Raw genomic sequence first — 57671 nt, forward strand, 5'->3', positions numbered from 1 at the left:
TGCCGCCAGCCTCGATGGCCATGTTGGCGATGGTCAGGCGCCCCTCGATGGAGAGATGCTCGATGGTGGATCCGGCGAACTCCATGGCGCAGTAGAGGGCGCCATCCACGCCGATCCGGCCGATCACGTGGAGGATGATGTCCTTGGCCGAGGCCCCCTCGGGCAGCTCGCCCTCGATCTCGAAGCGGATGGTCTCGGGCACCTTGAACCAGGCGCGGCCGGTGGCCATGCCCACACCGGCATCCGTGGAGCCCACACCCGTGGAGAAGGCGCCGATGCCGCCGTAGGTGCAGGTGTGGGAGTCGGCACCAATCACGAGGTCGCCGGGGACCACGATGCCCTGCTCGGGCAGGAGGGCATGCTCGATGCCCATGCAGCCCTGCTCGAAGTAGTGCGTGATGCCCATCTCATGGGCGAAGTCACGTGTGACCTTGGTCTGCTCGGCGCTCTTGATGTCCTTGTTGGGGGAATAGTGGTCAGGCACGAGGAAGATCTTGTCCCTGTCCCAGATGCCCGCACCGATCTCTCGCACCGTCTTGATGGCGATGGGGGCCGTGATGTCGTTGGCGAGCACGCCATCGAGGTCGCACTCGATGAGCTGTCCGGGGACGACCTCCTCGAGGCCGGCGTGGTCGGCGAGGATCTTCTCTGCCATGGTCATGGGGCGTGACATATGTCTCCTATCTTCTCCCTTTCCTGTGTGGTGCGCATGCGGTGGGCCGCGGTGACGTGGCCCTATTGGCGTGTGACGAGCGAGTCGACGAACTGACGTGCGCCGCGGGCGGAGCGTCCGCCCCGCCTCGTGGCAAAGCGCTCGGCGAGCAGGTCGAGCTCCCCCTCGTCCATGGTGACGTGGTCCGCTTCGGCAAGCTGATGCACGATGTCGAGGTATGTAGCCTTGTCGGGCCTGTGGAACGAGACGTGGATGCCAAAGCGATCCGAGAGCGAGACGATCTCCTGCAGCGTGTCGTTGAGGTGGACGTCATCGCCCTCGCGATCCGAGAAGGTCTCCCGCACCAGGTGGCGGCGGTTGCTCGTGGCATAGATGGCAACGTTGGCCGACTTCGCCGAGACGGACCCCTCGAGGATGGCCTTGAGTGCGGCGAAGTTGTCGTCGTCGCGCGCGAACGAGAGGTCGTCGATGAAGATGACGAAGCAGAGCGGGTTCTTCGTGAGCTCGTCGAGCAGCCCCGGAATCCGGTGGAGCTGCTCCTTGTGCACCTCGAGGATGCGCAGGCCCTCGGACGCCAGCTCGTTGGCGACGGCCTTGACCGTGGAGCTCTTGCCCGTGCCGGCGTCGCCGGTGAGCAGGATGTTGGCTGCCGGCCTGCCCGCGAGGAGCGCCCGCGTGTTGTCGAGGATGATGCCCTTCTCGCGCTCGTAGTCCGCAAGGTCGGCGAGGCGGATGGGGTCGGGATGGTGCACGGGTACGACCTGGCCGGCATCGTCCATGCGAAAGACGTGGTGGCGAGCATAGACGCCAAAGCCATGGCGATGGATGTCCGCCAGGCGCTCGCGGTAGATGCCCACCAGGTCCGTACGCTCCACCTCATAGCGCGCCAGCGTGCCGCGCAGTTCCGTCGGCACGTGTGTCAGAAGGTCGTCCGGCGTGAGCGCCGCAAGGCGCGCGAGCGTCTGCAACTCGGCGTCGGCGGCATCCGCCAGCACGCGCGGGACCTCTGCCCGCGCGCCCCTGCGGCTGAGATAGACGTTCTCGTCATCCAGGACCACCTCCTGCACGTGGGCACCGAGCGAGCAGGTGCCCGTGGCGAAGAGCTCGGAGACGAAGCCCGCGTAGGCCTCGGCGAGGGGCGCGTCATCGTGGCCGAGGCCCGCAGCGATGCCGAGCGTGTCGACCAGGGCCGCAATCACGGGGTCATCCAGCACGGCGCGGAAGACCACGAGGGTCCTCATGCGCATGCAGAGCTCCTTGCGTTCGTCCTCTGTCATCCCTCGTCCCCTCTGATATATGGGCGCTCGATGCAAAGTGTACGGTTTCGTCGTCTCATGTTGCGTGTGCCCAGGTGGGAATTTCCGTACGTGACGCAGGCGTGCACGTCGAAGGCGCTAGTCGAGCACGGCCCCCGTGGCGCCTGAGGAGACGAGCTGAGCGTAGCGGCGCAGATAGCCGGAGAGCTCCTTCTTCCTGGGCGTAAAGGCGGCCATGCGCCGATCGTACTCCTCCTGGCCGATCCTGAGCTCGATCGTGCAGGCGGGGATGTCGATGGCGATGGTGTCACCCTCCTCGACGATGCCGATGGGACCGCCGGACGCCGCCTCAGGCGAGACGTGGCCGATGCAGGCGCCGCGCGTGGCACCCGAGAAGCGCCCATCAGTGACGAGTGCGACGCTCTCGCCCAGGCCCCTGCCCATGATGGCCGAGGTTGGGTTGAGCATCTCGCGCATGCCGGGACCGCCCTTGGGGCCCTCGTAGCGGATGACCACCACGTCGCCGGGGTTGATCCTGCCGGCGTTGATGGCGGCCTGGGCATCCTCCTCGCTCTCGAACACGCGGGCGGGGCCCTCGTGCGTGAGCATGGAGGGCGCCACGGCGGAACGCTTGACCACAGAGCCGTCGGGCGCGAGGTTGCCGCGCAGGACGGCGATGCCGCCCGTGGGGGAGTAGGGGTTGTCGATGGTGCGGATGACCTCGGGGTCGTTGGTGTGCGCGTGGGCGATGTTCTCGCCCACGGTGTGACCCGTGACCGTCAGGCAGTCGCGGTTGATGAGGCCCGCGCGGTCGAGCTCGGCCATGACGGCGGGGACGCCGCCCGCCTCGTCGAGGTCCTCCATGTAGGTGGGGCCTGCGGGGGCCAGGTGGCAGAGGTTGGGCGTCCTCTCGCTCATCTCGTTGGCGGCGGCGAGGTCGATCTCAAGGCCGCACTCGTGGGCGATGGCGGGCAGGTGCAGCATGGTATTGGTGGAGCAGCCCAGGGCCATGTCCACGGTGAGGGCATTCTGGAAGGCCTCGCGGGTCATGATGTCGCGCGCGGTGACGCCCTGCTCGAGCATTCGCATGACGGCCATGCCCGCGTGCTTGGCCAGCTGCAGGCGGCGCGAGTACACGGCGGGGATGGTGCCGTTGCCCGGCAGGCCCATGCCGATGACCTCGGTGAGGCAGTTCATGGAGTTGGCGGTGTACATGCCCGAGCAGGAACCGCAGCTGGGGCAGGCCTTGCGCTCGAACTCGTGGAGCTTGGCCTCGTCGATCCTGCCGGCGGTGTAGGACCCCATGGCCTCGAACATGGAGGAGAGGCTCGTCTTGTGGCCATCGATATGGCCGGCGAGCATGGGGCCGCCCGAGACGAACGTCGTGGGCAGGTTGAGACGGGCGGCGGCCATGAGCAGGCCAGGCACGTTCTTGTCGCAGTTGGGGATCATGACGAGGGCGTCAAAGCCATGCGCCAGCGCCATGCACTCGCAGGAGTCGGCGATGAGGTCGCGCGTGACGAGGGAGTACTTCATGCCCGTGTGGCCCATGGCGATGCCGTCGCACACGGCGATGGCGGGAAAGACCACCGGCATGCCACCGGCCTCGGCGACGCCCATGCGCACGGCCTCGCAGACCTTGTCGATGTTCATGTGGCCGGGGACGATCTCGTTGAAGGAGCTCACGATGCCCACGAGCGGGCGTGCGACCTCCTCCTCGGTCCAACCGAGCGCGTTGTAGAGGGAGCGGTGGGCCGCCGCCTCCGGTCCAAGCTTTATCGCGTCACTCTTCATGTGCATGCTCTCCTTTGCGTGGGCGGCACTCCCGTGCCACCGCGTCCTCTTGCCCCGCAGGGGCGCTCCCCCTAGTCGACGAGCCTGAAGCCCGACTCCTGGAGCTTGGTGCGAATCTGATCGATCTGCTCTTGGTCCCTGGTCTCCATGCCCACGCGTAGCGTACACGAGGAGATGGGAAGGTCGGGATCGGAGAGGTCGTAGTCAACCGAGACCACATTTGCGCCAAGGCCTGCGATGATGCCGCTGACCTCGGTGAGCTGGCCCGGCTTGTCCGTGAGCTTGATGCCCATCGTCACCTTGCGGCCACTCATGGCCAGGCCGCGGTTGATGACGCGCGAGAGGATGTTGACGTCGATGTTGCCACCGCTCACGATGCAGACGGTGCGCCTGCCCTCCACGGGCAGCTTGCCAAACATGCAGGCTGCGACCGGCGTGGCCCCGGCTCCCTCGCTCACGAGCTTCTGCTTCTCCATGAGGGCGAGGATGGCGGCGGCGATCTCGTCATCGCTCACGGTCACGATGTCGTCCACGTACGTCTGCACCATCTGGAAGGTGGTCTCGCCGGGGACCTTCACCTGGATGCCATCGGCAAAGGTGGTGGCCTCGTCGGACGCGGACCAGGCCCCGGCGTGGAAGGCGGCGGCCATGGCCGCCGCGCCCTCGGCCTGCACGCCGTAGACCTTGCATGCGGGGTTCAGGCTCTTGACCGCACAGGCGACACCCGAGATGAGCCCGCCACCGCCCACGGGGACGACCACGGCCTCGGCATGCTCGAGCTGGTCCATGACCTCCAGGCCGATGGTGCCCTGTCCCGCGATGACGTCCTCGTCGTCATAGGGATGCACGAAGGTGGCGCCCGTCTCCTCCTGCAGGCGCACGGCCTCGTCGTGTGCGTCATCGTAGACGCCGGGGACGAGGCGCACCTCCGCTCCCAGGCGCCGGGTGTTCTCCACCTTCATGATGGGGGCACCGTCGGGCATGCAGACCACGGACCTCACGCCCAGGCGGGTGGCGGCCAGCGCCACGCCCTGGGCATGGTTGCCGGCACTGCAGGCGATGACGCCCAGGGCGAGCTCCTCCTTGGGGAGCTGGTTGATCTTGAAGTAGGCGCCTCGCAGCTTGAACGAGCCCGTCACCTGGAGGTTCTCGGTCTTGAGGAAGAGGTCGGGCACCTCGGGGATGATGTTGGAGGCTGGGATGAGGTCGGTCCTGCGAGCGACCCCCTTGAGGACGTAGGCGGCATGGTAGATCTTGTCGAGTGACAGCATGGGGCGTGTCCTCCTTGGCTGGTCGCTTGCGGCGCGCGAGGCGCTCGGATGCATCGCCCTTCCTGGCCGGATGCGACGGCACCACTAGATGGCCAGGAAGTTGGTAATGTGCTGGCCCGCCGGAACCATGGGACGCACCATCTCGTCCGGGTCGATGATGGCATCGATCACGTAGCCGTGCCCACAGGCGAGGGCCTCCGTGAGGGCGACCTCCAGCTCCTCCATCGTGCTCACGCGCCTGCCCGTGAGGCCATAGGCGTCGGCGAGCCTGACCCAGTCGGGCGGACGGTCGAGCGTGGTCTGGGAGTAGCGCTCGTCGTAGATGAGCGTCTGCCACTGATGGACCATGCCCAGCACCGCGTTGTCGTACACGATGGTGATGATGGGCAGCCGGTAGTGTTCGACGGTGGCCAACTCGTTGCAGTTCATGCGGAAGGAGCCGTCGCCCGTCACATGGATCACGCAGGTGCCGGGGTTGCCCACCTGTGCGCCGATGGCGGCGCCCAGGCCGAAGCCCATGGCGCCGAAGCCCCCGGAGGTGAGCAGCTGCCCGGGGTAGTCATAGTGGAAGTGCTGGATGGCCCACATCTGGTGCTGGCCCACGTCGGTGGCGACGATGGTGTCCTCGGGACACAGCCGCGCGACCATCTCGTTGACCTGCTTGGGGGTGAGGTGGTCGCCGCCCTCCTCGTACTGCGTCTCGGTGGGGAAGGAAAGCACGAACTGCCTCCAGTGCCTGTGGTGCAGCTGTCCCAGGCGCTCGTTGGCCATGGCGAGCACGGTCTTGGCGTCGCCCAGCACGGAATGGTCGCAGCGCACGTTCTTGCCGATCTCGGTGCTGTCGATGTCCACCTGCACGATCTTGGCCTGGTGCGCGAACGTGGGGGGCTGCAGCGCCACGCGGTCGGAGAAGCGACAGCCCACGGCGACGAGCAGGTCGCAGTTGTCCACGGCCATGTTGGACGCCTGCGAGCCGTGCATGCCGATCATGCCCGTGGAGAGCGGGTCCCTCCCACGGAAGCCGCCCGCACCCATGACCGTGATGGCGACAGGCGCATCCACGAGGTTGGCGAACGCGTTGAGCTCCCGGCTCGCACGGCTGCGCACGACGCCGCCGCCGCACACGATGAGCGGACGCTCGGCCTCCTCGATCATGGCGACGAGCGTGTCCACGTCCTGTGGGTTGGGCTCCTGCGTGTTGAGGCTGCCCATGAGGCGCTTGGAGAGCCGGTTGGGGAGCTCGAAGACGCGATGCTCCTCGGTAGGGACGGCCTCGTACGCGCAGGTGGCGGCGGTGACGTCCTTGGTGATGTCCAGCAGCACGGGACCGGGACGTCCGCTTCTGGCCACGAGGAAGGCCTGGCGGACCACGTCGGCGAGGTCATGCACGTCGTCCACCACGCGGTTCCACTTGGTGATGGGCCTCGTAATGCTGGTGATGTCCACCTCCTGGAAGGAGTCCCTGCCCAGCAGCTTCCGGGAGACGTTGCAGGTGATGGCAACGATGGGGGAGGAGTCCATGTAGGCGGTGGCGATGCCGGTCACGAGGTTCGTGCAGCCCGGGCCCGACGTGGAGAGGCATACGCCCACCCTACCCGTGGAGCGGGCGTACCCATCGGCCGCGTGGGCGGCACCCTGCTCGTGGCTCGTGAGGTAGTGGTGGATCTCGGGCGTCTCAAAGAGGGCGTCATAGACGTCCAGGATCGTGCCGCCCGGGTAGCCAAAGACGCTGTCGACTCCCTGCTCCTTGAGGCATTCGATGAGTATCTGCGCACCTGTCAGCTCCATGCGCGCCCCTTCCCGCGTGTCTCTCCTGCGCCGGCGAGGCGCCTTGTGCCCGAGGAACCGCCTTGTCTGACACGTCCGCGCGCACAGGCGCCTGGTCATCCCCCGGATGCCCAGGCGCCACCATGCTAGTTGTTGAGGAGCTTGTCCTCGTCGTTCCAGGCGTACAGGGCACGGATCTCCTTGCCCGTCTGCTCCATGAGGCTCTCGGCCTGCTGGCGGCGTAGGGCCTTGAAGTGCACCTGATGGCTCTCGTCGGACATGTCGAGCAGGAACTCCTTGGCGAACTCGCCGTTCTGGATGCGCTTGAGGTTGTACCTCATGCCCTCCTTGGCGGCCTCTGTCACCACCTGGGGGCCGGCGGTGTAGTCGCCGTACTCGGCGGTGTTGGAGATGGAGGAGCGCATGCCGGCAAAGCCGCTCTCGTAGATGAGGTCGACGATGAGCTTCATCTCGTGGATGCACTCGAAGTAGGCGTTGCGGGGGTCGTAGCCGGCCTCGACGAGCGTGTTGAAGCCAGCCTCCATGAGGTCGGTCACGCCGCCGCAGAGTACGTCCTGCTCGCCGAAGAGGTCGGTCTCGGTCTCGGTCCTGAAGTCGGTCTCGAGCAGGGCCGCCCGTGCCCCGCCGATGGCGGCGCCATAGGCCAGTGCCAGGTCGAAGGCATCGCCGGTGGCGTCCTGATGGGCACAGACGAGCATGGGGACGCCCTTGTCCTCGACGTAGGTGGAGCGCACGGTGTGGCCGGGGGCCTTGGGGGCGACCATGATGACGTTGCAGTCGGGGCGCACCTCGATGCAGCCGTAGTGGATGTTGAAGCCGTGGGCGAAGGCGATGGTCTTGCCCTCCGAGAGGTTGGGCTCGATGTCCTCCCGGTACATCCTGGCCTGGTACTCGTCGTTGATGAGGATCATGATGATGTCGGCCCACTCTGCCGCCTCGGCGTTGGAGACCACCGTGAGGCCCTGCTCCTCGGCGCGCCCCTTGGATGCGGAGCCCTCACGCAGGCCAACCTTGACGTCCACGCCGGAGTCCTTGAGGTTCAGCGCATGGGCATGGCCCTGGGAGCCATAGCCGATGACGGCGACCTTCTTGTCGTCCAGCTTGGACATGTCGACGTCCTGCTCGTGGTACATCTTGAATGCCATGAAACGCTTCCTTTCGCCGTTCCTACAGTACCAATCCATAACGACGCCGCTGGTGTACGGCGGAGTTACCCCTAGAGCGTGGCCACGTCGCGCATGACGGATGGGCCGCGCTCGAGCGAGACGACCCCGGTGCGACAGACCTCGAGGATCTTGAAGTCGCGCATGAGGTCGATGAAGTTGTCGATGCGTCTCGTGCCTCCTGCGATGCGGAAGACGATGGAGTCGCGCGTGTAGTCCACGGTCTTGGCGTGGAAGGCCTCCGCCGCATCGAGCACCTGGGAGCGCGTACTCTCCTCGTTGGCCATCTTGATGAGCAGCAGCTCGCAGCTGATGGAGTCCTCGGGATCGAACTCCTTGTACGAGATGACGTCGGGGAGCTTGGCAAGCTGGGCCACGAGCTGGTTCTTGGCGCGCCGCTCGCCCTCGAACTGCACGGTGATGCGCGAGAGGTCCTCCGTCTCGGTCTCCGAGACGGTGAGTCCCGTGATGTTGAACTGCCGGCGGCGGAACATGCTCGTCACGCGGTTGAGGACACCGTACTCGTTGCGCACCATGATGGCGATGCTATAGCTGCTCATGCCTACCTCCCCATCCTGGCGCGCACGTCGTCCATGTTGACGATGAGGTCGTCCATCGAGGCACCGATCTGCAGCACGGGCGTCACGAACTCGTCGATGCCGATGGGGCATTCGATGAGCGTGGGGCCGTCCGCCGAGAGCGAGTCGGCGAGGGCCCGCTCGAAGTCCTCGATCGTGTCCACGCGCGTGCCTTCCGTGCCCGTCGCCTGGGCGAGCGCCACGTAGTCGACCCTGCGGTCGAGCGTGGTGTTGGCATGGCGCCCCTTCCTGAACAGGGACTGCATCTGGCGCACCATGCCCAGGGTCCCGTTGTTGAGCAGCACGATGGTCACGGGCACGCCATAGTCGGCTGCCGTGACGAGCTCGGCCATGTTCATGGCAAAGGAGCCGTCGCCCGTGACGAGCAGGGATCGTCCCCGTGTGGCGAGGGAGGCGCCGATGGCCGCCCCCAGGCCGAACCCCATGGTGCCCAGCCCCCCCGACGTGATGAAGCTGCGTGGCCTCGTGAAGCTGAGGTACTGGGCGGCCCACATCTGGTGCTGGCCCACATCGGTCACGACGGGAACGTCCTCGGGGCGCACGCGATTGATGGCGTCCATCACGTTCTTGGGCGTGATGCCCTCGCGGTAGTCCGCATAGCCCCGCTCCTGGGCGGAGAGCTCGTGGACGTGACGGAGCCACTCCTCGTGGGTGTTGGGGGAGACCAGCCCCACGAGCCTCTGGAGCGCACTCTTGACGTCCCCATGCACGTCGGCCATGTCGTCCAGGGTCTTGGAGAACTCCGAGGAGTCCACGTCGACATGCACCACCTTGCCGCTGGGTGCAAACGTCCTGCGGTCGCCCGTGGAGCGGTCGTTGAAGCGGGCGCCCAGGGCGATGAGGCAGTCGCACTCGTTCATGGCTCGCGTGCTGGCAAAGTGGCCGTGCATGCCCTCCATGCCCAGGAAGTTCCGCGTGGCGGTGGGGATGCCCGAGATGCCCATGAGCGAACAGCCCATCGGTGCCCCTATGATGCGGGCAAGCTGGACGACCTCCTCCCCCGCATCCGCCGAGACGACGCCGCCGCCAAAGTAGACGAAGGGGCGCTGGGCCTTGTCGATGAGCCGTGCCGCCCGCTCGAGCGACCCCTCGCTGGGCTCGAGCGGATCGTCCGCCTCCACGGGGCCAAGCTCATGGTAGCCGATGAGCGCGCGCTGCACGTCGGCGGGGATGTCCACGAGGACGGGGCCCCTGCGACCCGAGCAGGCGAGCTTGAAGGCCTCGCGCAGCATGCGCTGGAGGTCGTTCGCGTTGCGCACGAAGTAGTTGTGCTTCGTGATGGGCAGCGTCACGCCCGTGATGTCCAGCTCCTGGAAGGCGTCCGTGCCGATCATGGCGTTGCTCACGTTGCCCGTGATGGCAACCATGGGCACGGAGTCGAGGTAGGCGGTGGCGATGCCCGTGACGAGGTTGGTGGCGCCGGGCCCCGAGGTGGCGATCATGACGCCACATCTGCCCGTGGCGCGGGCGTAGCCGTCCGCCGCATGCGTGCCATGCTGCTCGTGCGTGGGCTCGACCACGCGGATGCGGTCCGCGTGGTCGTACAGCACGTCAAAGATGTCGAGCACCGTGCCCCCGGGATAGCCGAAGACCGTGTCGACCCCCTGTTCCACCAGACAGCGGGCGAGGACCTGTGCTCCCGTCAGCCTCTCCATGGTCGGGCCCCTAGGCTTCCTGCTGCTTGGAGCGGGTGGTCGAGATCATGCGGTTGATGGCGTTGACGTAGGCCTTTGCCGAGGAGACGATGATGTCGTTGTCGGCGCCCCGGCCGGTGTAGACCCTGCCACCTGCCGCCTCCACGCGCACGGTGACCTCGCCGATGGCGTCGATGCCGCGCGTGACGGCCTTGACGGCAAACTCCTGCAGGTCGCCATGGACGCTCACGACCTGGTCGATGGCCTTGTAGGCGGCGTCGACGGGACCGGCGCCCGTGGCGCAGACCACGTGCCTGTCACCCTCCTCGTCGGTGATGGTGGCCGTCGCGGTGGGCACCAGGGGGTCGCCACAGGACACCTGCAGCGCGTTCAGCGTGTAGATGGCCTCGATGTCGCGCTGGCGCTCCTGCACCATGGACTCGAGGTCCTCGTCGTAGACCTCCTTCTTCTGGTCCGCGATCTCGAGGAAGCGGTCGTAGACCTCGTCAAACTCGGCGTCGTCGAAGCGGTAGCCCAGCTCGCCCAGACGGTGCCTGAGGGCGGCGTGGCCGGAGCGTGCCGAGAGGATGATCTCGGAGCCGGCGGCGCCCACATCGGCGGGGTCAATGATCTCGTAGGTGTCGCGCGCCTTGAGGACGCCGTCCTGGTGGATGCCGGAGGAGTGGGCGAAGGCGTTGGCACCCACGATGGCCTTGTTGGCCTGCACCTGCATGCCGGTGATGCGGCTCACCAGGTGGGAGGCGCGCGTGAGCTCGCCGGTCACGACGTCGGTGTGGCCATCCAGCTCCTGCCCATGCATCCTGAGGGCCATGACGACCTCTTCGAGCGCAGTGTTGCCGGCCCGCTCGCCCAGGCCGTTGATGGTGCACTCGATCTGGCGGGCACCGCTCTTCACGCCGGCAAGGGCGAGTGCGGTGGCCATGCCCAGGTCGTTGTGGGTGTGAACCGAGATGGTGACGTTCTCGATGCCACGGACGTTGTCGGCGAGGCCCTTGATGCGGGCGCCAAAGTCGTCGGGCAGCTGGTAGCCGGTGGTGTCGGGGATGTTGACGACGGTGGCGCCGGCGTCAACGGCGGCCTGGATGACGCGTTCGAGGAACCCCTGGTCGGAACGGCCGGCGTCCTCGGCATAGAACTCGACGTCCTCCACGTAGCGCTTGGCGTACGTGACGCAGTGGATGGCCCCCTCGATGACCTGATCCTCCGTCAGGTGCAGCTTGTCACGCATGTGCTGAGGGGAGACGCCCAGGCCCGTGTGGATGCGGGGACGCTTGGCGCACGCGAGGGCCTCGGCCGCACGATCGATGTCCTTGTCCACGGCGCGCGTGAGGCCGACGACGACGGCATCGTCCCCGGCCAGCTTGCCGATCTCCTGCACGGAGCGAAAGTCACCGGGACTCGAGATGGGGAAGCCCGCCTCGATGACGTCCACGTGCATGCGGAGCAGCTCCTGTGCGATGACGAGCTTCTCCTCGGTGTTCATGGACGCGCCGGGCGACTGCTCGCCGTCCCTCAGGGTGGTGTCGAAGATGTCGATCTTGCGTGTCATGGTAGGTCCTCCCGATAGATGAGTCTGACGCTGGTCGCCTGCCGAACCGGGGGCATGGTGCCAAGGGCGCTGCGGACCGCGGTATGCCGTTTGTCTTGTCGTGACGTGAGGAGGTGCTCGGTGCCGGGGAGCCGTTTTTGTCTGCGTGCGGGGTGCGACGCGACAGGGCGACGAATGCGAGCGGCTAGGCTAGTAGTCGGTCGGGGACGCCAGGTAGAATTCGCGCACGGCAATCGCTCGCGGCGCGTCCGACGCGCTCGGCAATCCGTGCGTATGCAAGCTCTACCTGTGACATGGCTCAGTCCCTCGACCGTTCGTATCGACCGCTCCGATACCTTATGGGTATGGTGCCATGCGGGTCACGCAGGGGCGCCAAGCGTTTCCGTTTGGAAACAAAGGAGACACGGTTTCCCTGTGCCCGTCCCTGCGTCTTCCCGATCCGCGCCCGCTGGCTCTTGGCCGCGACCCTCCGTGCCGTCAGCGCACCGTCCGCACCTTGCGTTGGTACGCTGCGGCAATGATGTCGCAGCAGCCCTCCACGCCAAACACCGATCGGTCCACGATCAGATCCTTGTCCATGTACAGGTCCCACTTGCCGGCGGAGTAGCGCGTGTAGAAGCGCTCACGCTGGTGCTGCATGCGTCTCACCAGGGCCAGCGCCTCGTGGCTCTTGAGCCCGCGCTTGTCGCCCACGATCTTCACGCGGCACTCGAGCGGGGCCGTCACCAGCACGGTGATGAGGTTGGGGCTGCCGCGCAGGATGTAGTCGGAGAGGCGTCCCTCCACGATGCAGTCCTGGGAGCTGGCCAGGTCGATGATCACCTGCCTGATGGCCTTGAAGACGCGGTCGCCCCTCGTGCTCTGGTCCATGGCGTCGGGCAGGAAGGCGAGCGGTCCGTGTGCGGCGCGCTCGTCGTAGCTGGCGATCTGATCCACGTCGATGCCCGAGCGTATGGCGGAGCGCACGAGCAGCTCGTTGTCGTACAGGGGGATCCCCAGACGCTCCGAGAGGAGCTTGCCCACCTCATGACCCTCGGCGCCATAGTCGCGTGCGATGGAGATGACCACGGGCTCGTGGGATGAGGCCGCGGCTGCGTTCAGGACGTCATCCCCGCCCCGGAGGAACAGCTCGTGCCGTGCGTCGTCAAAGGATGCGCTCATACATGTCTCCCTGGAGGTTGGTGTCTGTCGTCATCATAGTCCTACGCTGCGGAAATACGACGCTGGTAGGCACGTACGGCAAGCGAGATGGCAAAGTTGAGCACGAAGTACGTGAGCAGCACGAAGCCGTAGAGCACGAGGATCTCCCCCAGCGTGGAGGCCTGGCCCATCACCACGGCGGAGTTGCGCATGAACTCATGGACGTCGATGCCGCGCAGGTACGAGGTGTCCTTGATGACGGTCGTGCACTGGCTGAAGAGCGCGGGCACGATCATCTTGAACGTCTGCGGCAGCACGACGAAGCGCATGGTGGCAAAGAAGCCGAAGCCCTGCGACTGTGCCGCCTCGAACTGTCCTGTGGGCATGGCGTTGAGACCGCCGCGCACGATCTCGGCCATGACGGCGGAGGTGAACACCGTGAACGCGAGGATGGAGATCACGACGTTGTCACCCTGCACCGTGAAGCGGAAGATGAGTATCCACAGCAGGTTGGGCGTGCAGCGGAAGAGCTCGATGTAGGCGCTCACGAGCCAGCTGACCCAGCGCAGGCGGCCCGTGCAGTACGACTTCGCGAGGGCGAGGACCGTGCCCACGATGATGGACAAAAGGATGGAGGCGAGCGAGATGATGATGGTGTTGAGCAGGCCCTGCAACATGAAGGCCACGTTGCTTGCGGAGAAGATCGCTGCCATGCGCTACGCCTCCTCTGCGGTCGGGGGGGCAGTGGCGCCGGCCGCCTCGACGGTGTCGGTCGGCTTGGCCTTGCGGGGGGCCTTGCTGCGCCTTTCCAGCCACGTGATGAGCATGGCCAGAGGGAAGCAGATGAGGAAGTACATGACGCAGCAGACGATGTAGCCCTGCAGGTAGCCCGTGTCGGACACGATGATGTCCGCCTGGTACATGAGGTCGCCGCCGGCGATGAGCGCGAGCACCGAGGTGTTCTTGATGAGGTTGAGCGCCTGGTTCGCGAGCGGCGGAAGGATGATGCGGAACGTCTGGGGCAGGATGATGTAGCGGTACGCCTGCACGCGCGAGAAGCCCTGCGACTGTGCGCCCTCCATCTGCCCGCGTGGTATGGCCTCGATGCCCGTGCGGATGACCTCGGCCACATAGGCGCCGTGGTACAGGCCCACACAGAGGACCACGAGCACGAACGGCGCGATGCGCACCACGTGCTCTGCCCCCGTCATGGCCTGCAGGATCATGGGACCGGCGGTATAGACGAAGAACACCTGCACCACGATGGGCGTGTTCTGGAAGAACTCCACGTACACGCGGGCGATGGCGCGCAGCACGCGTGAGCGTGTGGTGGAGCATATGCCGATCAGCGTGCCTATGACGAGCGAGACGGCGAGTCCCGCCAGGGAGACCTCGATCGTGAAGAGGAAGCCCTGCCACAGGAGGTCGGAGCTTGCGAGTGTCGTGGCCCAGCGCTCCGCGTTGAAGAGCTCGTTCATCGTTGGTCAGCCCCCTTCCTAGAGCAGATGGTAGTATGCGGCCAGCTCATTGATGCGGCCGGACGACACCAGCTGGGTGACGACGTCCTCGCACACGGCGGAGAGCTCCGTCGAGCGCAGGTTGGTGCACACGCCATAGTCCTGCTGGCCAAAGACCAGGTCGGGCTCGAGGAGCTCGTTGCTGTCGTTCATGTAGCCGCCCAGGATGGAGCGGTCGATCGCAAAGACGTCGATGTTGCCGGACGCGAGGGCGGCCGCCAGGGTGGGGTAGTCCATGTACTCGGCGAAGGACAGGTGCACCCGGTCGACGAGGCCCTGGTCCTCGAGCATCTTCTGCAGCTCCTTGCGCGTGTTGGCGCCCTCGCCCACACCGATGACCCGCCCGTCGAGGTCCGTCACGCTCCTCAGGCCCGCGGACTTGAGCACGAGCATGCCCACCGAGTCGGTGTAGTACGGATCGGTGAAGTTCCACGACTTCTTGCGCGCCTCCGTGATGGTGTAGGTGGCGCAGACGAGGTCCACCTCGCCGGAGTCCACGAGGGGTCCGCGCGTCTTGGCCGTGACGCCCGTGAACTCCACGAGGTTGTCGGCGCGGGCATCGTCCGCCGTCGTGGAGAAGACGCTGGCCGCGATCTCATGGCAGATGTCTATCTCCATGCCCTGATACCTGCCCGTGGCGGTGTCCTGGTAACCATAGCCGGGGACGTCCGTCTTGACGCCGCACTTGAGCGTGCCGCGGCCCTGGATGGCGGAGAGCCCGTCCATGGCCGTCGCGCCGCCCGAGCGTGCGCAGCCTGCCAGCGAGAGGCCCGCAAGCGCGGCCGTCGCCGTACCACAGACGGCAAGGAAGCCCCTGCGCGTAAGGGCGGGGCGGGCGTCTGCCCTGGCGTTTCCATTCCGCATGCGCACCACCTACTTAAGGATCTTGTCGAGGAAGGCCTGACAGCGGGGGTTGTCCGGATGCGTGAAGAAGTGTTCCGGCGTGCCCGTCTCCAGGATCTGGCCATCGTCCATGAACACCACGCGATCGGCCACCTGGCGGGCAAAGCCCATCTCGTGCGTCACGCAGATCATGGTGATGTTCTCCTGGGCCAGCTCCACCATGACGTTCAGAACCTCGCTCACCATCTCCGGGTCCAGGGCGCTCGTGGGCTCGTCGAGCAGCATGATGGGCTGCTTGGTGCAGAGCGCCCGTGCGATGGCGATGCGCTGCTGCTGGCCACCGGAGAGGTTCTGGGGATACTCGCCTGCCTTGTGGGCAAGCCCCACGCGCTCCAGGCTGGCCATGGCCGTCTCCTCGGCCTCCTTCCTGGTCTTGCCCTGCAGCTTGATGGGGGCGAGCGTGAGGTTGCCCATGACGGTCATGTTGGGGTAGAGGTTGAACTGCTGGAACACCATGGAGGTGTACGTGCGCGTGATGGCCAGGTGGTTCTTCTTGGTCATGAGCTCCCCACCCACGCGCACCTCGCCACTCGAGGGCTCCTCGAGCCAGTTGATGGAGCGGATGAGCGTGGACTTGCCCGAGCCGGACGGCCCGATGAGCACGACCTTCTCGCCCTCCGCGACGGAGAGGTCTATGTCCCTGAGCACGTGCAGGTCGCCAAAGTACTTGTTGAGATGGCTGATCTCGATCATGTTGGCCATGATGCGCGCCTCTTTTCTGCGAACACGTCGGTCAGAAAGTGCCAATTATAAGAGATAGGGGAGGAGCATGCCGAGCCCACCACCCTGCACCCCTTTGTATCACGCCTTTTCCGTCTCGCCATCATTTTGAAAAGCTTGCCGGTCGCTGATGCGGTGCGCCGTGGCGCCACGCTAGAATAGGCGGGGACAATCCGAGACCGGGGGGATCCCATGCAGTTTTCCAGGCGGCTCGACCTGTTTGGTGACGAGGTGTTTGCGGCGCTCAATGCCAGGAGGCGCGCGCTCGAGGCACAGGGGCGCACGGTGTTTGATCTCTCCGTGGGCACGCCGGACTTCCGACCTCCCCAACACGTCATCGATGCGCTCGTCGCGTCCGCCCAGGACCCCGTCAACTGGAAGTACTCCCTGCATGACACCGACGAGCTGCTCGAGGCCGTATGCACCTACTACCAGGATCGCTTTGGTGTTGTGGGCATCACGCCCGACATGGTCATGAGCTGCCGCGGCACGCAGGAGGGCATGCGGTACGCCTGCGAGGCGCTGGCCGACCCCGGCGACGTGGCGCTCATCCCCGACCCCTGCTATCCCGTGTTCCAGGCGGGCACGCTCCTTGCCGGCGCCACGCCTCACTACTATCGTCTCACGGCAGAGAATGGCTTCCTGCCCGATGTGGACGAGATCCCCGCCGATGTGGCCCGCGCCGCCCGCTACCTGGTGGTCTCCCTGCCGGCCAACCCCGTGGGCTCGGTGGGGACGCCCGAGGTCTACGGGCGCATCATCGCCTTTGCCAAGGAGCACGACATCGTCGTCATCCACGACAACGCGTACTCCGACATCGTCTTCGACGGTCCCGCGGGCGGGTCGTTCCTCGGCTATCCCGGGGCGCTCGACGTGGGCGTGGAGTTCTTCTCGCTCTCCAAGTCATTTGACGTCACGGGAGCCCGCCTGTCGTTCGTGGTGGGGCGCACGGACATCGTCGCCGCCGTGCGCAAGCTGCGGAGCCAGGTTGACTTCGGCATGTTCTACCCCGAGCAGGCGGCGGCCGTCGCTGCCCTCACGGGCCCGCGCGAGCAGGTGGAGCGCCAGCGCCTGGCATACCAGGCACGGCGTGACGCCCTCTGTGACGGTCTCGAGGCCATCGGCTGGGAGCGGCCCAACGCGCACGGCTCCATGTTCGTGTGGGCACGGATTCCGGGAGGGCGTACGAGCTCGCAGGACTTCGTCCTCGAGCTCATGGAGCGGTCGGGCGTCATCGTCACGCCGGGGGCGAGCTTCGGCCCCTCGGGCGAGGGCTACGTGCGCATGGCGCTCGTGCTTCCGCCCGACCAGCTGCGCGAGGCCGTTCATGCCATCGAGAGGGCGGGGGTGTAGGCCATGGGCGTCGTGCGCATTGCCACCATCGGGTCGAGTGCCATTGCCGAGCGCTTCGTGGATGCCGTGGGGCAGGTGGAGGGCGTCGAGTACGTTGCCGCCTATTCCCGCGCGCTCGGGCGTGCGCGCGCATTCGGCGAGCCGCATGGTGCGTCGCTCTTCTTTGATGGCCTGGACGAGCTTGCCGCCAGCGACGTGGTGGACGCCGTCTACATCGCCTCGCCCAATGGCGTGCATGCCGACCAGGCGTCGCTGTTGGCCCATGCCGGCAAGCACGTGCTGGTGGAGAAGTCGTTCGCGCCGACGGAGCGCGAGGCTCGCAGGGTCTTCGACGCGGCGCATGGAGGTGACGTGGTTGCGCTCGAGGCCGCGCGCAACCTCCATACGCAGGGGTTCGCCACCATCGAGCGAACCCTGTCCCGTCTGGGTGCCGTCACGCAGGCGTCGCTGCGCTTTGGCAAGGTGACGTCGCGCATCGCGCGGCTCGAGGCAGGGGAGTACGTGGGGCAACTCGACCCCATGATGGGGGAGGGCGCCCTCACGGACATCGGCGTCTACTGCGTGGAGCCGGCCGTCGCGCTGTTTGGCACGCCAGACTCCGTCTCCGCCTCGCTCGTGACGCGTCATGTTCCCTGGCGGACCACAGAGCCCCTCACCACCATGGACGTTGCCGGCAGCATCGCCCTGCGCTATGCGGACAAGGTGGTCGACCTCTCGTTCTCCAAGGTGGGAGACGACCTTGCGCCCTCGCAGGTCATTGGCCAGAGGGGCACGCTGCTCATTCCCGCGATCAACTGCCCGCGCGACCTCACGTTGGTGCTCCACGAGGACGTGGGCATGGCCTATGGGACCGTGGGCGGCGTCGAGGAGCCCCTCGCCTCGTCCGACCCCGAGAACGACATGGTCTGCGAGGTCACCACCTTCCGCGATGCCATCCTGGGCGTGGGCGACGCGCCCGCTCGCGTGCGGCACTTCGAGCGCGTGACGGTGGAGTCGCTCGCCATCATGGACGAGGCCCGTCGGCAGGCAGGCGTGCGCTTCCCCTGGGACGAGTAGGGAGGGGCGCCTCGCCGCACGGGCGTCCATCCTCGTCTATAAGTCACCTTAATATAACTTATCTGCCACTCATGCTACGCTTGGCATGCGTAATAAGTAGCCTACGTCTAACTAGCTCGGACGTACTGCGCCGGCGATACAAGAGATTGACAGGCCATGGTAGCTCTCGTGCTCGACTCCATCCCCCGAATCGCCATCGCCCTTGCGGTGGTCCTCCCCCTTGCGCTCTGCTGCGACGGGGTGCTCAAGCGTCATGCGCGCACGTTCTACGCCGTCGCCGGCGTGTTGACCGTTGCCGAGTACTGGGTCTCCGTGCTGCAGCTCCTCATGGGCAAGGACGTCCCGGCGTGGGCCGTGAGCTATCAGCAGGCGGTGCAGGGGCTCATCGCCACCACCAACCCCGTCGGCTATCTCCTGCGCACGGCACTGTTCTCCGCGGAGGCGGGCGTGGCGCTGTTCACCATGGTCATGTTCATCGGGGCCCTGCCCAAGACCGAGCGGGTGCGATGCCTCTATGCCGTACGTTCCGAGATGGCCATCCTGGGAGGCATCCCCGCCTTCGGACACGGCCTCTCGCGCGTCAGCACGGTGCTGCGGTACTGGGGCGGTGGCTCCAGTCATGGCACCGAGGGGCTGCCCGAGTGGTTCACGGTCATGAATCTCGTCATCTATGGCGTCCTCTTCGTGATCGTGTTCGTCGCGCTCATCGTGGGCTGGGTCACCTCGTTCAGGGTGGTACGCCGCAGGATGCGGGGAAGGACCTGGAAGCGCGTGCAGCGGATCTGCGCCTACCCGTTCTATGGCCTCACGCTGGTCTGCGGTGCGCTCGTGGGCTTCATGTACACGGCTCAGGGGCTCGCCCAGTTTGGGGCCGGCGGCTCGAAGATCGTGGTTGGCGACCTGTCCACCTTCCCGACGCGCGTCATACAGGGCTCCGGCCAGTTCTGGATCTACGTCGCACTTGCGATTGCCTACCTCGTGCTGCGCGTGGGCAGGGCGCGCGCCGACGCCGCGCGGCAGGCGACCAGGGCCGTGCGGTAGGGGGTACGACACGGATGCGCGACGTTTGGGGCGTGGCTTGGGACGCTCGGCGTGGCGGGCCCGCTCCCTGCCTGCGTTCGGATGGCACTGGATGGGGCACGGCTCACGGGCGAGACAGGGGCCTTCCGGCAGCGTGGGGATTGCTGGTCCTGATGCGCTGAACAGTGGCCGTAGGCGGGTGCCATGGCCATGAGGCAGGGGACGGGGGGGTGGCCCATGGCGCAGCGCGTCTTCATCATCGAGGATGACCCCTCGCTGCGCGAGGAGTGCGCGCGCCTGCTGGGGCTCTCGGGCTATGCGACGTCCGCCTGCACGGACTTCTCCCACGCGGCGGACGAGGCGCTCGCCGCCGTTCCCGACTGCGTGCTCCTTGACCTCAAGCTGCCCGGCGCCGATGGCCTGGCCGTCTGCCGCGAGCTGCGCGGACGCTCGGACGTCCCCATCGTGATCCTCACGTCGTCCGACAGCGAGTTCGATGAGGTCATGGGCATCAACCTCGGTGCGGATGACTATGTGACGAAGCCCTACGCCCCGCCCGTGCTGCTGGCGCGCGTGGCGGCGGCCATCCGCCGCGCGCACCCCGACGTGGACGTCCTGTCCGAGTGGCAGGGCCTCACGCTCGACCCCACGCGCTCGCAGGCGTCGTACGACGGCTCCACCTGCGAGCTCTCACGCAACGAGCTCAGGATCCTCGCCGCGCTCGTGCGGGCACGGGGCGCCATCGTCAGCCGGAGCGACCTCATCTTCGAGCTCTGGCAGTCCGACGAGTTCGTGGATGACAACACCCTCACGGTCAACGTCAACCGCCTGCGCAAGAGCCTCGCGTCCATCGGCGTCCCCAGGGGCTTCCTCAGGACCCATCGCGGCCAGGGGTACTCGCTGTGAGGCCGCGTGACTATCTGGCCGACCATGCGCCGCAGCTGGCCTGCTGGCTGGTGACGCTCCTGCTCGCCGACCTGCTCGCGCAGGCGGTCGGTCTCACGATGGACGTCCGCGCCGTGCTCGCGGCCATCCTTGCGCTGGGTGGTGCCACCGCGCTGGTTCTGGGGTACGTGCGCGACCGTCGCTTCCTGCGCGACCTTGCGGACAACGCCGCCACGCTCGAGCACGCCTGGCAGCTCCCCCTCGTGATTGAGGAGCCCGACTCGCGTGCGGGGCGCCTGGTCTTCGAGGCGCTCTCGGCCCAGGGGCGCTCGGCGGCTGACGACGTGCATGAGGCGCAGCGGCGGCTCTCCGCCTACCGCTCCTACATCGAGGCATGGATCCACGAGGTCAAGGTGCCCATTGCCGCCGCGGGCCTCGTGGCGTCGCGTCTGGACGCGGCCGAGCGCCCCGCCGTCCTGCGCGAGCTCGACCGCATCAACGCCCAGGTCGAGCAGGCGCTCTGGTACGCGCGCTCCGAATCCGCCGAGCTTGACTACACGATTCGCGAGGTGCCGCTTGTCCGCATCGTCAAGGGTGCCTGCAAGGACAACGCGCGCCTGCTCATCGAGTCGGGCGTCTCGGTCGAGGTGGCGATTGCCGAGACGGAGCGCGTGTTCACGGATGCCAAGTGGGCGGCCTTCGTCGTCTCCCAGGCCATGGTCAACGCGGCAAAGTACGGTGCCTGCCACGTGCGCGCGTCTGCCTGCGTCGAGGGTGCGGGCTCCGTCGATGAGCGTACCGTGCTCGAGCTGGCCGACGATGGCTGGGGCATCCCCGCCGCTGACGTCCCGCGCGTGTTCGAGCGGGGCTTCACGGGCGAGCACGGCCATGCGCAGGCGCGCTCGACGGGCATGGGTCTCTACCTTGCGGCGCGCATCTGCGAGAAGCTGGGCCTGGGGCTGGAGATCGCCTCCGAGGAGGGCAGGGGCACGCGCGTGCTCGTGAACTTTCCCCATGACCGCCGCCGGCTCACCCTGGCGGAGCGGACGCGCTGAGGTCGCGCTGTCCCAGCGCTGTCCCACCTTACAGAATCGTAAGCCCCCGGTAAGCTCATTCGATGGAAGCCCGTGGGTGCGCCCCGTACGATGATGCCACCCTCTTGAAAGGAGCATCGCATGGCAGAGACGCATGCCACGCCGGCCCATGCGGCCACGCGGACGAGCCTGCTGGACGTTCGCCACATCGGCAAGGTCTTCGGCGCCCGCGGTAGCCGCGGCGTGACGACCACGGCCCTCTCCGACCTGAGCTTCACGGTGGACGCCGGCGAGTTCGTGGGCATCATGGGCCCCTCTGGCTCGGGCAAGACCACCCTCCTCAACTGCATCTCCACCATCGACGTTCCCACGTCGGGCAGCATCCTGCTCGACGGCCAGGACGTCACCAGGCTGCGCGGGCGCGCCCTCGCCCGCTTCCGGCGCGAGCAGCTGGGCTTCGTGTTCCAGGATGCCAACCTCGTGGAGACGCTCACGGGCTTCGAGAACATCGCCCTCTCGCTTACCATCAAGGGCGAGCGCCCGGCGCTCGTCGACCCGCTCGTGCGCGGCATGGCCAAGCGCCTGGGGGTGAGCGACGTGCTCGACAAGTACCCCAACCAGATGTCGGGCGGTCAGCGCCAGCGCACGGCGGCGGCGCGTGCCTTTGTGGGCAACCCCAAGCTCGTGTTGGCCGACGAACCCACCGGCGCGCTCGACTCACGCAATGCCAACGTCATGCTCGAGACGCTCGAGAGCACCAACCGCATGGACAGGACCACCATCATGATGGTCACGCACGACGCCTATGCCGCCTCGTTCACGAGGCGTGTGCTCTTCATCAAGGACGGCGCCCTCTTCAACGAGATCGTCCGCGGCGACCTGCCCCGCGAGGAGTTCTTCGACCGCATCATCGAGGTCGTCACCTTCCTGGGGGGGAGGTGCCCGTCATGCTGGCTAGGCTCGCCCTGCGCAACGTCCGCCGCAGCGCCCGCGACTACGGCATCTACTTCGTGACCATCCTCCTGGGCGTGTCCGTGTTCTATGCCTTCAACTCCATTCCCAGCCAGCGCGTGCTCTTCGACCTCAAGGCTGCGGACTTCGGCGTGTTCTCCACGGTCAACGAGTTCATGGGGATCTTCTCGGTCGTGGTCGCCTGCGTGCTGGGGTTTCTCGTGGTGTACTCCAACCGCTTCCTCATCAGGAGGCGCAGGTACGAGTTTGGGATGTACCTGCTGCTTGGCATGACCTCGGGGCAGGTCGCGCGCGTGGTGCTCATGGAGACCGTCTCGGTCGGCCTGCTCTCGCTGGTCGTTGGCCTGGGTGCGGGCATCGCCCTCTCGCAGGTGCTCTCGTTTGCCACGGCCGCACTCTTCCAGGTGGACATGGCGCAGTACCGCCTCGTGCTCTCGGGCGAGGCAATCGTGCGCACCGTCCTCTGCTTCGCCCTCATCTTCGCGGTCGCCGCGGCATTCAACGTCATCGAGGTGCGGCGCTGCAGGCTGGCCACGCTGCTCTCGGCGCGTCCGGACAACCAACGCATCGTGATGCGCAATCCCCTGGTGTCGCTTGCGGCCTTCGTCGTGAGCATCGTGCTGCTGGTCTGTGCCTACCAGGCGCTCATTAGGAACGGGCTCGTCGAGATGGGCGACGATGACTTCAAGCGCGCCACGGTGCTCATGCTCGCCGGCACGCTCCTGCTGTTCTGGTCGCTCTCGGGCTTCGTTATCGCCGTCGCGCAGCACCTGCGCCGCGTGTACTGCCACGGCCTCGCGATGTTCGACATCCGTCAGTTCGCGAGCAAGGTCAACACGGCGTTCGTCTCGCTTTGGGTCATCTGCGTGCCGCTCTTCTTCGCCATCACGGTGTTCTCCGAGGGCATGGGTCTGGCGAGCATCTTCTCGGGCGACCTTAGCGAGAGCACGCTCTTCGATGCTGGGCTCACGGCCAACATAGGGCTCTACGCCAACTCGAAGGGCGCGGAGGAATACGCCTCGACGAACGGCGACATCGCGGCCTACCTCTCCAGCCACTCGTCGACGTGGAACCAGGTGGTGGGGCGGACGGCCCAGGTGGACCTGTGGGCCCTGCCCGACCTCACGTACGGCCAGCTGGCGAGCGACAGCGGCTTCGACGCCCGGGGTACCGCGCTCGAGGCCAGCGACACGTTCCGCTCGATGCCCGTGCAGGCGATGAGCCTGAGTCACCTCAACGCCGCCCGTGCGCTTGCGGGGCGCGCGCCCCTCACGCTTGCCCCCGATCAGTACCTGGTGGACAACACCTCGACCATCACGGCGGGGCTTGCCTCGTCGGTCGTGCGTTCGGACCTTGCCCTCACCGTGAGCGGCACCCAGCTGCACCCCGCGGGCGAGGTCGTCGCGCAGGGCGTCCAGGTGGCACAGATAGCCAGCGAGACCTGCCTCCTCGTTCTGCCCGATGCGGTCATCGACATGCTCAAGGCGCAGGGTGGCAAGCCCTTCATGAGCTTTCTCGACATCGACTATCGGGAGGGGCTCGACCCTGCCACAGCCGACCGGATGCTCGAGACGGCACTGGGCGAGGCCCTGCCCGACTCTCGGTACGGTGCGGGCGGGGAGGAAAGCCTTGCGTATGCCTGGCCGGTGAGCACGGACCTCACGGCCAACACGGTGCGGGCCCAGTCCATGGGCACCAAGATGACGGCCACCTACCTTGCCGTGTACATCGGCTTCGTGCTGCTCGTTGCCACGGCGGCCATCCTTGCGGTGCAGCAGCTCTCCGAGACGAGTGACTCCACCTCGCGCTATCGCACGCTGGCAAAGATCGGCTGTGACCGTCGCATGATCCTCGGCAGCCTGCGCCGTCAGGTGCTCGTGTACTTCCTTGCCCCGCTGGCGGTGGCGGCGTGCCATGCGACCTGCGCCATCGCCGTCTCCCAGAGGACGCTGTTCTCGGCCTTTGGCATCGACGCGGGCCCCACGATCCTGATGGCCGCCCTGGCCACTCTCGGCATCTATGGCATGTACTTGGTGGTGACGTATCTGGGCTGCCGCAGTGTCGTGTGCGGTGCCCTGGGCAGGCACCTTCTGGGGTAGGGAGACGGGATTTCCTCCCTGCCATCCCTCTCATCCCATGCTCGTATGCGGTCGTGCGAGGTTCTCCTACGGTCATGCGAGGTTTTTTCGATGGAAACGCCTCGCGTGCGGACTAGAGTCAGCACGCGAGACGAAATCGGCCGAAAAACCTCGCACGACGGAGGTGAGACCTCACACGACCGTAGGGGAACCGCGCACGGTCAAGGAGAAGTGCGGCCAGGGGGGTGCGGCGTGTAGATACCGTGTGGCAGGAGTACCATGAATCTGGTGTTGCCTATGGTACCGATGGGCATGTTCGCCCAGTTACAGAAGGGGGAGTTTCATGGCACAGCTCAGCTACCGTTTCTGGGGTCCCACGCAGGTGCTCTTTGGCGCGGGCCAGCTCGACAACCTGCATACGCTGCCCATGCCGGGCAAGAAGGCGATGGTCGTCATCTCCAACGGGAAGTCCACCAGCGCCAACGGCTCCCTTGACCGCACGCTCGACCAGCTCAGGCAGGCCGGCGTCGAGACACTCGTCTTCGACAGGGTCGGAGCCAACCCCACCAAGGAGGCCACCGAGGAGGGCGCCTTCTTTGCCCGCGAGCATGGCTGCGACTTCGTCGTGGCGCTCGGCGGCGGCTCGGTCATGGACTCCGCCAAGGTCATGGCGCTCTTCGTCCCGCAGCCTAGCAACGACCTGTGGGACTATGCCGGGGGCAAGACCGGCAAGGGCCTTCCCCTCGTGAACCCCGAGCTGCCTTGGATCGCCATCACCACGACGGCCGGCACCGGCTCCGAGGTCGACTCGGCTGGCGTCATCTCCAACGAGGCCACGCACGAGAAGATCGGCGTGGGCACGCCCACGGACTTCGCGCGCTACGCCATCGTCGACCCCGAGCTCATGCTCACGGTGCCCCCCACGTTCACCGCCTACCAGGGCTTCGATGCCCTCTTCCACAGCCTCGAGGGCTACATCTCCAAGCCCGCCAACCCCTTCTCCGAGATGGTCCAGCTTGCTGCCATCGAGAACATCGGGACGTGGCTGCCCGTGGCCGTCAAGGACGGATCCAACCTCGAGGCCCGCACGCACGTGGCCTTTGCCAACACGATGAGCGGCTACTCCATGGTGGCGAGTTCCTGCACCTCCGAGCACTCGATGGAGCATGCGATGAGCGCCTACCATCCCGCGCTTCCGCACGGTGCCGGCCTCATCATGATCAGCCGCGCGTACTTCCAGTTCTGGGTCGACAGGCACGTCTGCGACGACCGCTTCGTGCGCATGGCCCAGGCGCTCGGCAGGGCCGATGCGACCGAGGCGCAGGACTTCATCGGTGCCCTCACCGACCTGCAGCGCGCCTGCGGGGTGGACGGGCTCAGGATGAGTGACTATGGCATCGCGCGCGAGGAGGCCATGACGCTCGCCATCAACTCGCGCGAGACCATGGGCGTCCTCTACCTGGCGGACCCGGCTGAGACCACCAACGAGGAGATCGCCGGCATCTACGAGAGCGCGTGGCGGTAGGCGTGGCAGGCGGGTGGCCGTGAGGTCACGTGCCAGCTTGCCCGCGGCCCCCTGGGCACGCTCGGGTGGTAGGGTGGGCGGCCTGGATGGCTTGGCCGTCCCTGGCTGATGTACAATCGGGCACCGTGTGCCACACTGGCACCACTGGCCACCACTTCCGTCATCAGGAGAGCAGCACATGCCCACGACCGACAAGCCGTCCTTCTTCATCACCACCCCCATCTACTACGTCAACGCCAAGCCCCACCTGGGAACGGCCTACTCCACGATCCTCTGCGACGTGCAGGCACGCTACCGTCGCGCCAGGGGCTTTGACGTCAAGTTCCTCACGGGCATGGACGAGCACGGTGAGAAGGTCGAGGAGGCCGCCCGCGAGCATGGCATGACGCCGCAGGAATGGTGCGACAATCAAGTTCCCTTCTTCGAGGAGCTCTGGCGGACGCTCGAGATCTCCAACGATGACTTCATCCGCACGACCGAGCCGCGCCAGGTGCGTGCCGTCCAGTACCTCTGGGAGCGCATGCGGGAGTCTGGCTACCTCTACAAGGGCTCCTATGATGGCTGGTACTGCGTGCCCGAGGAGACCTACTTCACCGAGAGTCAGGTGTGCAAGTCCGACGAGGAGAACCACACCGAGGGTCGACACCTCTGTCCCGACTGCGGTCGCCCCCTGGAACGCGTGCAGGAGGAGTCCTGGTTCTTCAGGCTCTCCGCCTTCCAGGACAGGTTGCTGGCACTCTATGACGAGCATCCGGACTTCGTGATGCCCGACTTCCGCATGAGGGAGGTGCGCAGCTTCGTCGAGGGGGGCCTCACGGACCTCTCCGTGAGCCGCACAAGCTTCGACTGGGGCATCAAGCTGCCCTTCGACGAGCGACACGTGACCTACGTGTGGTTTGACGCCCTGCTCAACTACATGACGGCCGTGGGCTATGGCCAGGGGGGCGACGAGGCTGCCGCCGAGTTGGCCTTCCGCTGGCCCGCCCAGTACCACGTGGTGGGCAAGGACATCATCCGCTTCCACTGCGTCATCTGGCCCGCCATGCTCATGGCCGTGGGCGAGGCCCTGCCCGGGCACGTGTTCGCCCATGGCTTCCTCATGGTCAAGAACGAGGAGACCGGCCAGGGCGAGAAGATGTCCAAGAGCCGTGGCAACGCCATCGCGCCCCAGGACGTCATCGACCTTCTGGGCGTGGAGGGCTACCGCTACTACTTCATGACCGACGTGGTGCCCGGCGAGGACGGTGCCATCAGCTTCTCCCGCATGGAGCAGGTCTACAACGCCGACCTCGCCAACAGCTGGGGCAACCTCGTGAGCCGTGCCCTCAACATGAGCGCCAAGTACTTCGGCGGCAGGACGCCGGCCTTCGACGGGGGCTGGGCCGTCCGCGAGAACCCCCTGCGCGCCATTGCGGAGGGCATCGCGGGACGCTACGCGGCCCACATGGATAAGATGGAGTACGTGGGCGCCCGCGACGTGGTCATGGAGCTCGTGCATGCGGCCAACCACTACGTGGAGGACTCCACCCCCTGGGCCGTGGCCAAGGACCCCACCCGCGTTGGTGAGCTCTCCGACATCATCTGCAACCTGCTTGAGGCCATCCGCATCAGCGCGCACCTGCTGGCGCCCTTCATGCCCGAGACATCTGCCGAGGTGCTGCGCCGCATGGACCTTGCCGCGGAGGTGGACTCCGACGACCTCGCTGCCGCGTGCGCGTGGGGGCAGATCAAAGGTGGCGTCGAGGTCACCAAGGGCGCTGCGCTCTTCCCGCGCCTGGGTGGCAAGAGATAGGGACGTGCGATGACGGCACCCTGCTCATACCTTGCCGACCGGCGCGAGACCCGCTCCACGCTCGAGCGGCATGGGCTCTGTGCCAAGCATCGGCTGGGACAGAACTTCCTGGTGAGCGATGGCGTCATCGCGCACATCCTGGCGCTTGCCGAGCTCACGTGCGATGACGTGGTGATCGAGGTGGGGCCGGGCATCGGCACGCTCACGGTTGCGCTCCTGGCGCGCGCCGGCGAGGTGCGTGCCATCGAGGCGGACCGTTCGCTTGCCCCGGTGCTGGCAGAGACCTGCGCGCGGGACGGCGAGCGCCTGACGCTGACGTGGGGAGATGCGCTCAAGGTGCTCCCCCAGGGCGTGGCGCAGGAGCCGCGCCCCACCATGCTCGTGGCCAACCTGCCCTACCAGGTGGCGGCCACGCTCGTCCTCAAGGTGCTTGAGGAGCTACCCAGTGTGCGGCGGCTGGTGGTGATGGTCCAGGCCGAGGTGGCCGACCGCATCGCAGCTGCGCCCGGGAGCAAGGCGTACGGTGCCTACACGGCTAAGCTGCGGCTGTGGGGAAGGGTGACGGGCCGCTTCGAGGTGGGGCCGGGCAGCTTCATGCCGCCACCGCATGTGGACTCCGCCGTGGTGCGCATCGATCGCGCGCCGCTGCTGGATGCCGCCGAGATCCCCTGGGTCGCGCAGGTCATCGATGCCGCCTTCGCCCAGCGGCGCAAGACCATCCGCAACTCCCTTGCGACCAATGGCTTCGAGCGGGATGTGCTCGATGCGGCCCTGGCCCGCACGGGTATCATGCCCACGGTGCGCGCGGAGTCCCTCACACCCGACGATCTCGTCCGCCTTGCCGGGGCCCTGCGCCATGAGTGAGGCGTTCCGGCTCATGCTCGAGGATGGCATGCCCCTGCACGACCGCACGGGGCGTCCCGTCCAGGTGCCTGAGCCCCAGGTCCCGCTCGCGGACACCCACGGGCACCTCACCTGCTTCCGTACGGTGGACGTTGCCGAGGCGCTCTGCCGGGCAGCGCTCGTGGGAGTGCGCCTGCTGGTGGTGCCCATCGACCCGGTTGGTGACTTCGGGTCCGACGAGACGCGCTGGCATGACGTGGCCGGGCTGCTCGCGTGGCTGGACGGACAGGTGGAATGCGCGCGAGCGCTGCTCGCCACGAGCGTGCGCGCAGGCCTGAGGCAACCCACATACGGCGGTGACGTGCCGCAGCTGCTTGACAACGTGCGCATCGTGGCGGGCGTCCACCCGTACGGTGCGCTGCGCGTGCGTGAACCCGCGGTGCGGGAGCGCCTCGAGGCCCTGCTCGCCAACCCCCGCTGCGTGGGCGTGGGAGAGATCGGGCTGGACGCGGGCCCCTACGCGGAGCTTGCGCTCGAGCGGCAGGAGCAGGCGCTCCGCTGGCAGCTCACGGTGGCACGCGAGCGGCATCTGCCCGTCGAGCTGCACCTGCGCGATGGCGAGCACGATACGGCGGCGCATGACCTCGCAGCGCACGTACTCGCGGAGGAAGGTGTGCCCCAGGCGGGCTGTGACCTTCACTGCTTCACGCAGGGTCCCGAGGTCCTGCGGCCGTTCGCGGAGCTTGGCTGCCACATCGCCTTCGGGGGAGCCGCCACGTTCAAGCGCTCGGACGCCATCCGCGCCGCGGCTGCCGCCTGCCCCGCCGAGCGGATGCTTTCTGAGACCGACTGCCCCTACATGGCACCCGTGCCGCTGCGCGGACGGGAGTGCGAGCCTGCCATGGTGGCCCTGACCTCGTCATTGCTCGCCGATGTGCGTGAGCGCGAGCTGGGTGTCTCCCGCACGGCGACCTATCGGGCACTCTGGCGCAACGCCTGCACGCTCTTTGGTCTGCAGGGGTAACGGATGTCGGATACAGCTCGGACGGCATCACTCGTACAAATGTTGCGAGAGACACAGAGAGCGCGTACGCTAGGTTGGTATCTCACGCATCAGGTCATCCGCGTGCCCCCTGGCCGAAAGAAAGGGGAAGGCTGTGGGACGCAGACGCAATCTCACGAGAAGGTCGCTCCTTAGCGTGGCAATTGCCAGTGCCATCACGCTTCCCAGCTGCTCTGGAGAGACGTCTGAGGGTACTGAGAAGGGTGAGGTCGCTCCAGCTCGCATGCCGTGGGATTGGCATGGCCTTGCAGGGATAGTGGATGATGCGGGCACATGGATCGTGACGCCACGGTACCAGAATCCCTACAGCATGTTTGCCATCTCGTCAGATGGCGCCTCACTTGCCGTTGCGGCCGAGGGACTCACGGGCATTGCCGAGCCGGGCGGCGTGTGGGTCCTTGAGCCGCTTTGGGCTGATGTAAGCGAGGTGCGTGCGGGCATGGTGACTGCGGCATCGCACCAGGCCGGCCCCTGGGGTATCGGAAGGCCTGACGGCTCATGGCAGATCGCGCCCAAGTACACAAGTGCGACCTGGCTTCCGACGCCAGGAACCGCGTTGGTTTCGGTATAGCGGATGAGGTTGTCTCTGTGCCGGTTGATGCGATATGGCTGTCGCATGCGCTAGTCGTGCATGCCTGCGTCGTATCCCATCGGTTCATGTGGGTGCGATTTGATTCGTGTGGGTGCCAATCTCCCTATCACAGTCGACAAAACCCCAGTTCAGCGAGAGCGGCAGGATGCGATTCGCACCCACACGCAGCAAAAGGCACCCACAGGATGCATGGAGGAGGCATGACCGCCTCGTCCCATTGCGTCCGATCGTCGTGCCTGCTATCGTAGGCGTACATCGGATGCCTGCCCGCGCGCCCCATCAGTGAGGTGTGCCATGGTGCCCGCATCCGTCTCTTCCCAGCTCATCCTCTCCCATCTCGTCGATGGTGCCGCGGAGGCGCTCTGGCCCACGCGGTGCGTGGGCTGTGATCGTCCCGGTACGCTGCTGTGCCCCCATTGCCGGGCGGCACTTCCCTGGATAGACCAGCGCTGGGCGTGCCTCAACTGCGGCGCCCCGGCAGGATGGCTTGCCTGCTCCGAATGCGACGAGCCGTGGGAGACGCGCACGGTCGCCTGCGCGCTGCCCTTCGCCGGCGTGGGCACGCGTCTGGTCACCGCCTACAAGGACGGGCACGAGCGCCGCCTGGCCCCCGTCCTCGCCGTCGCCATCGCCTGCGCCCTGGACGAGGCACGCGCATGGCCCGCTCCCGACAGCCGTCCCCGCTTCGATCCTGCGGCAACGGATGCGCTCTGCTTTGTCCCAGCTACCGAGCGCGCCTTTGTGCGCAGGGGCTTCGATCACATGGAGGGCGTTGCTCGCGCCCTCTCGGCGCTCGAGGGCATCCCGATGGCGGACGTGCTCGCGCGGGGGCCGGCACGGGACCAGCGCTCACTCGGCAGGAGCGAACGCGCTGCGAACCTTCGTGACAGCGTGGAGGTCGTGTCGGACGTGGCGGGGCTGAGCCTGCTCCTCGTGGACGATGTCATCACGACCGGCGCGTCGATACGAGCTTGCGCGCAGGCCCTGCGCGACCACGGTGCGCGGGAGGTGAGCGCCTGTGCGCTTGCCCGCGTATGGTAGGGGTCGTCTCTGTACCGATGCGCAGATACGGCCTGTGGATCATACGAGAGGGATCGAAACGCCCACGGGCTGGTATACTTTCTGCGTTCCGTTCAGGTCTGTGGTTGCGGGTGGCGCGCTTTGGCAGGTCTCCCTAGTCCATGGCAGACGAGGTCAAAAGGATCCACGTAAGCCGGGCGTGAGCGTGCCGGCGAGCATGGCTCGTCCTAGAAGCAAGTCGTACCGTCCGCGGCTGGGGGCATCTGGCCCCACGGGCGAGAGGGCCGATAGTGGGGGGCCGTAGCCCCGAAGCGAAGGCTCCCGTACGCGAGTGTGGGGTCAAATACCAGGTCAGCTGGAGGGAACAGGGAGGGGACGGACGCCCTTGGCGGGCGGCCTGCCGAAAACGGGGGAGCGATGGGCATCACAGTCACGAGCATCGGCATGCGGGGTCGCACATGCGTTGGGGCTCTTGCCCTTGTTGGTGCCCTCGTGGTGGGAGGATGCGGCGCGCAGGGGCTGTCGGGCGCCATGCGGTCCACGCCCTCGGTCGACCAGGCGCTTGCCACGCTGGCCTCGGAGCACGCGCAGAGCGTGCCTGATGGCGCCCTCGTGACTGCGGGCACGCTTACGGTGGGCATCAATACCAAGGTGGAGACCGTCCCTCTCTACTTTGCCAACGCGGACGGTGCCATATCGGGCTTGGACGTGGACCTTGCCTCCGCCCTTGCCGAGCAGATGGGGCTCAAGGTCTCCTTCGTGAGTGTGAGCGACCCCGCCGCTGCGCTGGGTGTCACCTGCGACGTGGTCATGAACTACTCCGGAACGGACGCGGCGGGTACGGTGGCACCTGCCGGCACGGATGTCACGACGGCCTGCTCCTATGCCGAGACGGCCCCCGCGCTCTTTGGCAAGAAGCTCAGTGGCACCCTCAGCGGCTCCGATCTCACGGGCAAGAGGGTCGGCGTGCAGGCAGGCTCCAAGTCCGCCTCGGCGCTCGAGCGGACCAGCCTTTCCCTGCAGTCCACGGGCTACAACAACCTCAATGACGCCTTCTCGGCACTCGAGGGCGGTGATGTGGACTATGTGCTCTGCGAGGCCTATCCCGGCGCGTACCTCGCACAGTCGCATGCCGATGTCGCCATGGGCGGCATCCTGGGCGAGCCCACCCCCAAGGGCATCGCGGTGCTCGGCACCAACGCCGACCTCAGGCAGGGCGTCTCGGACGCCTTCTCTGCGCTGCGGGAATCAGGCGCATACGATCTGGTGCGCGCGCACTGGGTGGGGAGCCTCCCCAATCTCGGTGCGGCAGACCAGGTCAAGGGGGTCCCGACCAAGGGGACGCCCGAGGCGGCAGCCAATGCGGCAGGTTCGCTCGCGGGTGGACAGTCTGCCAGCGCCTCCACGGGCACCATGGGCGCCAACGAGGGAGCGTCGTCTGCGGGCAATGCGGGCGATGGGTCCACGGCAGGCGCCAATGCCGTTAGCTAGCCTGTGCGGCGCGCGGATGTGCGTCCGGTCGCCAGGGGATCTGCCTTCCCCGCAAAGTCCCCAAGGGGTACAACTAGGCTAGTCACCTCTTCCAGAGGATGATCTCTAAGAAGGAGGAACACATGGTTGACATCAAGATTACGGGTCGGAAGGTCTCCATCACCGACGGCATGCGCGAGCATGTGACGGACAAGGTCGGCGGGGCCCTCAAGGTGTTCGACATCAGCCCCATGAGCTGTGATGTCGTGCTGCGCGTGGGACGCAATCGCTCCAACCCGGATCGCAAGACCTGTGAGATCACCGTCTTCGTGCGCGATGCGGTGGTGCGCGTGGAGGCCAGCCAGGAAGACATGTACGTCGCCATCGACGAGGCGGCCGAGAAGGTCACCCGCCAGCTGCGCAAGTACAAGACGCGCGTCATCGACCATACCCGCCGCTCTGCCGGCGCACGGGGCGATGTGGCACCCGAGGGGATCGGTGACCTTTCGAGCCTCATCGAGCCCCCCAAGGAGGAGGACAACCTCCTGGTGCGCGAGAAGTACATCGACCTCAAACCCATGAGCGAGGAGCAGGCCCTGATCCAGACCGATCTGCTCGGGCATGACTTCTATGTGTTCGAGAATGCCAACACGGGCCTCATCAACGTCATCTACCATCGTAACAACGGCGGCTACGGCATCATCAAGCCCAAGGTCGAGACGAACGACGAGGCGTAAGGAAGCACATGCCCACGGACTCTCCCCTTACCAGCGCGGATGCTCAGGATCCGACCGACGTCAAGCGCGTCGGCCGAGCCTATCACCAACGGCGCAACGTACGATTCATCGTTGACTCTACGTCGGACTATGCCCCTGGCGTCACGGATGCCCTGGGGGTGGAGGTCATACCGTTCACCTACATGACCCCCGAGGGGGAGCAGGTGGACGACCTCTGGGCCACGAGCGACCCCCACGAGTTCTACGAGGCCATGCGCAAGAACCCCACGGTGCACTACACCACCTCTGCCGTCACGCCAGGGCGCTACTATGAGGCCTTCGAGCGCGCGGCACTGGACGGCATGCCCACGGTGTACATCGGCCTCTCCGGCGGACTCTCCTCCTCGATCGACTCCGCACGTCAGGCGCAGGAGATGATCAAGGAGAGGTATCCCGGATTCGAGCTCTATGTGCTCGACACCACCTGCGACTCTGCGGCGGGCGAGCTCCTTGCCATCGAGATGGTGCACCAGGCGAGCCTGGGCCTCTCGGCCGAGGGGCTCTATGCCTGGGCGTGCGACGCCCGCTACTTCGTCCATGGGTACTTCACGCTGGATAGCTTTGACAGCCTGGCCGCTGGTGGCCGCATTCCTCCGGCAGCGGCCAATGTGGGCAGCAAGCTGGACATCAAGCCCGAGCTGTCCTATGACCTCACCGGCGCCCTCACGCTGCGCGGCATGTGCCGTGGTCGCAAGAAGGCGCTCAAGGCCATCATCCAGGACTTTCGTGACAACTATGCCCATGATGCGTCGCTTCCCCTGGCTATCGTCTCCACGGACGCCGAGAAGGACGCCGACTGGCTCGAGCGTGAGGTGCGCAAGGAGGAGGGCTGCGAGGACGTGACCATCATCCGCAGCCAGGTGTCACCCATCCTGGGCAGCCATGTCGGCCCCGGCATGGTGGCGCTCTGCTTCTGGGGCACCGATCGCCGCGAGAAGCTCTCGCTGACCGATCGCATCGCACGCAAGGTCCGCAAGGGGAGGCAACCCTCCTGACGGGCGCCCCTCTGGCGCTGTCTGCCCATCATCCGATACGAAGAGGAGGCCTATGTCATCGACCATCCACAGCGTTGCCTTCATTGGCACCGGCATCATGGGCGCCCCCATTGCGGGCCACCTTCTGGATGCCGGCTATGGCCTTACGGTCCACAACCGCACCAAGGCCAAGGCGGACGCGCTCGTCGCCCGGGGTGCCATGTGGGCGCCCTCGCCCGGCGAGGCCGCCTCGCAGGCGGACGTCGTCTTCACCATGTTGGGCTACCCCACCGATGTCGAGGAGGTGTACCTCGACAAGGGCGGCATCATCGCAGCCTCGAGGAAGGGCGCCTGGCTCGTGGACCTCACCACCAGCTCCTCCCAGCTTGCCCGCGACATCCACGATGCCGCGGAGGTCATGGACAAACATGCGCTCGACTGCCCGGTGACGGGCGGCGAGCAAGGTGCCATCGACGGCACGCTCACGCTCATGGTGGGTGCCGCGGAGACGGATGCCGCCCCCATTCTGCCCCTGCTCGAGTGCTTCTCGGACACGGTCTACTATCTGGGCGCTGCTGGACGCGGCCAGACGGTCAAGCTCTGCAACCAGGTCGCCTTGGCCTCGGCCATGGTTGGCTATGCTGATGCCCTTGCCCTTGCCGAGACAGCGGGCATCGATGGGGCCCAGATGGTCGACATCGTCTCGCACGGCATGGGCGGCTCGGTCGCCCTGAGCAAGCTTGCCCCGAGGTCCGTGGTGGGGGACTACAGGCCTGGTTTTCTGGTGGAACATCTGCGCAAGGACCTTGGCCTGGCTCTCATGCAGGCGGATGATGCCGGCATGGCCCTGCCAGGCGCCCAGAACGCCTTCGACCTGTATGACGCCCTGTGCAAGGTCGGCGGCTCGCGCCTGGGGACACAGGCCATCACCCTGCTCTACCAGGATCAGGAGACGGGAGCCTCTGTCGGGCTCGATTGGTCGCTGCTTGAGCAGCCTGCCGAGCACGACCACGGGCATCATCATCGTGATGGGCGCCAGCACTAGGGCGTCCCGAAGGGAACCATCGACCACATGAACGAAGCAGCACAGAGCTCGCTCGCCGTCCTCATCGACTACGAGAACCTCGCCCTAGGGACGGGCAGGCGCAAGCGCAACGGCCATCAGGAGCCAGGGCCGCGTCCCGACGTCAAGCGCATCCTCGAGCGTCTCGTCGACAAGGGGCGCATCACCGCCAAGCGCGCCTACTGCGACTGGCAGCGCTTCGATGACGCCATCACGCCCCTGCACGAGCTGGGCATCGAGCTCATCGAGATCCCAGACCGTGCCTATACCGGCAAGAACTCGGCTGACATCCGCCTTGCCGTGGACGCGATGGAGATGTGCCTCACCAAGGAGCACATCGACACCTTTGCCATCCTCTCCGGCGACTCCGACTTCTCGCCGCTCGTGGCAAAGCTCAAGGAGTTCGGCAAGACCGTCATCGGCGTGGGCATGAAGGAGTCCACGAGCAGCCTGCTCGCCGAGGTGTGCGACGAGTTCCTCTTCTATGAGGACATCGTGAGCAAGGGAGGCACGCCCGACTTCACCGCCACGGTGCCCAAGGAGCGCCATGCCTGCTACGAGCTGCTGTTCGAGACCATCGACGCGCTGCAGGGCGAGAGCGACAGTGCCATACTTGCCTCGCGCCTCAAGGACACCATGAAGCGCAAGCGTCCGCAGTTCTCGGAGCGCAGCTACGGCTACCGCTCCTTCAGCAACCTGCTGCGTGAGGCGTCGAAGCTGGGGTTCATCGAACTCCATCAGGATCCGCGCAGCGGCACGATCATGGTGGATGGGTTTAGCGAATAGGGGAGACATGGCAGACAAGGAAACCGAGAAGGATCTAGAGACGCTCGTGGCGGAGCTGGATGGCTCCAACCGTCGCCATAGGCAGGAGTCTGCACGTGAGTTGGCCCGTCGTGCCAGGGAGGGTGTCAGCGATCTCTTTGAGTACGCCGGCGACGTCATCGACGGCCTCGACCGTCCCGAGGCGCAGACGCGCTGGGAGCTCTTGGATGTCCTGTCCGAGATGGCCAAGGAGGACCCCGGCTGCGTGGAGGAGGCCTTCGAAGGTGCCGAGGCGTCCCTGTTCGACGAGGAGTCCTCTGCCGTGCGCCTTGCGGCATTCCGCTTTCTCACGAGCTTTGGTGCCACCGAGCCGGCCCGTTCCGCTCAGGTGTGGCCCATCCTCGATGAGGCGGTACAGTGCTATCACGGGGATCCGGAATACCGTGACATGCTCGGTTGTCTTCTGGAGTTTGCGGGCGGTTCCATCGCTCCTGATGTGGCAGACGCACTGCATGCGCGCATCGACTTCGACGCCCAGAACGGTAGGGGCTATATAAAGGCATTTTCGTGTGAGATTGTGGAGGCCCTCAACAAGAGGTAGTGCCTCGCCTACAATTTCGAGGATTGGTTGACGATAGGCGGCCATCATGGCCCTGCAATCAGTGCCCCTAGGTGCGTAGGAGGATGAGCATGTCACGTAAGCACAACAAACGCGGCAACAAGAACAAGGGTAAGAAGGAAAAGAGGAATGCGCGGGCCTCGAAGGTGGCGACTGACGGGGCTCTGCCTGACATCCAGGATGACGAGGACACGCTCGAGGACGAGGAGTCCACGACCTCCAGCGAAAAGCCCAAGAGAGGTCGCACGTCCAAGAGGCACAAGGAGTCCACGGACGACCATGAGGACAATGCGCCAAAGCGGAGCAAGCGATCCAAAAAGTCCGGGAAGTCCGAGGAAGACTCTCAGGACGAAGGGTCCAAGGACAAGGGACGTAAGAACGCTCCTCGCAGCAAGGGCAAGGGGTCTTCCCAGACCTCCCATAGGGGTTCCGCAGGCACCAGGTCATCCAGGTCGCCCCGTACGATTGGCCGTCGCCAGGGTCTCACGACCACCTCGTGGGTCTGGATTGCCATTGCCTGCGCACTTGTGGGCATGCTGTTCGGCCGCTTCGTGCTCACGCGCATTACCGGCGGCGTGATTGACGGCTCCCTCTCTGGCAAGACCACGGTCACCGCCGATCAGCTCAATACGGTCATGGGCACCTACACGTACAAGGGCCAGACCTACAACATCACGGCGCAGGACGTGCTCGATACCACTTCCAGCCAGAACCAGGCCAATGCCGATGGCACCTACAACCTGCCCTCCGCCGATGGCGTCCTCGCCGTCGCGCGTACGCAGATTCTCACGAAGGCGGCAGACGATCAGGGCATCACTGTCTCCGATGACGAGCTGAGCCAGTTTGCCCAGCAACATGCCGGCACCTCCGACTTCGACCAGATCGCCTCCAACTTCGGCATCTCGGCCGATAAGGTAAAACAGGAGGTTGCTGATACCGCCAAGATAGACAAGCTGCGCGACTCCGTGGTTACTACCACCGTGCCCGATGCGCCCACGGCCCCCACCGAGCCCTCCGATGGCAACAAGGATGCCACGAGCAAGGAGTATGCGGACTACATCATCAACCTTGCGGGTAGCGAGTGGGATGCGAATGCAGGTACCTGGGCCGCTACGGATGGTCCCTACGCCTCGGCCCTGGCCAACTACACCGTCACGCCCGACTCCGCCAGCTATAACGCTGCGTGGGCTGCCTATGTGGTTGCCTCGCAGAAGTACCAGGCAGCCGCTCAGCAGGCCTCCCAGGGCTGGACGAACTACGTCAACAGCCAGCTGGCGCAGGCCAACCTCCAGCTGGGCACCTTGGTGATCTAGTCGCCCTGCCACGGTGCCGCGCATGCGCGCGTTGGTGAGCAGATGCCTCTTGGGCAGCGCCTGCCGTTACGATGGTGGGGCGAAGCCCGTGCCCGAGGTGAAGGAGCTCTGTGGGAAAGTCGACGCCGTGGGAATCTGTCCCGAGCTTGCCTCGGGGCTTCCCATACCCAGGCCTCCCGCCGAGCAGCGCGGCGGACGCGTCATGCTCGAAGACGGCAGGGATGTCACGGAGGACTTCGAGCGGGGTGCGCATCTCTCTCTGGAGCGGGCACGCCAAGAGGGCATCTGCGCCGCGGCGGCACCTCTCGCCGTTCTGAAGGCGAAGAGCCCCTCCTGCGGCGTGGATGTGATTTACGATGGTTCCTACACTGGCACGCTGACGCGGGGAGACGGGCTGCTCGCACGTCTCCTGAGGGAGGAGGGATTCTGCGTGGTCACCGAGGATCTCGTCAAGAGCTGCAAGCCGTCCGTCGAGCATCCCGTCGCCATCGTCTTGGGGACGGGCCTTGGGCACCTCAAGAGTCTGGTCAAGCCTGTGCGTCGCATCGACTATCACGATATCGAGGGCTTCCCCACAAACGCCATGCCCGTGAGCGGTCATTGCTTCGAGGCCACGGTCGGCACGGTGGACGACGTCCCGGTGGTGGTCTATCCGGGGCGCATCCACCTGTATCAGGGCTATAGCGCCGCGGAGGTCACGTCCCTCGTGCGCCATGCGCACCACCTGGGCTGCCGTGACATCATCTTTGCCTGTGCCACGGGAGCCGTCCCGGGCAACGCCAGCCTGGGCCTGGGCATACTCTCCGACCAGGTCAACCTCACGGGACGCAATCCCCTTGCCGAATGGGAGGGGGAGCGCGACGTGAAGACGCCCTTTGTGGACATGAAGGATGCCTATACGCCCTATCTGCGCACGCTGGCTCGTGGCGTGGCGGACGACCTGGGCATCGCGGTGGAGGAGGGCGTCTATGCGGGCGTCCTGGGACCGTGCTTCGAGACGCCGGCCGAGGTGGCCCTGATGCGGCAGCTGGGCGTCTCATATGTGGGCATGTCTACGGTCAACGAGGTCATCATGGCCCATGCCCTGGATATGCACGTGCTGGGGCTCACGCTCGCAGCCAACGCATCCGGTGCGCCGGGGACATCGCACGAGTCGGTGCGCGCAGGGGCACAGCACCATGCGGACAGCTTCGAGCGGCTGGTGCGCGGCGTGCTGCGTCTGCTCTAGGGCGCCCGCGTGAGAAGGATGACACCTCGCTCGCCATCCCTCCCAGAGCGCGTTGGCCGTTTCCATCTTGTATCGTTGAGTGTGCAATTACCGATTGGTGCTAGGCTAGGAGCGTTACCATCCACCATTCGATGACAGGGGAGCAATCATGTCTGGCGGCTCTCTGTGCGCTCGCCCTCTTGACCGTCGCTCCCTGCTGGGCGCTGCACTGGGCCTGGGACTTCTCGCACCAGCCCTGGCAGGCTGCAGCAGCCCATTCGACCAGATCGAGCGTGTCATCGGACTCAAGAGGGCCCCCCTCTACGTGTTGACGGGTTACAAGAGTACATCGAGCGGTTTCTCCGTTGGGACGTCTGATGTCACCGTCGACCTTACCCTAGATGAGCATGGGAACGTCATGCAACGTACGACCGACTTCACTGATCCAGAGGGGACGGAGGATGACAGTGGTGGCATACAGCGCATGCTGTCCACCTACACGCGTGACGAGAACGGATGGGTGACCTCCGTGGAGTCGACCTATACGTTGACCACCGCAGGAGGCTCGAGCGGCTCGTCGACCTCGAGGAAGGATTCGCAGAGGAGCACCACTGACAGTTCGAGTAGCGATGTGACGTACGAGTTCAACGGCGATGGCCAGCCGTACAGGCTGACGCACACCACATACGGGAACGCTAACGACCAGGATGGCACGTCCTCTGAGACGACCTATGAGTACGACGACGGTGTCATCACGAAGGTGACAAACACGTCAGGATCCTCGTCCGACGAGAGCGGACAGTCGAGATCTGTCACCGACTACAACGAGCAGGGTTTCCCCACGCGGAGCAAATACACCTTTACGCGGAGGAAGGGATCAGGAAGCACCTCGTTGAGCACCTATACGTACCAGATGGATGACGATGGTGTGATAACGGGGGCGCACGTGGAGCTAACGTCCGATGCTTCGGGAAGCAGCCCATCGACGCCGAGCCCCTCCGCCTACGAGGATGCGTACACATACGACGACAACGGCAACCTCGTTCAGTGCGAGAGAACCGCCGAGATGGACGTGGACGTCTATGGAACCGTTGACACAGGGGCGAAGCGGCGGCCGGTCACAAGGACCACCAGCACGACCTACACATACACGCTCATCGACGACCCCTCACCCGCAGCGGTGTTTGACTCCTTGCTCGTGACCGTGTAGCCATCACATTCGTGTGTCAGCGATTGGAGCAGAGCATGTCCACCAGCAGTCCCGTCCCTCACTTCGGTGCCCACTCCCTGAGCAGGCGTGCGCTTCTGTCATCGGCTGCAGGCGGCACGCTGGCAGCACTCTCCGCCTGCAGCAATCCCTTGGGATTCACATCCCCTGACAGCTCGGGCGATGGGGGGCTCGGGGTTCTGGCACCCAAGCATCAGCCCATCTTTGTGACGGCATCACGCAAGCACACGGACTCCTCGGGACTGGATTCGGATGTCACGTACGAGCTGGATGATCATGGCAATATGATTTCCGCGAGCGGCACACGAAGCGACCACAAACGCGATGAGAATGGCAAGTCAACTCAGGAAGTAGAGGAATACTCGTTCACAACCACCTTTGCTGTGGACGAGAATGGCTGGACCACCGACTGGGAGACCACGGGCGATACCGACGAGCACTCAGGCAAGGGTCACTATGACCTCGAGTTCAATGATGATGGGACCCTGGCAAGGCGGGTGGCGACGAATCCCGATGATGGTACGGAAGTATCCACGGTCGAGTACGAGTACGATGCCGACGGCAACCTCACCAAGGAGACAACGACGTCCTCATCCAAGGACGGCTCATCCACATACGTATCCACGATGCTGTTCAACACGGATGGTTTCGTGACCGAGACGGATGACGAGGGGGACGGCTTCACCTCCACGTCCACGTATGAGTATGAGACGGATGATGACGGCGTCGTGACGGCTGCGAACATCTCGAACGACTACGGGCAAGGCGACCCGCTGCGCTCTCGCCTCGAGTTCGAGTATGACGACGACGGTAACATCTCCAAGGTGACAACCAAGATGGAGTCCTTTACCGGTACGTCGAGCGGCGGCAAGACATCGTATCACGCCACGGGGGATTCCGAGTACACCTATCAGTGGATAACCGACCCCTCCGATGCCGCCGTGCTCGGTGCATCAACCCGACCCATTCGGTAGATTCGAGGACGGCGCTTGCATTCGTAGCGATGGTTCATATAGAATCTGTGCCGCATCTGCGGGTGTGCTGGGGATGCCAGCTTAGCTCAGTTGGTAGAGCATCGCTCTCGTAAAGCGGGGGTCATCAGTTCGAGTCTGATAGCTGGCTCCAGAAGATGCAGAGGCCGGGGCTTCGTTGTCCCGGCCTTCCTCATTGATGGCGTCCGCGAGCTTGTCTCGGGTCATGGGTCTCCTTCGCTGTCGCGTGTGCGAGCACGCCGGGGTTTCCTGTCATGTGGGTACCAATCGTTGCATGTGGGTGTCAATCGATTCATGTGGGTGTCTTTCTCCCGAAAGTCACCCACAAAACCGCACATATGTTCGTCGGCCTGTCAAGTGAGACATTTTTAGCAGAGCTCGCCAGCCCCTAGATAGCTAAGCCAGGGGCTGGCTTCCAAACCCTTTGGGCTCTCATCTTCCTGCGTGTCCTCATAGCGGATAAAAAGATCTATCCAGCTTCGGATGCTTCACATGCGATCCACTCACATATTCGCGGGTCTTCGGTTATACACTGAGCCGCACTACGATGCTTTCGGTATAGATGGAGCCGCATGACCACCGCATAAGGTGATCTGTCAGGTCTCACACATGACCCCTTTGGCTGCGTGTGCGGTTTTCGCGGGTCATCTTCACGCATCGATGATAAGAATGCTCGAAAGGATGTGGCTCTGTCAGTGGCAGGCCTAGGCCATGGAGCCTATCCCAGACTCCACCTTAAGCCCAATTACCCAAATCCAACAAGCAAGCTCGCGCACCACCGCCACTCTTGCGACGTTGGGATGTTTGCCTGAATCAACAAGCTCGTCAAAGCGGGACTTGAGACGTCTGTTGGCCTTACGGGCAAGTCGCCCAATCTCAGGCGACACCCCACACGTACGCACATGCCTCTTGGTATAGTCCTTCCTTCTGCAGATGGATGCAGGACCCTCAATAAGCAAGCGGCGCAGAAGGGTCGGCCCTTCCCTGGGGATGTGCCCGGGGCTGCATCTTGGGCCACCTGAGCGATCGGTTGCAGAACATCCTATCCACCGAGAGACCTTCCTGCCTGAGCTAAAGCGAGAAAGGCTCCCAAACTCGGCTGCCGCAGGAAGAGCAGTGGCACTGCCTATACCCAAGGGCAAAGAAATCGCATCAACATAAGGTGCCCAGCGCAAAGACTGACGGAGTCCCTCTACACTCTCTTTGAAGGCAGCACGGCTCTCTTCTAAGGCGCAGAGCCCTCCAGGCATGAGTTTCGGTGTGAGACTTGCGCCCTCACATCCCAGATCACAGCTTGCGACCCAGGCTCTGTAGGTCGCAGTATGAGTTGACTTCAATCTTCCTGAGGAGGTCCTCTCGTTCCAAACGCAGCCATGTCTAAGAAGAAAGGCTGCTATCCTGCGCCTCCGTGAGCTTACAAGAGTAGCCGGGGATGTGTACGCTCTCACGAGGTCACGTGCCCCTTCGGTCTCACGATCAGGAATCCAGACGTAGGAAATGTCACTTGCGGGACTGGGCATCTCTCTCAAGAGTATCGATGCGTCATTGCGATCGTTTTTGTGCCGGTTGTTCTTCGGGGACTTAGGAATGCTTGTTGCCGCAGCAATGTCACAGCTGAAGCCTGCAGCCTTCAGTGTGCGAGCAAGCTCATGGCCCGTACAGCCCGACTCGTACGCAAGGCGCACGGGCTGAGGTAGCTTCCCCAGCCACTCAAGAAGGTCCAAGACCATAGTAGAGCCACGAAGGCAGTGCTCCTTTACCTCTCCCGAAGTGACAACAGGCGCCTTGCACACGATACTCCTGGCGTGAACGTCCATTCCTACCTGCGTGGTATGCTCCCTCATGAAGGCCCCCTTTCTTCTCTTTGTGACCCTGGCTGAGGTTTGATGGTCTCATGCTGGCTCACGACTCAGGAGACAAGGGGGCTGTCTTGCTTTGGAGGAGACAGCCCACCAGCCTCTAAGCCGATGAACATATCGTCAGGTCGAGGGAAGCCAAGCCGGGAGATTAGCACCCACACGCGGCAGATGGCACCCACACGCGGCGGATCGCACCCACACGGATCGATCGGGACCCACACGGCGCCACAGGGGAGCTCCTGTCGCCACAAGATGCCAACGTGGCCCGCACGCGGTGCGCTGCCCCGTCTTCTCTGGGCCCCGCTCCTCCTCACGATCCTTCGTGCCCGTGGTCACGCTCACCCACGGCTAACCCCGCGCTCGTCGAATACTGCCCAAAAGCTCCCACTTTATTGCGAGACTGTGTCTGGGCATGCACGACGTGTGCATCGCATCTCGTTGGGCAATGAAGGGATATGACATGGCCATGAATCTGTCTCGTAGGAACTTCCTGGGCGCTGCCGCCGCCTCGGCCACCACACTTGGCCTTGCTGCCTGTGGCGGCTCCAATGCCGGCGACTCTGGCTCGGGTGGTTCTGGCACCGACGCCGTCGGTGCGGACGAGAGTCTCAGGTCTGCCGCGCAGAACGAGGGCAGCCTCGTGGTCTATGGCTCCTGCGAGGAGGAGTACCTGGCCGCCGCCTGCGAGCACTTCCAGGAGCTCTATGGCATCCAGACGCAGTACCAGCGCCTTTCCACGGGCGAGGTCCAGGCCAAGGTCGAGGAGGAGAACGGCAACCCCTCCGGTGACGTCTGGTTCGGGGGCACCACCGACCCATACAACGTTGCGTCCGGCAAGGGCCTGCTCGAGAAGTACGAGCCCACAAACGCCTCGCACCTCATCGCGGACACCTTCAGGTCCACCGAGGGCGACTGGTACGGCATCTACAAGGGCATCCTAGGCATCATGTACAACAAGGAGGAGATCGACCGTCTGGGCATAGACGTCCCTGCCGACTACGCCGATCTCACGGATGCCACGTACAAGGGTCTCATCTGGTCATCCAACTACAACACGTCTGGTACGGCCAAGCTGCTCATCAACACCATCATCCAGAAGTACGGCCACGATGCGGGCATCCAGTACCTGGTGGACCTCGACAAGAACATCGCCCAGTACACCAAGAGCGGCTCCGGTCCCTCCAAGTCCATCGGCATCGGTGAGTGCACCATCGGCATCGGCATGCTGCATGACGGCATCTACCAGATCGCCGACAAGGGCTATGACAACATCGGCCTCGTCATCCCATCCTCTGGCGCCTCCTATGAGGTGGGCGCCACGGCCATCTTCAGGGGTGCCCAGCATGAGAGCGCGGCCAAGCTCTGGGTGGAGTATGCGCTCTCGCCCGCATGCGTCAACCTGGCGGCGCAGAATGGCTCCTACCAGTTCCTGGTCATTGACAATGCCACGCAGCCCAAGCTTGCCGACGAGTACGGTCTCGACCCTGACAACGTGATGGACTACGATTTCGATGACGCCAAGGACAACACCGAGCAGTACGTCTCTGACGTCATGGCCGCCCTCGGCGGCGGTGACGACCGCTTCAAGACCGAGTAACGCCACCGCTCGCATATGCACCCCGGGAGCATGTCAGGGCGGACGGGCACGTCCCGTCCGCTCGCTCGTTGCAGGGCGTGATCGCAGGAAGGATCGCCGCATGGCCACAAACCAAGGAGCCAGGCTCGATCGCAGGAAGCTGATGGCCGACCCCATCATGGTCACCACCATCGTCGTCCTCATCGCCTTCCTGACGCTGTTCATCCTCTATCCGCTGGCCATCCTGCTGGTGGACTCGTTCGTCACCGACAGGGGCATCACCCTCGACGTGTTCGCGCGGGTGCTCGCCCTGCCATCGTTCGACACGGCCATCACCAACACGCTGTCGGTGGGCTTCTGCGTGAGCGTCGTCTCGGCGCTGGTGGGACTGCTCTTTGCCTACGTTGAGGTGTACGTGCGACTCGGGGGCAGGTTCATGGCAGGGCTCTTCAGGGTGGTCTCCATCCTGCCGGTGGTCTCCCCTCCCTTCGTGCTCTCGCTTTCCATGATCCTGCTCTTTGGCAAGTCGGGCCTCATCACCCGTGGCCTTTTGGGCATCCCCGACAACAACATCTATGGCTTCTGGGGCATCTTCGTGGTGCAGAGCCTCACGTTCTTCCCGGTGTGCTACATGATGCTCAAGGGCCTGCTCAAGAACATCGATCCCTCCCTCGAGGAGGCCGCCCGCGACATGGGGGCCTCGCGCTGGAAGGTCTTCACCTCCGTCACCCTGCCGCTCATCCTGCCCGGTCTGGGCAACGCGTTTCTGGTGACCTTCATCGAGTCCATCGCCGACTTCGCCAACCCCATGATCATCGGTGGCTCCTACGACACGCTGGCGACCACCATCTACCTGCAGATCACGGGAGCCTACGACAAGGAGGGCGCTGCGGCCATGGCCGTCGTCCTCCTGTGCATCACCCTGCTCATGTTCGTCGTCCAGAAGTACGTGCTCGAGGCCAGGAGCACCTCCACGCTCTCCGGCAAGGCCTCGCGCGCCCGCATGCTCATCACGGACGCCTCCGTGCGGCTGCCACTCTCCATCCTCTGTGGCGCCGTGGCCCTGTTCGTGGTGGTCATGTATGCCTGCGTGCCGCTTGGGGCCCTCTTCAAGACCTGGGGACGCGACTACTCGCTCACCACCAAGTGGTTTGGCCTCGTGTTCTCGCGCTACCATGGCCTGCAGGCGTTCCGTGACTCCTTCCTGCTCTCGTTCGTGTCGGCACCCATCACCGCCCTGCTCTCCATGATCATCTCCTACCTGGTGGTCAAGCGAAGCTTCCGCTCCAAGGGCTTCATCGAGGCGGTGTCGATGCTCGCGATGGCCGTACCCGGCACCGTGCTGGGCGTGGGCTACATCCGCGGCTTCTCGGGAGGCCTCTTCCATACGGGGGTCATGAAGGGACTCTATGGCTCGGCGGCCATCCTGGTCATCGTCTTCATCGTGCGCTCGCTGCCCACCGGCACGCGCTCGGGCATCTCGGCCCTGCGCCAGATCGACAAGTCCATCGAGGAGTCCGCCTACGACATGGGCGCCGACAGCTTCACGGTGTTCATGACCGTCACCCTGCCGCTCATCAAGGACTCGTTCCTCTCCGGCCTCGTGACCGCCTTCGTGCGCTCCATCACGGCCATCTCGGCCATCATCCTGCTCGTGACGCCCCAGTTCCTGCTCATCACGGTGCAGATCAACGAGTTCGCCGGCAAGGGGGACTACGGTGTCGCCTGCGCCTTCTCCACCATCCTGATCGTCATCACCTATGCCGCCGTCCTGCTCATGAACCTCATCATCGGGCGCTTTGGCACCAGTACCGCAACCTCCAAGGAGGAATAGTTCCATGGCCAAGGAGAAGAAGAGCGTGCGTCTGGAGCACGTGTCCAAGATCTACCAGGATCCCAAGACCGGCAAGGACTTCTATGCGGTCCACGACGCCACCATCACCATCGAGCCGGGCTCGTTCGTGTGCCTGCTGGGTCCCTCGGGCTGTGGCAAGACCACGATCCTGCGCATGATCGCCGGCTTCGAATCGCCGGACGAGGGCGAGATCTACATGGACAGCGAGCCCATCAACGGCCTGACGCCCAACAAGCGCGACACGGCCATGGTGTTCCAGAGCTATGCCCTGCTGCCTCAATACAACATCTTCGACAACGTCGCCTATGGCCTCAAGCTGCGCAAGATGCCCAAGGACGTCATCCGCGAGAAGGTTGCCGACATCCTGCACCTCGTGGGACTGGACGGCATGGAGGACCGCATGACCAACCAGCTCTCAGGGGGCCAGCAGCAGCGCGTGGCCCTCGCCCGCGCGCTGGTGATCGAGCCGGGCGTGCTCCTGTTCGACGAGCCGCTCTCCAACCTCGACGCCAAGCTGCGCGTGAGCATGCGTACCGAGGTCCGCCGCATCCAGCAGGAGGCGGGCATCACGGCCATCTATGTCACGCACGACCAGTCGGAGGCCATGGCCATCTCCGACGACATCATCATCATGAGGGGCGGCGTCGTGGAGCAGGTCGGCGATCCCCACGCGGTGTATGACCGTCCCGCCAACGAGTTCGTGGCCGACTTCATCGGCGAGTCCAACTTCCTGCGGGGCAGGGTTTCGGCGGCAGAGGGCACAGGCGGTGTGGTTGCCGTGGAGGATCAGGCCATCGAGGTGGCCGACCTCAATGGTGCCCAGGAGGGTCAGGACGTGACGCTGGTGCTGCGCCCCGAGGCCGCACACTTGGCCGACGAGGGTGTGCTGCCAGGCACGGTGACGCTCTCGCGCTTCATGGGCGCCTACCAGAACTATCAGGTCACGTGCGGCGACCACCTCGTGAGGGTGACGGAGTACGACACCAAGAGCAAGCACATCTACGGGGTGGGAGATGCGGCCTGCGTCACGTTTGGCCCGAGCGACGTGCACGTGCTCCCCGTCACCACCTCGTAGTCGCCTCGCCGGGCGGGTGTGCCAGGGCCGAGAGCCCGCCATGGGTGTCTTGGGCAGCGGCGGGAGCGCATGACCCCTTGGAAGCCGCCCCCAGCACCTCGGATCGCGCCGTGCACATGCGATGCCATCATCGGGGTATGCTGGCGGGAAGACGGGGAAGGGAGTGCGGTGATGCAGGAAGAGGGCATCGAGGGCGTTGCGCGGCGCTCGCATGTGATGGGCAGCCGTGCCACGGAATCCGTGCTGGCCAGGTTGCTTGCGCTCATGTCCGATGCCGCGGTGCTGTTTGATGACGCGGGACGCATAGCCCTCACCAACGATGCCGCGGAGCATCTCTTCGTGCATGGCGGCGGGTCGGAAAGCCTGATTGGCACCGATGTGCGGGCCATCTTCCCCCCTGCGGTGGGCGTTGCTCCCCGGACTCCCTTTCACCTCTCCGAGCTGCCCTTCACGGTGGATGGACAGCGCAACGCCCTCACGTGCCTAGGGAGGGATGGCACCTCGGTCGACTTTGACATCCGCTGTGAGCACCTGAACGCGGGCGCCTTCCTGCTCGTGGCACACGTGGCCGATGCCCTGCAGGCAGCCCAGGCAGAGCATGACCGCTTGGTGGGCGAGCTCTCCCGGGCAAACCAACGCCTTGCGGGCACGCTCGGCATCGTCTTGGACACCCTTGGGGCCCAGGACATCCCCACGCTCTTCGGACACGTGCTCGAGGAGATCACCCAGACCATGGAGGCCACGGGCACCATCCTCTACGTGGTGGGAAGGGAGGGCTATCACCTGCGCGGCCGTAGCTCGTCGCTCGAGGGCGTCCCGGTGTCTCCCTATGTGCCGCTCGGCCGTTCCATCGAAACGCTGTCCGTACGGGTGGGCACGGCCCTCATGCTACGGGTGCTCGCGCCTCATCGGGACGACCTCAGGCAGGGGAGCGTTGCCTATCGGGACGTGGTGGATGAGACCACGCGCGAGACACATCGCGTGCGTGCCGCGACCCTGCCGCCATTCACGAGCCTCATGGCGGTTCCCATCTGGTTCGGCGGTCATGTCATCGCCCTGTTCGAGGTCGGTTGGGAGCGTGTGCACCCTATGCGTTGCGAGGATGCCGAGCTGCTCGATGCCGTGGCACAGTATCTCTCCGTGCAGTTGGCGGGGGCGCTCCAGACCATGCGTACGCGTCGCGAGATGCATCTCGACAGCGTCGCCTCGTCTATCCGCGAGATGCTCATGGAGGATGAGGGCACGTCGGAGCGGGAAGTCCTCTCCTGTCTCGCCCATGCGTGCGAGGAGCTGGGGGGCACCATCCTTCAGCCCCTTGTGGAAGGTGAGGACGGTCTGCTTTCCGCGGACCTTTCCGAACTGGGGGTCGTGCACGTCGATGGCGCGCTGCTGGGGGAGGCGGCTCCTGCCGTCATGGTCGTGGAGCCCGAGAGCCCCCTTGGAGAGCAGGTGAATGTGGCCGACATGCCAACGGCCCTCATCGATCTTGGTGTGCTCTGGGGCGCACGCAGGGTGTTCCTGCTTGCAAGGCCCCAGGGCAGCGAGCCCTTCATGGAGGTGGAGCGGGCATTTCTTGGGACGGTCGCCCACGACATCCACGAGCTGGTGCTGGGCGGCGAGGCGCAGCGTCAGAACAGGCACATCGCGCAGGCCCTGCAGACGGGCATGCGCAACGAGCTCCAACAGGTGGATGGCATCACGGCGCAGGGCATCTACAGCTCTGCGACGGCGACGGCCGTCATTGGCGGGGACTTCTACGACCTCATCCGCCTGCCCGACCAGCGTGCCTGCGTGATCATGGGCGACGTGTCTGGCAAGGGTGTGGAGGCGGCTTCGGTCTCTGCCGCCGTGAAGACCGCGCTCGGCGCCTACGCCTGGCAGGGCCTCTCGCCAGCGCATATGGTGAGGCTGCTCAATGAGTTTCTGCTGGGCTTCTCGCGCGTCGAGACGTTTGCGACGCTCTTTGTGGGCATCATCGACCTCAAGGGGGCGGCGCTCGCGTACTGCTCGGCGGGGCATCCCCCGGCGCTGCTCGTGCGCGGCGACTCGGGTGAGCTGGAAGGTCTGGACGTGCAGTCAGGCGTGGTGGGGGCGTTCCACGACATGGTGTATCGGGACGGCCAGATGAGCCTGCGACCGGGTGATGCGCTGCTGCTCTATACCGATGGCACCACAGAGGCGCGCGCCCCGAGCGGCGCGTTCTTCGGGGAGGATGGCCTGCGCGATGCCGTCATGACCCAGGAGCCCAAGGGATTCGATGGCCTGCTCGACCGCCTGCTTGCCACGCTTGACGACTTCACGGGGCGCACCTTGGATGACGACGTCGCCATGGTCGCCCTGCGCTTTGATGACGTGGGGGGATAGCCGTCGTGACGGGGCGGACGCCAGACGCATTCCGCCTGGCTCACACGTTCTCTGATAGATGCTCTCCATGATGGGGAACAAGCACCGTATGGAACGTTCCACCAACATCGCACTCGTTCCCGTGGAGGGGGACGTTGACGTCACGACCGCCCCGTGCCTGCGCCGCATGGTGGATGCCCTGGTAGCGGGGGGGTGTCGACGCATCGTGCTCAACATGGCCGACGTGGGCTATATCGACTCCGCGGGCGTGGGGCTGCTTTTGGGGGAGATGCGCGCCATCCGCTCGCTGGGGGGTCTGCTCTCCATCGTCAATGCGAGTCCCTGCGTGATGCATACGCTGCGCATCTGTCGTCTGGTTGACCTCATGCCCGTCTCATGGGTGGGGGAGCGTCGCACGATCGAGGAGCTTGATCCCTCTGCCGAGCCCCTCTGGCGCTGCTCCCTGCGCGTCAACCCCATGGACATGCTCGCAACGCGTGCGGGTGTCAGACGGCGCCTCTCCCATGTTGGCCTTACGCCCGATGAGCTCTTTGACCTTACGCTTGCGGTGGGAGAGGCCATGGGCAATGCCGTTGACCATGCCTGTTGCGAGTGCTCCGCCATCTCCATGGCATGCTACTCGGATCGTGTGGTGGTGGACGTCACGGACTGCGGCTGTGGGTTTGACGCGCGGGAGGTGGCCGCCCGTCCCCACGACGACGTCGAGCGGGGTCGTGGCATCAGGCTCATGCGCCTGCTGACCGATTCGGTGACCATCGCGCGGCGGCCCAGTGGCACGGGGACCATCGTGCGCCTGGTCAAGCTGCTGGGGCAGACGTCCCTGCGGTAAGGGATGCCTTGCATGCGGCACACTGACGGGAGGCTGGCTGCCGACGATGGGACGGGAGATGAGAGAGGGCGACTGCTCACGCAGCCGCCCGACACGTTCTTGGAGGCGAGACCCGGATTCGAACCGGGGATAAAGGCTTTGCAGGCCTCTGCCTTACCACTTGGCCATCTCGCCATGTAACCATATGAAAAAGGCCGAATGAATCCGGCCGGTGCATCGCATGGAGCGGGCTACGGGGTTCGAACCCGCGACCTCCACCTTGGCAAGGTGGCGCGCTACCAACTGCGCCAAGCCCGCGAATGCGAGGAATAATATACGTGAGCCACGATGGCGATGCAAGCCTGAATTGCAAAAAGTTGGGAAACATTTCGTCCCATGCTGTCGAACATGCCACTGTACCTGGCCGGATGGTATGAGAAATTACTATGGGAGCGGGAGGGTGCCCCAGGGCATGGGCTATGCTGGAATCGAGAGAAATGCATACATCCCTGCGAGTATTTCCGGAGGCCCATGCTTACCAGCATCCTGACCCTTCTTGCCCTCATGCTCATCGTGCGTCTCGTGGCCTTTGCCATCCACTGGCTGTGGGCATGGCTCGGACGCGGCAAGGACCTGGCCCATGCGGTTGACCACAAGCGTCTCTCCGAGGAGGCGGTTGCCACCCATCTGAACGGTGAGCGCCTGGCGCGCAGCCAAATCCAAGAAGTGTGGCGCGCGGTCGTCGCGGAGCGCGAGTACTATCTGGACTCCCTGTACTTCGGATGGTATCAGGTGGTGTATCTCTTTCTGATCGGTTCCGTGAGCGGCCTTGTGCTCGAGGAGGCCTGGATGTATGTGACGGCCGGCCTCACGCAGAGCCGTGTGGGGCTGGTGTGGGGGCCGTTCTCGCCGCTGTATGGGGTGGGGACGGTACTGCTGACCCTCGTCGCCTTCCGCCTGCGTCGTCGGCATGCCAACCTGGCCACGATCTTTCTCGTGTGCATGGTGGTTGGTGGTGTGCTGGAGCAGGTCACGGGCTGGGGCATGGACCACTTCTTCCATGCGCAGTCGTGGACGTACCTTGCCGAGCCCGACCATATCACACAGTGGGTTGCCTGGCGCTTCCTCTTCTTCTGGGGGGCGTTGGGACTCATCTGGACGAAGCTGATCATGCCCGAGATGCTGTTTCGCATCGGCGAGCCCACCACCGTCAGGCAAGTCGTCTTCGTCAGCCTGCTTGCGCTCTACCTTGCGCTGGACATCTTCATGACGCTCATGGCCTTTCAGCAGCGTGCGGCACGCTATGAGGGCAGGGAGCCACGCAACCAGCTTGAGGAGTGGGTGAGCGACCACTACACGGATTCGTGGATGGCGAGCCGCTTCCAGAATATGGTGATGAGCGGTGACTAGTCAGGCGGCTGGTGCGGATGTCGGTGCCGTGGGCGCATCCGTGCATGGGGCATACCTGGACTATGCCGCGGCGACACCCATGGATCCTGCCGTTGTCGAGGCCATGCTGCCGTGGCTTACGGAGCGATTCTGGAACCCCTCGGCACCGTATGCCCATGCGCGTGAGGCCAAGCGCGCGCTCGAGGAGGCGCGCACGACGCTTGCCCGGGCCATTGGTGCGCGTGCGGATGGGCTGACCCTCACCGCAGGCGCCACCGAGGCCAACAACCTTGCCGTGGCTGCAGCCGATGGGGTCGTGGTCACGGATGCGGCAGAGCATGAGAGCGTGCTGGCGTGCGCCGGTGCACGGCCCCATACGCTTGTGGGCGTGGATGCGCGCTGCCGTGTGGACATGGGTGCCGTCGAGCGCGCCATCACGCCCGAGGTGGGGCTTGTCTCGGTGGGGCTTGCCAATGGCGAAGTGGGCACGGTGCAGCCCATACGGGAGCTCTCCCAGATGGTCGGCCGCGAGCGCGCGCGTCGGCTTGCGGCGGGGGAGCGGCGTCCCATCTGGTTACATGTGGATGCGTCCCAGGCAGCGGGCCATCTCTCGGTGAACGTGGGCTCGCTCGGTGCGGATCTCATGACCCTCTCGGCAGCCAAGGCCTATGGACCAAAGCAAGTCGGCCTGCTGTGGAGCAGTGACGACGTGCGCCTGCGCCCACTTGTGCTGGGCGGCGGCCAGGAGGGTGGCGTGCGCTCCGGTACGGAGAACGTGGCGGGCGTCGTGGCCTTTGCGCGAGCCCTCGAGCTTGCCGAGGAGATGCGAGGCGTGGAGTCCCGTCGTCTGGCGGGCCTGCGCGATGGGCTGGAGAGCACGCTGATGCGGGCGTTTCCCTGGGCGTGGGTGGCCGGCCCGCGCAGGGGCAAGGGCCGCCTGCCGGGGCTGCTGCACATCAGCTTCCCCCGCCTGGATGCGCGCCGCCTGGTCATCCTGCTCGAGCGTCGGGGCGTGAGCGTGGGGACGGGCTCTGCCTGCGCCGCCAGCAGGATGCGCGTGAGCCACGTGCTCGCGGCCATGGGCGTGCCTGAGGAGGTCGCCGCAGGGAGCTTGCGCATCACTCTCGGTCGGCCCACCACCGAGGCCGAGGTGGCCTATGCCGCCCAGTGCATCACTGAGGTCGTGCGGGATGAGGCGGGACGTCTGGGGCGCTCCGAGAGCGGGCTGCCATGTGGAGGAGGGCACCGGTGAGTGGAGGACAGAAGGTCTACCTGGGCATGAGCGGTGGTGTTGACTCCGCGCTGGCAGCGGCCCTGCTGCAGGAGCGGGGGTACGACGTGCGTGCCGTCTACATGCGCAACTGGAGCCGGGACCTGCCGGGCTTCAGGTGTCGTTGGGCCGACGACCTGGCTGACGCCGAGCGCGTGGCCGTCACGCTGGGCATCCCGCTCGACGTGTGGGACTGCGAGGCAGAGTACAGGGCCACGGTGGTGGACTATCTTGTGGATGCCTATGCGCGGGGCTACACGCCCAACCCCGACGTCATGTGCAACCGGACGGTCAAGTTTGGGACGTTTGCCGATCGGGCCTTCGCCGAGGGGGCAGACCTTGTGGCCATGGGACACTATGCCCAGGTGGTTACGGACGCGGGTGGAACGCGGCTGATGCGTGCGGTGGACGAGCGCAAGGACCAGACGTACTTCCTGTGGCGCGTGGGCGCCTCGGTGCTTGCGCGGATCCTCTTCCCCGTGGGGGACATCGCCAGCAAGGCGGAGGTGCGCCGCAGGTGCGCCGAGCGCGGTCTGGGCGTGGAGGACAAGCCCGACTCGGACGGCATCTGCTTCGTGGGCGAGGTGGGCATCCGCACGTTCCTGCTCGATGCGCTGGAGCGCCGTCCCGGTGACGTCGTGGAGCTGGAGACGGGCCGCGTGCTCGGGCGCCACGAGGGGGCGTTCCTGTTCACCGTGGGCCAGCGCAAGGGGCTCGACCTGGGTGGGGGACCCAGACGCTACGTCGCCTCCACGGACGTGGGGAGCAACGTCGTCTACGTGACGGCGGATCGCGACAGCCCGGCCCTGCTTGCCGACGAGCTGGAGCTGGAGGACACGCGCTGGATTGCGGGGACGCCACCTGTGGCGGGGGCGTATCGGGTGCGTTGCCGCCACACGGGTGCGCTCATGGATGCATGGGTTGAGTGTCCCGAGGACGGACATGCGCACGTCCGCTTCGCCCGGACCCAGCGTCGCGTGGCCCCGGGCCAGAGCGTGGTGGTGTACGACGGCCTCACCTGCCTCGGCGGTGGCCTTGTCGCCCGCTAGCCAGCCCGCGGCACCCTGTCGAGTCGTATGCAATCGCGACTCATGTGCCTGCGAGTCGTTCGCAATTTTGTCAGATGGGTCGTTTAAGGAATTGCAGGTAGATTGCGCGCTGTTCCTTTCTCGGTACGAATGAGGAGTGATAATTTGCGAACGACTCGGCAGGGTGACATTGGAAATCGCATACGACTCAGAATCACGACTCGAAACTATGACTCGGAACCACGACTCAAGACGCTGGGGATAGGAGCTCGCGACGGGCGGCATAGATGGCGTTCCAGAACTCGTGATCACTAGGCGGGGGCTTGACACCCAGCCGGGGCGCGACGCGATGGCGTACCAGATCGTCGAAACGATGGGGATCCATGAAGCGCTTGGTACGCAAGGATATGACCGTAAAGCCCAGTTCCTCAAGCGCGCATCGGCGGTCGTCATCGCGGTCACGTTCCTGCTCGAGGCTGTGATACCTCTTGCTGTCATACTCCATCGCGAGCTTCTTGCAGGGCCAGCAGAGGTCTGGAAGTATATAGGGGGTGTTGAGCAGCGCGTCCCATTGGGTGGGGAGCGAGAACGGTATGTTGAGCTCCGGCTTCGTCAGACCATAGCCGCCTTGCCTGGGCGGGGCGCAGAGCAAGAGGTAGAGCTCGGTCTCTGCCGGGGAGCGCGAGCCCTCACGCGCCAACTCGACCGCACGGCGCATGTGGCCTTTGACGAGAGGCCACCTGAGCTGGGAATAGAAGTGCCGTAACTGAGCTTGCGTCGTTATGGGCTGCACAGCAGACAGATGCCCATCTGGATCCAGAGAGTAGGCTCCCATGAGCTCCATCGCATAGGCAGCTCTCTGCAGCGGCGAGAGCGTGAGCGAGAGCTGCGCAAGCGTGAGCTCGGGAGAGGTTACGTACAGGCCCTCTCCCAGCCGCAGGATCTGCTCGTCCGTGGTCTCATCGGAAAGCAGATGCCCACGGACGTCCTTCCCGCGCATGAGTGCCTCGCGGCTGTGTGAACAGACGTGGAGTGGACGACTGAGCGAACCGACGATGGCCTCTGCTTGGGACAGGTGATCGAGCACGTGCCGCTGCAACCGACACGGGTCCGGTACCTCGTCGATGGCGCATGAGGGCATGGCGGAGAGGGAGCCCTTACGCAAAAGACCCCAGAGCTCGCGTGCGGATGAGTGTGACAGGCAGATGGTTGGCATGGGCGTCCCTATCCTTACGATGCCCCTGCCCGACAGTGTGCAGGGGCTATCTGGCAGAAATGCCCGCAAGACCTGCAGCGTTCTGCACTGACCCGGCGAGCGCACCATGAGCGTCCGAGTTCATCGTGTCTTTGTGGCCATCGTCGTCGAGCCCTGCCCCATTTTTGGCATCTGCCCGCTCCATGCCCTTTTCACATGGAGTTGTATGCAATTTCGCCCCACGTACTTGGGAGTCGTTCGCAAATTATCGGGGGACTTCTTGGGATTCAAGGAAGAGGCAACTCGTGTACCTGCGGCGCTGCAAAAAGGGAGTCGCCCGCAATTGCGAACGACTCCCCCGGAGAGATGCGAGGATTGCGAATGACCCCTACGCCAGGCCGGCCTCCTCGGCGGGCAGCCCCCTCTTCCACACGGAGAGGATCAGCGCGCCAACGATGGAACCAACCACCAGTGCCACAAAGTACATGAGCGGGTGGCCGATGACGGCGATGACCCAGATGCCGCCGTGCGGGGCGGGCAGCGTGCAGCCGAAGGCCGCGGAGAGCGCGCCGGCGACGGCGGAACCCACGATGCAGGAGGGCAGCACGTGGCCGGGATCGGCCGCCGCGTAGGGGATGGCGCCCTCGGAGATGAAGGACAGACCCATGATGTAGTTCACCAGGCCGGCGTCGCGGTCGGCACGGGTCCACCTGTTCTTGAAGAACGTGGTGGATAGGGCGATGACCAGCGGGGGAACCATGCCGCCCGCCATGACGGAGCCCATGATCATCTGGCCGGTGGACCCACCGGGCGAGACGAGTGCCGCCGTGCCAAAGACGTAGGCAGCCTTGTTGAACGGACCGCCCATGTCGATGGACATCATGCCGCCGACGATGGCGCCCAAGAGCACGATGTTGCCCGTACCCATGCCGTTCAGGAAGTTGGAGAGGCCGGTGTTGATCGCACCAAAGAGTGGATCGAGGATGAGCATGATGGCGCCGATGCCCAACACGCCCAAAAGCGGGTAGAGCAGGATGGGCTTGATGCCTTCGAGCGAGGCAGGCAGGTGGTCGCACAGGCGTTCGATGCCCAGCACGAGGTAGCCCGCCACGAAGCCGGCGAACAGGGCACCAAGGAAGCCGCCCGAGACGAGTGCTTTGTCATTAAGCGTGGAGAGGTAGGTGAGGTCGTAGCCCACCTTGGCAAAGAGCCCGCCCACGAAGCCGGGCGCGAGGCCGGGCCTGTCGGCGATGGACTCGGCGATGAAGGCCGCAAGGATGGGGAGCATCAGTCCAAACGCTTGCGAACCGATAGTGTTGAACAGTGCGGCGGCAGCGATGGTATGGCCATAGGTCGAGACGCCACTAGCATCGACGTTGCCGGCGTTGGCAATGTCCACGAGGAAGGAGATGGCCGTGAGGATGCCGCCGCCGATGACGAAGGGCAGCATGTGGCTCACGCCGTTCATCAGGTGCTTGTAGATCACGTGCCAGGCGGAGTCCTTCTCGCCCGCCGCATCCGTGGAGCCCGCCGACGTGGCCTGGCCCTCCTGCACGGGGGCCTCGTTGTCGAGGATGATCCTGA

48 protein-coding genes and 3 tRNA genes (2 of these 51 cut by a window edge) are annotated in these 57671 nt (G+C 65.3%); 32 read left to right on the forward strand and 19 right to left on the reverse strand.

What is annotated here, in order from left to right:
* The 14 genes from leuC to J2S71_RS07205 form a co-directional block, all read right to left on the reverse strand.
* A protein-coding gene (gene leuC / locus J2S71_RS07140) for a 3-isopropylmalate dehydratase large subunit (RefSeq protein WP_307390216.1) crosses the window boundary here: on the reverse strand, window positions 1-673 show its 5' portion. The gene continues 593 nt to the left of window position 1, outside the view; 673 of the gene's 1266 nt are visible here — the first part of the coding sequence; the start codon lies at window positions 671-673; its stop codon lies beyond the left edge, outside the window.
* A gap of 62 nt (window positions 674-735) precedes the next feature.
* Entirely contained in the window at window positions 736-1950 is a 1215-nt protein-coding gene (locus J2S71_RS07145; RefSeq protein ID WP_307390219.1) for an ATP-binding protein, read from the reverse strand.
* A gap of 117 nt (window positions 1951-2067) precedes the next feature.
* Window positions 2068-3723, reverse strand: a complete 1656-nt coding sequence (gene ilvD / locus J2S71_RS07150; protein ID WP_307390222.1) for a dihydroxy-acid dehydratase — start codon at window positions 3721-3723, stop codon at window positions 2068-2070.
* 71 nt (window positions 3724-3794) lie between these two features.
* Window positions 3795-4994 (reverse strand): threonine ammonia-lyase, encoded by a 1200-nt coding sequence (gene ilvA / locus J2S71_RS07155; RefSeq protein WP_021725329.1) that lies wholly within the window; start codon window positions 4992-4994, stop codon window positions 3795-3797.
* A gap of 84 nt (window positions 4995-5078) precedes the next feature.
* Window positions 5079-6782, reverse strand: a complete 1704-nt coding sequence (gene ilvB, locus J2S71_RS07160) for a biosynthetic-type acetolactate synthase large subunit (protein WP_307390225.1) — start codon at window positions 6780-6782, stop codon at window positions 5079-5081.
* 125 nt (window positions 6783-6907) lie between these two features.
* Window positions 6908-7927 (reverse strand): ketol-acid reductoisomerase, encoded by a 1020-nt coding sequence (ilvC, locus tag J2S71_RS07165; RefSeq protein ID WP_307390228.1) that lies wholly within the window; start codon window positions 7925-7927, stop codon window positions 6908-6910.
* Between the two features lie 71 nt (window positions 7928-7998).
* Window positions 7999-8505 carry an acetolactate synthase small subunit gene (gene ilvN, locus J2S71_RS07170; RefSeq protein ID WP_021725320.1) on the reverse strand — a complete coding sequence of 169 codons (507 nt, stop codon included), beginning with the start codon at window positions 8503-8505 and terminating at the stop codon, window positions 7999-8001.
* A 2-nt stretch (window positions 8506-8507) separates the two neighbouring features.
* Entirely contained in the window at window positions 8508-10199 is a 1692-nt protein-coding gene (gene ilvB / locus J2S71_RS07175) for a biosynthetic-type acetolactate synthase large subunit (protein ID WP_307390232.1), read from the reverse strand.
* A 10-nt stretch (window positions 10200-10209) separates the two neighbouring features.
* Window positions 10210-11748 carry a 2-isopropylmalate synthase gene (locus J2S71_RS07180; protein WP_021725335.1) on the reverse strand — a complete coding sequence of 513 codons (1539 nt, stop codon included), beginning with the start codon at window positions 11746-11748 and terminating at the stop codon, window positions 10210-10212.
* 477 nt (window positions 11749-12225) lie between these two features.
* Window positions 12226-12909, reverse strand: a complete 684-nt coding sequence (locus J2S71_RS07185; RefSeq protein ID WP_307390237.1) for a cytidylate kinase-like family protein — start codon at window positions 12907-12909, stop codon at window positions 12226-12228.
* Between the two features lie 41 nt (window positions 12910-12950).
* Window positions 12951-13601, reverse strand: coding sequence for an amino acid ABC transporter permease (locus J2S71_RS07190; protein WP_021725268.1), 651 nt, complete (start codon window positions 13599-13601; stop codon window positions 12951-12953).
* Window positions 13602-13604: 3 nt separating this feature from the next.
* Window positions 13605-14366, reverse strand: coding sequence for an amino acid ABC transporter permease (locus tag J2S71_RS07195; protein ID WP_307390240.1), 762 nt, complete (start codon window positions 14364-14366; stop codon window positions 13605-13607).
* A gap of 18 nt (window positions 14367-14384) precedes the next feature.
* A complete protein-coding gene (locus tag J2S71_RS07200) occupies window positions 14385-15269 on the reverse strand; it encodes a transporter substrate-binding domain-containing protein (RefSeq protein WP_307390243.1) in 885 nt (294 codons plus the stop codon).
* 9 nt (window positions 15270-15278) lie between these two features.
* Window positions 15279-16010 (reverse strand): amino acid ABC transporter ATP-binding protein, encoded by a 732-nt coding sequence (locus J2S71_RS07205; RefSeq protein WP_021725310.1) that lies wholly within the window; start codon window positions 16008-16010, stop codon window positions 15279-15281.
* Window positions 16011-16220: 210 nt separating this feature from the next.
* On the opposite strand from J2S71_RS07205, the gene J2S71_RS07210 reads away from it, so the two are divergent.
* The 24 genes from J2S71_RS07210 (at window position 16221) to J2S71_RS07325 (ending at window position 41801) form a co-directional block, all read left to right on the forward strand.
* The gene (locus J2S71_RS07210) at window positions 16221-17381 is read left to right on the forward strand and encodes a pyridoxal phosphate-dependent aminotransferase (RefSeq protein WP_021725260.1); all 1161 of its coding nucleotides are present in this window, start codon (window positions 16221-16223) and stop codon (window positions 17379-17381) included.
* Between the two features lie 3 nt (window positions 17382-17384).
* A complete protein-coding gene (locus J2S71_RS07215) occupies window positions 17385-18437 on the forward strand; it encodes a Gfo/Idh/MocA family protein (protein WP_021725336.1) in 1053 nt (350 codons plus the stop codon).
* Window positions 18438-18593: 156 nt separating this feature from the next.
* Window positions 18594-19478 carry a hypothetical protein gene (locus J2S71_RS07220; RefSeq protein WP_307390247.1) on the forward strand — a complete coding sequence of 295 codons (885 nt, stop codon included), beginning with the start codon at window positions 18594-18596 and terminating at the stop codon, window positions 19476-19478.
* Window positions 19479-19694: 216 nt separating this feature from the next.
* Complete coding sequence (locus J2S71_RS07225) at window positions 19695-20363, forward strand: response regulator transcription factor (RefSeq protein ID WP_307390250.1); 669 nt, start codon at window positions 19695-19697, stop codon at window positions 20361-20363.
* The gene (locus J2S71_RS07230) at window positions 20360-21397 is read left to right on the forward strand and encodes a sensor histidine kinase (protein ID WP_307390253.1); all 1038 of its coding nucleotides are present in this window, start codon (window positions 20360-20362) and stop codon (window positions 21395-21397) included. The genes J2S71_RS07225 and J2S71_RS07230 overlap by 4 nt, the downstream gene beginning before the upstream one ends.
* Before the next feature lie 120 nt (window positions 21398-21517).
* Entirely contained in the window at window positions 21518-22390 is an 873-nt protein-coding gene (locus J2S71_RS07235; RefSeq protein WP_307390256.1) for an ABC transporter ATP-binding protein, read from the forward strand.
* A complete protein-coding gene (locus tag J2S71_RS07240; RefSeq protein WP_307390258.1) occupies window positions 22324-24447 on the forward strand; it encodes an FtsX-like permease family protein in 2124 nt (707 codons plus the stop codon). Before J2S71_RS07235 ends, J2S71_RS07240 begins: the two co-directional genes overlap by 67 nt.
* Before the next feature lie 322 nt (window positions 24448-24769).
* On the forward strand, window positions 24770-25951 hold the full coding sequence (locus J2S71_RS07245; RefSeq protein WP_307390261.1) for an iron-containing alcohol dehydrogenase: 1182 nt from the start codon (window positions 24770-24772) through the stop codon (window positions 25949-25951).
* Between the two features lie 178 nt (window positions 25952-26129).
* Window positions 26130-27743: a methionine--tRNA ligase gene (metG, locus tag J2S71_RS07250; RefSeq protein WP_307390264.1), complete on the forward strand. Its 1614-nt coding sequence runs from the start codon at window positions 26130-26132 to the stop codon at window positions 27741-27743.
* A 9-nt stretch (window positions 27744-27752) separates the two neighbouring features.
* Window positions 27753-28607, forward strand: coding sequence for a 16S rRNA (adenine(1518)-N(6)/adenine(1519)-N(6))-dimethyltransferase RsmA (rsmA, locus tag J2S71_RS07255; protein ID WP_307390267.1), 855 nt, complete (start codon window positions 27753-27755; stop codon window positions 28605-28607).
* Window positions 28600-29610, forward strand: a complete 1011-nt coding sequence (locus J2S71_RS07260; protein WP_307390270.1) for a TatD family hydrolase — start codon at window positions 28600-28602, stop codon at window positions 29608-29610. Before rsmA ends, J2S71_RS07260 begins: the two co-directional genes overlap by 8 nt.
* A 319-nt stretch (window positions 29611-29929) precedes the next feature.
* Window positions 29930-30220, forward strand: a complete 291-nt coding sequence (locus tag J2S71_RS07265) for a hypothetical protein (RefSeq protein ID WP_307390272.1) — start codon at window positions 29930-29932, stop codon at window positions 30218-30220.
* Between the two features lie 315 nt (window positions 30221-30535).
* Window positions 30536-31282: a ComF family protein gene (locus J2S71_RS07270; RefSeq protein ID WP_307390275.1), complete on the forward strand. Its 747-nt coding sequence runs from the start codon at window positions 30536-30538 to the stop codon at window positions 31280-31282.
* 396 nt (window positions 31283-31678) lie between these two features.
* The gene (locus tag J2S71_RS07275) at window positions 31679-32752 is read left to right on the forward strand and encodes a substrate-binding periplasmic protein (RefSeq protein WP_307390278.1); all 1074 of its coding nucleotides are present in this window, start codon (window positions 31679-31681) and stop codon (window positions 32750-32752) included.
* 122 nt (window positions 32753-32874) lie between these two features.
* A complete protein-coding gene (gene hpf / locus J2S71_RS07280) occupies window positions 32875-33468 on the forward strand; it encodes a ribosome hibernation-promoting factor, HPF/YfiA family (protein WP_307390280.1) in 594 nt (197 codons plus the stop codon).
* Window positions 33469-33476: 8 nt separating this feature from the next.
* Window positions 33477-34502, forward strand: a complete 1026-nt coding sequence (locus tag J2S71_RS07285; RefSeq protein WP_307390281.1) for a DegV family protein — start codon at window positions 33477-33479, stop codon at window positions 34500-34502.
* A 52-nt stretch (window positions 34503-34554) separates the two neighbouring features.
* The gene (locus J2S71_RS07290; RefSeq protein WP_307390283.1) at window positions 34555-35526 is read left to right on the forward strand and encodes an NAD(P)-dependent oxidoreductase; all 972 of its coding nucleotides are present in this window, start codon (window positions 34555-34557) and stop codon (window positions 35524-35526) included.
* A 27-nt stretch (window positions 35527-35553) separates the two neighbouring features.
* Window positions 35554-36330 (forward strand): NYN domain-containing protein, encoded by a 777-nt coding sequence (locus J2S71_RS07295; RefSeq protein ID WP_021726386.1) that lies wholly within the window; start codon window positions 35554-35556, stop codon window positions 36328-36330.
* Window positions 36331-36337: 7 nt separating this feature from the next.
* Entirely contained in the window at window positions 36338-36910 is a 573-nt protein-coding gene (locus J2S71_RS07300; RefSeq protein WP_021726375.1) for a hypothetical protein, read from the forward strand.
* A gap of 89 nt (window positions 36911-36999) precedes the next feature.
* Window positions 37000-38241, forward strand: a complete 1242-nt coding sequence (locus J2S71_RS07305; RefSeq protein WP_307390288.1) for a SurA N-terminal domain-containing protein — start codon at window positions 37000-37002, stop codon at window positions 38239-38241.
* Window positions 38242-38263: 22 nt separating this feature from the next.
* Entirely contained in the window at window positions 38264-39469 is a 1206-nt protein-coding gene (locus J2S71_RS07310) for a purine-nucleoside phosphorylase (protein WP_307390291.1), read from the forward strand.
* A gap of 148 nt (window positions 39470-39617) precedes the next feature.
* Window positions 39618-40658 carry a hypothetical protein gene (locus tag J2S71_RS07315; protein WP_307390294.1) on the forward strand — a complete coding sequence of 347 codons (1041 nt, stop codon included), beginning with the start codon at window positions 39618-39620 and terminating at the stop codon, window positions 40656-40658.
* 35 nt (window positions 40659-40693) lie between these two features.
* Entirely contained in the window at window positions 40694-41650 is a 957-nt protein-coding gene (locus tag J2S71_RS07320; RefSeq protein ID WP_307390297.1) for a hypothetical protein, read from the forward strand.
* Between the two features lie 75 nt (window positions 41651-41725).
* Window positions 41726-41801, forward strand: a tRNA-Thr gene (locus J2S71_RS07325).
* A gap of 571 nt (window positions 41802-42372) precedes the next feature.
* Here J2S71_RS07325 and J2S71_RS12310 read toward each other — a convergent pair.
* A complete protein-coding gene (locus tag J2S71_RS12310) occupies window positions 42373-43512 on the reverse strand; it encodes a transposase (RefSeq protein WP_370873206.1) in 1140 nt (379 codons plus the stop codon).
* A gap of 475 nt (window positions 43513-43987) precedes the next feature.
* On the opposite strand from J2S71_RS12310, the gene J2S71_RS07330 reads away from it, so the two are divergent.
* The 5 genes from J2S71_RS07330 to J2S71_RS07350 all read left to right on the forward strand — a co-directional run bounded on the left by J2S71_RS07330 (window position 43988) and on the right by J2S71_RS07350 (window position 51226).
* Window positions 43988-45124 (forward strand): extracellular solute-binding protein, encoded by a 1137-nt coding sequence (locus J2S71_RS07330; protein WP_307390300.1) that lies wholly within the window; start codon window positions 43988-43990, stop codon window positions 45122-45124.
* A 100-nt stretch (window positions 45125-45224) separates the two neighbouring features.
* Window positions 45225-46937 (forward strand): ABC transporter permease, encoded by a 1713-nt coding sequence (locus tag J2S71_RS07335; RefSeq protein WP_307390303.1) that lies wholly within the window; start codon window positions 45225-45227, stop codon window positions 46935-46937.
* 4 nt (window positions 46938-46941) lie between these two features.
* The gene (locus tag J2S71_RS07340) at window positions 46942-48033 is read left to right on the forward strand and encodes an ABC transporter ATP-binding protein (RefSeq protein ID WP_021726417.1); all 1092 of its coding nucleotides are present in this window, start codon (window positions 46942-46944) and stop codon (window positions 48031-48033) included.
* A gap of 171 nt (window positions 48034-48204) precedes the next feature.
* Window positions 48205-50397, forward strand: coding sequence for a GAF domain-containing SpoIIE family protein phosphatase (locus J2S71_RS07345; protein WP_307390308.1), 2193 nt, complete (start codon window positions 48205-48207; stop codon window positions 50395-50397).
* 67 nt (window positions 50398-50464) lie between these two features.
* Window positions 50465-51226: an anti-sigma factor antagonist gene (locus J2S71_RS07350; RefSeq protein ID WP_307390311.1), complete on the forward strand. Its 762-nt coding sequence runs from the start codon at window positions 50465-50467 to the stop codon at window positions 51224-51226.
* 100 nt (window positions 51227-51326) lie between these two features.
* Here the strand turns inward: J2S71_RS07350 and J2S71_RS07355 are convergent.
* Together J2S71_RS07355 and J2S71_RS07360 are read right to left on the reverse strand one after the other, a co-directional pair.
* Window positions 51327-51400 (reverse strand) — tRNA-Cys (locus J2S71_RS07355).
* 47 nt (window positions 51401-51447) lie between these two features.
* Window positions 51448-51523: transfer RNA gene (locus tag J2S71_RS07360), tRNA-Gly, on the reverse strand.
* Window positions 51524-51736: 213 nt separating this feature from the next.
* Between J2S71_RS07360 and J2S71_RS07365 the strand changes: the two genes are divergently transcribed.
* From J2S71_RS07365 to mnmA, 3 genes are read left to right on the forward strand one after another with little or no spacing between them, the layout of a single operon-like run.
* Window positions 51737-52615: a putative ABC transporter permease gene (locus tag J2S71_RS07365; protein WP_307390314.1), complete on the forward strand. Its 879-nt coding sequence runs from the start codon at window positions 51737-51739 to the stop codon at window positions 52613-52615.
* On the forward strand, window positions 52608-53846 hold the full coding sequence (locus J2S71_RS07370) for a cysteine desulfurase family protein (protein WP_021726422.1): 1239 nt from the start codon (window positions 52608-52610) through the stop codon (window positions 53844-53846). Before J2S71_RS07365 ends, J2S71_RS07370 begins: the two co-directional genes overlap by 8 nt.
* Window positions 53847-53872: 26 nt before the next feature.
* Entirely contained in the window at window positions 53873-54913 is a 1041-nt protein-coding gene (mnmA, locus tag J2S71_RS07375; RefSeq protein WP_370873235.1) for a tRNA 2-thiouridine(34) synthase MnmA, read from the forward strand.
* 226 nt (window positions 54914-55139) lie between these two features.
* On the opposite strand, the gene J2S71_RS07380 is transcribed toward mnmA, so the two are convergent.
* Together J2S71_RS07380 and J2S71_RS07385 are read right to left on the reverse strand one after the other, a co-directional pair.
* Window positions 55140-56108, reverse strand: a complete 969-nt coding sequence (locus J2S71_RS07380; protein WP_307390321.1) for a hypothetical protein — start codon at window positions 56106-56108, stop codon at window positions 55140-55142.
* Between the two features lie 367 nt (window positions 56109-56475).
* Window positions 56476-57671 carry the 3' portion of a PTS fructose transporter subunit IIABC gene (locus tag J2S71_RS07385; protein WP_307390324.1) on the reverse strand. It continues 793 nt past the right edge of the window, so the window shows 1196 of its 1989 coding nt (coding positions 794-1989); the start codon falls outside the window, past its right edge; its stop codon occupies window positions 56476-56478.

Origin of the sequence: Olsenella profusa DSM 13989 (genome assembly GCF_030811115.1) — a bacterium.
Taxonomy (GTDB): Bacteria; Actinomycetota; Coriobacteriia; order Coriobacteriales; family Atopobiaceae; genus Olsenella_F; species Olsenella_F profusa.

What these genes read in the sequence shown, in the direction of transcription:
- J2S71_RS07145 (WP_307390219.1), bottom strand. Translation starts at nt 1,950, where the DNA reads ATGACAGAGGACGAACGCAAGGAGCTCTGCATGCGCATGAGGACCCTC.
- ilvD (WP_307390222.1), bottom strand. Translation starts at nt 3,723, where the DNA reads ATGAAGAGTGACGCGATAAAGCTTGGACCGGAGGCGGCGGCCCACCGC.
- ilvA (WP_021725329.1), bottom strand. Translation starts at nt 4,994, where the DNA reads ATGCTGTCACTCGACAAGATCTACCATGCCGCCTACGTCCTCAAGGGG.
- ilvB (WP_307390225.1), bottom strand. Translation starts at nt 6,782, where the DNA reads ATGGAGCTGACAGGTGCGCAGATACTCATCGAATGCCTCAAGGAGCAG.
- ilvC (WP_307390228.1), bottom strand. Translation starts at nt 7,927, where the DNA reads ATGGCATTCAAGATGTACCACGAGCAGGACGTCGACATGTCCAAGCTG.
- ilvN (WP_021725320.1), bottom strand. Translation starts at nt 8,505, where the DNA reads ATGAGCAGCTATAGCATCGCCATCATGGTGCGCAACGAGTACGGTGTC.
- ilvB (WP_307390232.1), bottom strand. Translation starts at nt 10,199, where the DNA reads ATGGAGAGGCTGACGGGAGCACAGGTCCTCGCCCGCTGTCTGGTGGAA.
- J2S71_RS07180 (WP_021725335.1), bottom strand. Translation starts at nt 11,748, where the DNA reads ATGACACGCAAGATCGACATCTTCGACACCACCCTGAGGGACGGCGAG.
- J2S71_RS07185 (WP_307390237.1), bottom strand. Translation starts at nt 12,909, where the DNA reads ATGAGCGCATCCTTTGACGACGCACGGCACGAGCTGTTCCTCCGGGGC.
- J2S71_RS07190 (WP_021725268.1), bottom strand. Translation starts at nt 13,601, where the DNA reads ATGGCAGCGATCTTCTCCGCAAGCAACGTGGCCTTCATGTTGCAGGGC.
- J2S71_RS07195 (WP_307390240.1), bottom strand. Translation starts at nt 14,366, where the DNA reads ATGAACGAGCTCTTCAACGCGGAGCGCTGGGCCACGACACTCGCAAGC.
- J2S71_RS07200 (WP_307390243.1), bottom strand. Translation starts at nt 15,269, where the DNA reads ATGCGGAATGGAAACGCCAGGGCAGACGCCCGCCCCGCCCTTACGCGC.
- J2S71_RS07205 (WP_021725310.1), bottom strand. Translation starts at nt 16,010, where the DNA reads ATGGCCAACATGATCGAGATCAGCCATCTCAACAAGTACTTTGGCGAC.
- J2S71_RS07210 (WP_021725260.1), top strand. Translation starts at nt 16,221, where the DNA reads ATGCAGTTTTCCAGGCGGCTCGACCTGTTTGGTGACGAGGTGTTTGCG.
- J2S71_RS07215 (WP_021725336.1), top strand. Translation starts at nt 17,385, where the DNA reads ATGGGCGTCGTGCGCATTGCCACCATCGGGTCGAGTGCCATTGCCGAG.
- J2S71_RS07220 (WP_307390247.1), top strand. Translation starts at nt 18,594, where the DNA reads ATGGTAGCTCTCGTGCTCGACTCCATCCCCCGAATCGCCATCGCCCTT.
- J2S71_RS07225 (WP_307390250.1), top strand. Translation starts at nt 19,695, where the DNA reads ATGGCGCAGCGCGTCTTCATCATCGAGGATGACCCCTCGCTGCGCGAG.
- J2S71_RS07235 (WP_307390256.1), top strand. Translation starts at nt 21,518, where the DNA reads ATGGCAGAGACGCATGCCACGCCGGCCCATGCGGCCACGCGGACGAGC.
- J2S71_RS07240 (WP_307390258.1), top strand. Translation starts at nt 22,324, where the DNA reads ATGCTGGCTAGGCTCGCCCTGCGCAACGTCCGCCGCAGCGCCCGCGAC.
- J2S71_RS07245 (WP_307390261.1), top strand. Translation starts at nt 24,770, where the DNA reads ATGGCACAGCTCAGCTACCGTTTCTGGGGTCCCACGCAGGTGCTCTTT.
- metG (WP_307390264.1), top strand. Translation starts at nt 26,130, where the DNA reads ATGCCCACGACCGACAAGCCGTCCTTCTTCATCACCACCCCCATCTAC.
- rsmA (WP_307390267.1), top strand. Translation starts at nt 27,753, where the DNA reads ATGACGGCACCCTGCTCATACCTTGCCGACCGGCGCGAGACCCGCTCC.
- J2S71_RS07260 (WP_307390270.1), top strand. Translation starts at nt 28,600, where the DNA reads ATGAGTGAGGCGTTCCGGCTCATGCTCGAGGATGGCATGCCCCTGCAC.
- J2S71_RS07270 (WP_307390275.1), top strand. Translation starts at nt 30,536, where the DNA reads ATGGTGCCCGCATCCGTCTCTTCCCAGCTCATCCTCTCCCATCTCGTC.
- J2S71_RS07275 (WP_307390278.1), top strand. Translation starts at nt 31,679, where the DNA reads ATGGGCATCACAGTCACGAGCATCGGCATGCGGGGTCGCACATGCGTT.
- hpf (WP_307390280.1), top strand. Translation starts at nt 32,875, where the DNA reads ATGGTTGACATCAAGATTACGGGTCGGAAGGTCTCCATCACCGACGGC.
- J2S71_RS07285 (WP_307390281.1), top strand. Translation starts at nt 33,477, where the DNA reads ATGCCCACGGACTCTCCCCTTACCAGCGCGGATGCTCAGGATCCGACC.
- J2S71_RS07290 (WP_307390283.1), top strand. Translation starts at nt 34,555, where the DNA reads ATGTCATCGACCATCCACAGCGTTGCCTTCATTGGCACCGGCATCATG.
- J2S71_RS07295 (WP_021726386.1), top strand. Translation starts at nt 35,554, where the DNA reads ATGAACGAAGCAGCACAGAGCTCGCTCGCCGTCCTCATCGACTACGAG.
- J2S71_RS07300 (WP_021726375.1), top strand. Translation starts at nt 36,338, where the DNA reads ATGGCAGACAAGGAAACCGAGAAGGATCTAGAGACGCTCGTGGCGGAG.
- J2S71_RS07305 (WP_307390288.1), top strand. Translation starts at nt 37,000, where the DNA reads ATGTCACGTAAGCACAACAAACGCGGCAACAAGAACAAGGGTAAGAAG.
- J2S71_RS07310 (WP_307390291.1), top strand. Translation starts at nt 38,264, where the DNA reads ATGCGCGCGTTGGTGAGCAGATGCCTCTTGGGCAGCGCCTGCCGTTAC.
- J2S71_RS07315 (WP_307390294.1), top strand. Translation starts at nt 39,618, where the DNA reads ATGTCTGGCGGCTCTCTGTGCGCTCGCCCTCTTGACCGTCGCTCCCTG.
- J2S71_RS07320 (WP_307390297.1), top strand. Translation starts at nt 40,694, where the DNA reads ATGTCCACCAGCAGTCCCGTCCCTCACTTCGGTGCCCACTCCCTGAGC.
- J2S71_RS12310 (WP_370873206.1), bottom strand. Translation starts at nt 43,512, where the DNA reads ATGAGGGAGCATACCACGCAGGTAGGAATGGACGTTCACGCCAGGAGT.
- J2S71_RS07330 (WP_307390300.1), top strand. Translation starts at nt 43,988, where the DNA reads ATGGCCATGAATCTGTCTCGTAGGAACTTCCTGGGCGCTGCCGCCGCC.
- J2S71_RS07335 (WP_307390303.1), top strand. Translation starts at nt 45,225, where the DNA reads ATGGCCACAAACCAAGGAGCCAGGCTCGATCGCAGGAAGCTGATGGCC.
- J2S71_RS07340 (WP_021726417.1), top strand. Translation starts at nt 46,942, where the DNA reads ATGGCCAAGGAGAAGAAGAGCGTGCGTCTGGAGCACGTGTCCAAGATC.
- J2S71_RS07345 (WP_307390308.1), top strand. Translation starts at nt 48,205, where the DNA reads ATGCAGGAAGAGGGCATCGAGGGCGTTGCGCGGCGCTCGCATGTGATG.
- J2S71_RS07350 (WP_307390311.1), top strand. Translation starts at nt 50,465, where the DNA reads ATGATGGGGAACAAGCACCGTATGGAACGTTCCACCAACATCGCACTC.
- J2S71_RS07365 (WP_307390314.1), top strand. Translation starts at nt 51,737, where the DNA reads ATGCTTACCAGCATCCTGACCCTTCTTGCCCTCATGCTCATCGTGCGT.
- mnmA (WP_370873235.1), top strand. Translation starts at nt 53,873, where the DNA reads ATGAGCGGTGGTGTTGACTCCGCGCTGGCAGCGGCCCTGCTGCAGGAG.
- J2S71_RS07380 (WP_307390321.1), bottom strand. Translation starts at nt 56,108, where the DNA reads ATGCCAACCATCTGCCTGTCACACTCATCCGCACGCGAGCTCTGGGGT.